We start from the raw sequence: 57398 nt of genomic DNA on the forward strand, positions 1-57398 counted from the left end.
TGGTTCTGGGTGGCGGGCTTGGTGTCGGTGGTGGGGGCGGCGTGGGCGGCGGTGACGGGGCCGGCGATGGCGCCGCCGGTGAAGGCGAGGCCGGCGGCGGTCAGGGCGGCCTTACGGATCAGATCGGTACGCATGATGGTGTGCACCTTTCGATCGGGGGTGTGCGGCGCGCACGGGGGGACGGCGTGCCGCGAGAGGGGGAGGTCAGAACGGATCGCTCCGGCGGCGGGGCCTGCTCGGGGCGTCCGGGGTGTCTCAACGACCCGGGCCGGCGACGCATTCCGCCGGTCGTTCGGGCCGCCGCGGCGCGGGGGAGTGCCGCGGGTATGCCATGTTCAACGACCCGGGCCCGCCGACGATTCCGCCGCCGGGGTGGCGCCGGCCACGGGACGGGCCGCACGTGGTGGCGACATCCGGGGCATATCGGGCGGCGGGAACCGGACATGCGGGACAGGTGGCGCAGGTCGTCGGGGTCGCCGAATGGCCGTCGACAGCCGCCCGACAGGACGTAGGGCGCAGTCGGGGCCGCCGCCCGTCAGGACATCGGGGCGCAGCCGGGGCCGCCGCGCCGGCGGGTCCGCCACCATGCGGTTGGCGGGCCCGCCGGGCGTGCGACGTCAGGCGGACGGGGCGGGCGCCCCTTCGGGGCCGCGCTGGGTGGGGATCGCCGCCGGGGACGCGGCCGGAGCCGGCTGCTCCGCCGGCCAGGGCACCTCCGGGGCGGCGTGGAAGGCGATGCCGGCGGCGGACCAGCGCGGGCCGTGCCCGGCCAGCCGGTCGCGGAACCCGGCCCAGTCGTGCGCCGTCCGCGGGGACCAGCCCAGCTCGGCGATCGCGGGCAGCCGGGGGAAGAACATGAACTCGACCTCGGCCCGCGAGGTGACCGACTCGGTCCACAGCGGCGCCTCCACCCCGAGCACCGCGTCGGCGGGGACGCCGGCCACGTGGGCGGCGGGGTCCCAGTCGTACGCCCGGCGGACGTCGATGAGGCCCGCCCAGTCGTGCCCGATGGGGGTGTCGGGGGCGTACTTCATGTCGAGGTAGGCGTGGTTGCCGGGGGAGAGGATCAGCCGGGCGCCCCGGCGGACGGCGTCCGCGGTGACCGGGTCCTCGCCCGTCGTCCCCCACCACTGGAGCACCCGCCCGTCGGCGTGCCCGGCGGGCGCGATCTGGTGCCAGCCGACCACCGTCTTGCCGGTGTCGGCGACGATCCGCTGGACGCGCTCGACGAAGGCGGCGTACGCGTCGGGGAGCACCTTGAACGCCTCGTCGCCGCCGATGTGCAGCCACGGCCCGGGGGTGAGTGCGGCGATCTCGCCGAGCACGTCGGTGACGAACTCGTACGTCCGCTCGCTGGCCGGGTCGACGTAGCTGAAGCCGACCTCGGTGCCGGTGTACGGCGGCGGCGCGACCCGGTCCGGCGCCAGCTCCCCGTACGCGGTCAGTGCCGCGTGGGTGTGCCCCGGCAGGTCGATCTCCGGCACCACGGTGATGTGCCGCTGCGCCGCGTAGGCCACGATCCGGCGGTAGTCGTCGCGCGTGTAGTGCCCGCCGGGGCCGTCGCCCACCTCGAACGCCCCGCCGACCGTCGCCAGCCGGGGCCACGAGTCGACCGCGATCCGCCAGCCCTGGTCGTCGGTGAGGTGCAGGTGCAGGTGGTTGAGCTTGTAGCGGGCCAGGTGGTCGATCACCCGGAGCACGTCCGGGACGCCGAAGAAGTGCCGGGCCACGTCGAGCATCGCCCCCCGGTAGGCGAACCGGGGGCGGTCGGTGATCGAGCCGCCCGGCAGCGCCCAGCGCTCGGCGACCGGCGTGGGGCTCTCGATCGCCGCCGGCAGGAGCTGCCGCAGCGTCTGCGTGCCGAAGAAGAGCCCGGCCGGGGTGGCGGCCTCGATGCGTACCCCGTCGGGTGTCACGTCGAGCCGGTAGCCCTCCGCGCCGAGGTCGTCGGCGTCGACCAGCGCCAGCGCGATGCCGCCGGCCGGCTCCGGCCGGGTGGCGTCGGCGACCGGCAGCGGGTAGCCGGTGGCCGGCCGGAGCAGGGCGGCGAGCTGCTCGCCGACGGCCCGGACGGCGTCGTCGGCGTTCACCCGGACGGCCGATTCGGCGGTGAGGACGAAGTCGGCGGCCGGGTCGGGCGCGACCAGCTCGGGGGCGGGCACCACGTCGCCCAGCCGGACCGGGGTGGGCGGGGCGAGCAGGTCGCCGGCGGTCCGGGCCGCCGCCCGGGCCAGGTCGGCGGCGGCGGGCGCGTGGGCCGGCAGGTCGAGGTGCCCGGGCGCCGGGTCGTCCGGCCCGGTGGCGGACGGGTCGAGCGGCTCCGAGGCGGTGGGAACGGATGGCACGGCGATGGCTCCCCGGGGGTGTATTCGCGGCTGTTATGGCAAAGGTGAGGTTCACCGAAATGCGTGCCGTCAAGAGTACGAGGGAGGGGCCGGAGTTGCGTGATCGTGCTCGTGGAAGCGTTCCCAAAAACCGGTACGAACGCGGATAGTCGTGATGGCTGTGCCTATTGTCACCGAACGGCCCCGGGTCACGCGATGTTCGCTTAGCCTTCGCCCACCAGCCGGGATGGCATCGGGATTACCGGTGGTCCGCCCCGGGGTATGGAGCAACTGAACCTTCGTTAAGTGTCGGACCGGCGCGCGTGGGAGGCTCTGGTGGCAGCGCAAGAGACGGTGGAACACAAGTACGTCTACGACTTCGCCGAGGGCAACAAGGACCTGAAGGACCTGCTCGGCGGCAAGGGGGCCAACCTGGCCGAGATGACCAACCTCGGCCTGCCGGTCCCGCCGGGCTTCACCATCACCACCGAGGCCTGCAAGGCGTACCTCGCCACCGGTGAGGAGCCCGACGGGCTGGCCGACCAGATCGCCGCGCACCTGGCGTCGCTGGAGCAGGCGATGGGCAAGCGCCTCGGCGACCCGCAGGACCCGCTGCTCGTCTCCGTCCGCTCCGGGGCCAAGTTCTCCATGCCGGGCATGATGGAGACCGTCCTCAACGTCGGCCTCAACGACCGCAGCGTGGTCGGGCTGAGCGCCCAGGCGGACGGGAACGACCGGTTCGCCTGGGACTCGTACCGCCGACTGATCCAGATGTTCGGCAAGACCGTCTGCGAGGTGCCGGGCGAGGAGTTCGAGCACGCGCTGGACGACGCCAAGCGTGCCAAGGGCACCCGGAACGACCTCGACCTCGACGCGGACGACCTGCGCGGGCTGGTCGACGCGTACAAGAGGATCTTCCTCAAGCACACCGGCCGGGAGTTCCCGCAGGAGCCGCGCGAGCAGCTCGACCTGGCCATCCGCGCGGTCTTCGAGTCGTGGAACGCCGAGCGCGCGGTGGTCTACCGGCGGCAGGAGCGGATCCCGGCCGACCTCGGCACCGCGGTCAACGTGGTGGCGATGGTCTTCGGCAACCTCGGTTCGGACTCCGGCACCGGCGTCGCGTTCACCCGCGACCCTGCCAGCGGCGCGCAGGGCATCTACGGCGACTACCTGGCCAACGCCCAGGGCGAGGACGTGGTCGCCGGCATCCGCAACACCGTGCCGTTGCAGGAGCTGGAGAAGCTCGACAAGAAGTCCTACGACGAGCTGCTCAGTTACATGGCCCGGCTGGAGGGCCACTACAAGGACCTCTGCGACATCGAGTTCACCATCGAGCGCGGCAAGCTCTGGATGCTCCAGACCCGGGTCGGCAAGCGCACCGCCGCGGCTGCCTTCGTCATCGCCGGACAACTGGTCGACGAGGGCCTGATCGACCTCGACGAGGCGCTGCACCGGGTCAACGGCGCGCAGCTCGCCCAGCTGATGTTCCCGCGCTTCCAGCTCGACCACGAGTTCCAGCCGGTCGCCAAGGGCATCGGCGCCTCCCCGGGCGCGGCGGTGGGCAAGGTCGTCTTCACCTCCGCCCGCGCGGTCGAGCTGGCCGCCGAGGGAGAGGACGTGATCCTGGTCCGCCGGGAGACCAACCCGGACGACCTGAACGGCATGATCGCCGCCAAGGGCATCCTCACCTCGCGGGGTGGCAAGACCAGCCACGCCGCCGTGGTGGCCCGGGGCATGGGCAAGACCTGCGTCTCCGGCGCGGACGAGCTGGAAATCAACATCCCGCAGCGGAAGTTCACGGTCGCCGGGCAGACCGTCACCGAGGGCGACGTCGTCAGCATCGACGGCACCACCGGCAAGGTCTACCTCGGCGAGGTGCCGGTCATGCCGTCGGAGGTGGTCCAGTACTTCGAGGGCAGCCTCGACCCGGAGCACATCGACAACGCCCTGGTCCGGGCCGTACACCGGATCATGTCGCACGCCGACGCCGCGCGCCGGCTGACCGTCCGGACGAACGCCGACACCGCCGCGGACGCCGCCCGGGCCCGGCGCTTCGGCGCGCAGGGCATCGGGCTCTGCCGCACGGAGCACATGTTCCTCGGCGACCGGCGCGAGCTGGTCGAGCGACTGATCCTGGCCCGCGACGAGACCGAGCGGGAGGCCGCGCTGGGCGCGCTGCTGCCGTTGCAGCGGGCCGACTTCGTGGAGATCTTCCGGGAGATGGACGGGCTGCCGGTCACCGTCCGGCTGATCGACCCGCCGCTGCACGAGTTCCTGCCCCCGCTGGAGCAGCTCGCGGTCAACGTGGCGGTCGCCCAGGAGCGTGGCGAGGACGTGGCCCAGGAGGAGGCGCTGCTCGCCGCCGTCCGCCGCATGCACGAGCAGAACCCGATGCTGGGCCTGCGCGGCGTACGCCTCGGTCTGGTCATCCCCGGCCTGTTCGCGATGCAGGTCCGGGCGATCGTGGAGGCCGCGGTCGAGTGCGCGAAGAGCGGCGTGACGCCGCGCCCGGAGATCATGGTGCCGCTGGTCGGGGCGGTGCAGGAGCTGGAGACGGTCCGCGCCGAGGCCGAGCGGATCATCGCCGAGGTGACCCGGGAGCAGCCGGTCGAGGTGCTGATCGGCACGATGATCGAGGTGCCCCGGGCGGCGCTGACCGCCGGCCAGATCGCCGAGGCGGCGCAGTTCTTCTCCTTCGGCACCAACGACCTGACCCAGATGGGCTGGGGCTTCTCCCGGGACGACGTGGAGGGCGCGTTCTTCTGGCGCTACCTGGAGTTGGGCATCTTCGGCATCTCGCCGTTCGAGTCGATCGACCGGGACGGCGTGGGTCGGCTGGTCCGGATTGCCGCGGAGGAGGGCCGGGCGGCCCGGCCGGAGCTGAAGCTCGGCGTCTGCGGCGAGCACGGCGGCGACCCGGACTCGGTGCACTTCTTCCACGAGGTGGGCCTGGACTACGTGTCCTGCTCGCCCTTCCGGGTGCCCGTCGCCCGGCTGGAGGCCGGCCGCGCCGCGGTGGAGACGGACGGCTCCGACAGCCGCTGACGCGGGGACGTACGGCAGACCGGCGGCGGACCCGGGGGAGCGGATCCGCCGCCGCGACCGCATCGTCGGTCGGCTCCCGCGTGGCTCAGATCGGCGGGCGGCGCCAGGTGTGGGGGGTGACGCGCCGGGGCAGGGTGCCCCTGGAGGTGCGGGCCGCGAGCAGGGAGTGCGCCTCCGGTACCGGCGTCACCCCGATCGGCCGGCGGGTGTCCAGCACCGAGCCGGCGCGCCGGGCCACCGCCCGGGCGTCGGCGTGCAGCGCCTCCAGGTCGGCGGCGCCGTCGGCGACCAGCGTCAGCAGGGCGTTGCGCCCGGCCGGGTAGGTGACCACCGCGCCGGCCGCGGTGCGGAGCACCGATTCCCGGAACTCCCCGTGCCGCACGGTGTCGGCCACCCGGTGGCCGAGGCCGAAACTCGCCGCCGCGAGCGCCGCCAGGTGCGTGGCGTCCGTCGCCGGCAGGTCGCTGGAGATCAGCAGGCCGTCGGTGCCGGCCAGCACCGTGCCCGCCACCTCGGGGCGGCGTAGGCGTAGCCCCTGCAACTCCGTTCCCATCATCGTGTCCGCGTTCACGGGTGTCACTCCCACCGTCGGGCCCTCAGTCTGGTCACGTTCCGCTCCGGGAACGCTACCGCCGGCCATGCCGGACCGAGGTCCCGTAACGGTCGGCGATCGGCCGACAACTCTCGTCTGAACGGAGGTTGCGGGCCCGTCCGGCGCGCGCCAGCGGCGAGCCGTTCGGGCCGTCCGGGCGTAACCTGATCGGCATGAGCAGCGCCTGGGAGAGCCTGACCGTCGACGCCCGGGACCCGGCCCGGCTCGCCCGCTGGTGGGCCGAGGCACTGGGCTACCAGGTGGTGGCCGAGCAGCCGGACGGGGTGGAGATCCGCCGGTCCGCCGACCGGCTGCCGGGCATCACCTTCGTGCCCGTCGCCGACGACAAGGAGACCAAGAACCGGCTGCACATCGACCTGCGCCCAGACGACCAGGAGGCCGAGGTCGAGCGGCTGGTCGACATGGGCGCCCGGCACGTCGACATCGGCCAGGGCGACGTCGAATGGACCGTGCTCGCCGACCCGGAGGGCAACGAGTTCTGCGTGCTGCGGCAGCGTGCGGACTGAGCGTCCCGGGCCGGACGACCCGGACACGGCCCGCTGGGTCGGCGAGCCGCCGAAGGACACCGGGTACGGGCGGTCGGCGTACGAGCGGGACCGGGCCCGGGTGCTGCACTCGGCGGCGTTCCGGCGGCTCGCCGCGAAGACCCAGGTGCACACGGCCGGCACCGACGACTTCCTGCGGACCCGGTTGACCCACTCGCTGGAGGTCGCGCAGATCGCCCGGGAGATGGGCGCCCGGCTGGGCTGCGACCCGGACGTGGTGGACACCGCCGGGCTCGCCCACGACCTGGGGCACCCGCCGTTCGGGCACAACGGCGAGGACGCGCTGGACGTGCTGGCCGCCGGGTGCGGCGGCTTCGAGGGCAACGCGCAGACGCTGCGGGTGCTGACCCGGCTGGAGGCGAAGGTGGTCGCCCCGGACGGCACGTCCGCCGGCCTCAACCTGACCCGCGCCTCGCTCGACGCGGTCAGCAAGTACCCGTGGCCCCGACGTCCGGACCAGCGCAAGTTCGGTGTGTACGCCGACGACCTGCCAGTATTCGCCTGGCTGCGTGCCGGCGGCCCGGGCGACGACCGGCGTTGCCTGGAGGCGCAGGTGATGGACTGGGCCGACGACGTCGCGTACTCGGTGCACGACGTCGAGGACGGCATCCACGGCGGGTACGTGACGCTGCGCCCACTGCTGGACGACCCCGACGAGCGGGCCGCGCTCTGCGCCGACGTCGCGGCCACCTACTCCGGCGAGTCCCCGGCCGACCTCGACGAGGTGCTGCGGGAGTTGCTCGACGATCCCGTGCTCGCCCCGCTGGCCGGCTACGACGGCAGCCACCGCGCGCTGGCCGCGCTCAAGGCGACCACCAGCGTGCTGACCGGCCGCTTCGTCTCGACCGTCGTGGCGGCCACCGAGGAGCGGTACGGTCCCGGCCCGCACCGCCGGTACGCCGCCGATCTGGTGGTGCCCCGGCGGATCCGGGCGCGGTGCGCGCTGCTCAAGGGCATCGCCCTGCGGTACGTGATGCGCCGCCCCGGCGCCGAGGGCCGCTACCGGCGGCAGCAGGAGGTGCTGGCCGACCTGGTGCACGCCCTGGCCGGCCGGGCGCCGGACGCGCTGGACCCGGTCTTCGCCCCACTCTGGCGGGCCGCGCCGGACGACGCCGCCCGGCTCCGGGTGGTGATCGACCAGGTCGCCTCGCTCACCGATCCGGCGGCCGTGGCCTGGCACGCGCGGCTGGCGCCCGGCTCCGGGCGCGCCCGGGGCGCGCCCGGCGGAGGGGCGGGAATGGGCGACCCGACGTACTTAGGTTAGCCTAACCAGCATGACGGAGCGCCCGAAGAAGGTCACGTCCGCCCGGGTACTGCGCACCGAGCGGCCCACCCCCCACCTGATCCGGCTCGTGCTCGGCGGGGAGGAGTTGACCGGCCTGCCGGTGGGCGAGTTCACCGACCACTACATCAAGATCGTGTTCCCGGTGCCGGGGGTCGACCACCCGAGCCCGATGGACCTCGCCGCGATCCGCCGTGACCTGCCCCGGGAGCAGTGGCCCCGGCTGCGCGCGTACACGGTGCGGGCCTGGGACGCGCTGGTCGGGGAGCTGACCGTCGACGTCGTGCACCACGGCGACGAGGGGCTCGCCGGGCCGTGGGCGGCCGCGCTGCGCCCCGGCGACCCGGTGCACTTCGTCGGCCCCGGCGGCGCGTACGCCCCGAGCCCGGACGCCGACTGGCACCTGCTGGTCGGCGACGAGAGCGCGCTGCCGGCGATCGCCGCCGCCCTGGAGCGGCTGCCGGCCGACGCCCCGGCCGTCGCGTTCGTCGAGGTCGCCGACCCGGCCGAGGAGCAGCGGCTGGCCAGCCCGGGTGCGGTGCGCCTGACCTGGCTGCACCGGGGCGGGCGCCCGGTCGGGGAGGCCCTGGTCGCGGCGGTCCGCGACCTGGAGTTCCCGCCCGGCGAGGTGCACGCCTTCGTCCACGGCGAGGCGGCCTTCGTGAAGGAACTGCGCCGCCTGCTCCGCGTCGAGCGTGGCGTCCCCCGCGACCGGCTCTCCATCTCCGGCTACTGGCGCCGTGGCATGGACGACGAGGGCTGGCGTGCCAGCAAGCCCGAGTGGAACCGCCAGGTCGAGGCCGAGGAGTCCGCCGCCGTCCCCGCCTGAGTGGCCCTCCCGGGCACCCCGGGAGCGGGCGTTCGCCCGATATCGCCGTGTGTCGCCCCCGTGCCCAGCAGGATGGGCGGGGGGTGAGCATGAGCGAGCAGGTGCGGGACCGGCCGCAGGCCGTGGGCCGGGTCGACCCGGTGGTGCTGGTGCTCAGCGTCGGCGGCGTGCTGGCCGTGGTGGCCTGGGGCGTGCTGGGCCGGGGGTCCCTGGCCGGCTTCGGTGAGTCCGGCCTGGGCTGGGTGATCAGCACCTTCGGCTGGTTCTTCGTGGTGGCCGCCGACGCCTTCCTGGTGCTCTCGGTGGTCATCGCCGCGACGAAGTTCGGCCGGATCCGGCTCGGCGCCGACGAGGACGAACCGGAGTTCAGCACCCTCGCCTGGGTCTCGATGATGTTCAGCACCGGCATGGGGATCGGCCTGGTCTTCTACGCCGTCGCCGAGCCGATCGAGCACTACGCCGCGCCGCCCCCGGCCAGCGGCGTCGCGCCGAACACCGGGGCGGCCGGGGCGGTGGCGATGCAGTACACGCTCTTCCACTGGACGCTGCACCCGTGGGCGATCTACGCGGTGGTGGCGCTCGCGCTGGCGTACTCGACGTTCCGCAAGGGGCGGGAGAACCGCATCTCGGCGGCGTTCCAGCCGCTGCTCGGCGCGCGGGTGGACGGCCCGGTGGGCCGGGTGATCGACCTGCTGGCCGTCTTCGCCACCGTCTTCGGCTCGGCCACCAGCCTCGGCCTCGGCGCTCTCCAGGTCGCCGCCGGGCTGGACCTGGTCACCCCCGTGCCGGACAGCACGGTGGTCGAGCTGGTGGTGATCGCCGCCCTCACCCTGGCCTTCGTCGTCTCCGCCTTCTCCGGCCTGCACAAGGGCATCAAGTGGCTGTCCACCACCAACGTGGTGCTCGCCGTCGCGCTGATGGTCTTCGTGTTCGTGGCCGGCCCGACCATCTACGCGCTGGAGGTGCTGCCCGCGTCGGTCGGCGACTACCTCAGCCACCTGATCACCATGTCCACCCGTACCGGCGCGTTCTCCGACCCGGCCTGGCTGGGCAACTGGACGATCTTCTACTGGGCGTGGTGGATCTCCTGGGCCCCGTTCGTCGGCATCTTCATCGCCCGGATCTCCCGGGGCCGCACCGTCCGGCAGTTCGTCGTCGGCGTGCTGCTGGTGCCCAGCGGGGCCAGCGTGGTCTGGTTCGCGGTGATGGGCGGCAGCGCCCTGCGGGTGCAGGCCACCGGCGCCCGGGACCTGGTCGCCGACGTCGGCGCGGGCACCGAGCGGGCGCTCTTCGGCCTGCTCGAGGCCCTGCCCCTGGCGGGCCTGACCACCCTGCTGGCGATGGTGCTGGTCGCGCTCTTCTTCGTCACCGGCGCCGACTCCGCCGCGCTGGTGCTCGGCTCGCTGACCTCCCGGGGCGCGCTGCGCCCGCACCGGGCGCTGGTCGTGGTCTGGGGCGTGCTGATCGGCGCGGTGGCCGCGGTGCTGCTGCTGGTCGGCGGGCTGGACGCGCTGCAACAGGCGACCATCCTGGTCGCGCTGCCGTTCGTGGTGGTCATGCTCGGCCTGGCCGTCGCGCTGGTCCGGGACATGGCCCTGGACCCGGCGGTCAACCCGCCGCCCCGGGTCCGCCGCTACGGCCTGGCCGCGGCGATCCGCGCCGCCCGGTCGTACGAGGAGGAGGACCCGCCGCCGGTGCGGCGCTACCTGCGGCGCCGGCCGCGGTGACCGGCGCGGCCCGCCCGGGGTGAGGCGGTCGCGCCGGCGGAACCGCCGAGGTGGCGGCGGTGGTCGCCACACCCGGCGTCCCCCGGCCGCGCGCCGCCGGTCGGGCAGGGCAGGATGTACGGCGAGGGGGTGGCGGACATGGCTGGGCGGATCCGGGACGAGGACATCGCGCTGGTCCGGGAGCGCAGCTCGATCGCCGACGTCATCTCGGAGACGGTGACGCTGAAGTCGGCCGGCGGCGGCAACCTCAAGGGGCTGTGCCCGTTCCACGACGAGAAGAGCCCCTCGTTCAACGTCTCGCCCGCCCGCAACGTCTGGTACTGCTTCGGCTGCGGCGCCGGCGGCGACGCGATCAAGTTCCTGATGGACGCCGAGCACCTCAGCTTCGTCGAGTCGGTGGAGCGGCTCGCCGCCCGGGCCGGGATCCAGCTGCGCTACGTCGAGGGCGACTCCGCCGCGCCGCGGCCCCGCCCGCAGCAGGGGCAGCGGCAGCGCCTCGTCGCCGCGCACGCCGCCGCCGTGGAGTTCTACCGCGCCCAGCTCACCACGGCCGGCGCGCGCCCGGCCCGGGAGTTCCTGGCCCGCCGCGGCTTCGACCGGGCCGCCGCCGAGCGCTACGGCTGCGGGTTCGCCCCGGACGCCTGGGACCTGCTCACCAAGCACCTGCGCCAGCAGGGCTTCACCCACGACGAGCTGGTCACCGGCGGGCTGTCCCGGCCGTCGCGCTCCGGCACGCTGATCGACCGGTTCCGGCGGCGGCTGATGTGGCCGATCCGCGACATCACCGGCGACGTCATCGGCTTCGGCGCCCGCAAGCTCTTCGAGGACGACGACGGCCCGAAGTACCTGAACACCCCCGAGACGCCGATCTACAAGAAGTCGCACGTCCTCTACGGCATCGACCAGGCCAAGCGGGAGATCGCCAAGCAGGGCAAGGTGGTCGTGGTCGAGGGCTACACCGACGTGATGGCCTGTCACCTGGCGGACGTCCCGACGGCGGTGGCGACCTGCGGCACGGCGTTCGGCGCGGACCATATCGGCGTGCTGCGCCGGGTGCTCTTCGACAGCGACGAGCGAGCCGGCGAGATCATCTTCACCTTCGACGGGGACGCCGCCGGCCAGAAGGCCGCGCTGCGGGCCTTCGAGGACGACCAGCGTTTCGTCGGGCGCACCTTCATCGCGGTCAGCCCCGACAACATGGACCCGTGCGACCTGCGCCTGGCCAAGGGCGACATGGCGGTCCGCGACCTGGTCGCCCGCCGCGAGCCGCTGGTCGACTTCGCGCTGCGGCACGTCATCAGCCGGTACGACCTCGACACCGTCGACGGCCGGGTGGAGGCGATGCGCCGGGCCGCGCCGCTGGTGGCCAAGATCAAGGACCGGGAGAAGCGCCCGGAGTACGTCCGCAAGCTCGCCGGCGACCTCGGCATGGAGATCGAGCCGGTGCAGCGGGCCGTGCTCGCCGCCGCGTCCGCCCCGCCCGGTCGGGACACCCCGCCGCCGGCCCGCCCCGCCCCGGCCGAGCCGGTCGTCGACAACCCGCAGTCGATGGTCGAGCGGGAGGCGCTGAAGCTCGCCCTCCAGGAGCCGGTGCTGGCCGGGCCGATGTTCGACGCGGTCGAGGCGTCGGAGTACCGCCATCCCGTGCACGTGGCGGTGCGGGCGGCCGTCGCGGCCGTCGGCGGGGCCGCCACGGCGACCGGCGGCGCGGTCTGGATCGAGTCCGTCCGCGACGCCTGCGAGGACCTCGCGGCCCGGGCGCTCGTCGGCGAGCTGGCCGTGGAGCCGCTGCGCATCGACGGCGACCCCGACCCGCGCTACGTCTCGGTCACGATCGCCCGGTTGCAGTGGGGCTCGGTGACCGGCCGGATCAGGGACCTGAAGTCCCGGATCCAGCGGATCAACCCGGTCAACAACAAGGACGAGTACTTCGCCGCCTTCGGCGAGCTGCTCTCGCTGGAGCAGCACGCCCGGGCATTGCGCGAGCAGGCCGCGGGAGGGCTGTAGATGGGACTGTTCCGCCGCAGGCCGAAGCTGCCGACGGCCGCCCGGCCGCCGCTGGCCCCCGACGAGCGGGTGCTCGCCTGGGCCGCGGCCGGCAACGGCGAGGGCGACGGCGTGGTGGTGGCCAGCAACCTCGGGCTCTGGCTGCCCGGCCGGGCGCACCGGCTGGGCTGGCACGACATCCTCAAGGCGGTCTGGTCCGGCCGGGAACTCACCGTCACGCCGGCCGAGCCGGTCGCCGAGCGCGACGGCTACCTGGTGGTGGCCGACTGCCCGGCCGAGACCTACCTGCTGCTCGACCCGGGCGAGCTGCCGCACCAGGTGCGGGAGCGGGTCACCCGCTCGGTGGCGTACACCCGGCACCACCCGGTCCCCGGCGGCGCCGGCCGGGTCGCCGCGCGGCGGGCGCCGGGCGTGGATGGCCTCACCTGGACGGTCCGCCTCGACCCCGGCACCCCGGCGGACGACCCCGACGTGCTCGCCGAGACCGACCGTCTCGTCGCCGCCGCCCGCGCCGCCACCACCCCGGCGGACGCCTGACCGGCGCGGTCACCCGCTCCGGTAGAAGCGGGCCGCCCCGGGGTGCAGCGGAATCGGGTCGGTGCCGGCGGCGCTCTGCCGGGTGAAGTTGCCGCCCTCCGGGTGTACGCCGACCAGGTCGGCCTGGTAGGTGAAGAGCAGCCGGGTCAGGTCGTACGCCAACTGGTCGGGCATGTCGGCGCCGACCAGGATCACGTTCGCCACCGTGACGGTCGGTGTGGCGCTCGTCGTGCGGTAGACCTCCTTCGGCAGCTCGGCGGTGGTGTAGACCGAGCCGTGCCGGGCGCCGAGCGGCTCGATGAGGTCGGCGATCGGCAGCAGCGCGAACGTCCCCGGGGCGCTGGAGAGCAGATCGGCGATGCCCGGCGTGGGCAGGCCGCCGGAGAAGAACATCGCGTCGAGCGTGCCGGCCCGCATCCGCTTGACCGTCTCCGGCAGCGACAGCGTGGCCCGGCGGACGTCCCGGTCCGGGTCGAGGCCGGCCGCCGTCAGCAGGCGCCCGGCGATGATGTCGGTGCCGGACTTCGGGGAGCCGGTGGACACCCGCTTGCCGCGCAGCCCCGACAGGGCGGTGATCTTCGCGTCGGCCCGGACGATCACATGGGTGTAGTTGCTGTAGACCCGGGCCAGCGCCCGGACGGGCTGGGGCTGGCCCTCGAAGGCCCCGCGCCCCCGCACCGCGTCCGCGGCCGTGTCGGCGAGGCTGAACGCGATCTCCATGTCGCCGCTGGCCAGCCGGTTGATGTTCTCCACCGACGCCCCGGTCGGCTCGGCCCGGGCCTCGTAGCCGGGCAGGTGGCGGCTGATCACGTCCGCGTAACCGCCGCCGAGCTGGTAGTAGACGCCGGTGGTGTTGCCGGTGGCGAGGAAGATGCGACCGTCGTGCCAGGGCTGCGGCCCGGCCTCGGACGTGCCGCAGCCGGCGGCGAGCAGGGCCGCCAGCAGGGCCGTCAGCAGCCGTCGGGGCCGTCCGGTCACGCCCGGACCGCCGGCTCCAGCGCCTCCGCCACCCGCTGGACCAGCATGGCGGTCTCGTAGCCGATCTGGCCCAGGTCGCAGCCGGGCGCGGCCAGCACCCCGACGAGCGCGCGCTCGCCCACCGCCATCACCAGCATCACCCCGCCGTCCATGTCGACGATCTGCTGGCGTACCCGGCCGGCGGACATCAGCCGCGCGGCGCCGACCGTCAGGCTGGCCAGGCCGCTGATCACGGCGGCGAGCTGGTCCACCTGGTCCGCCGCGAGGTCGGGGGAGGCCGCCAGCCGCAGCCCGTCGCCGGAGACGGCGAGGGCATGCGACACGTCCGGCACCTGCTCGGCGAAGTTGGCCAGCAGCCAGTCGAGGCCGGCGCTCGCGGATGGGGTCATGGGGTTCTCCTGGGGGGTGTCGTCTGCTGGGTACGTCGCGTCGCGGCGGCGACGCCCTCGGCGAGCGCGGACAGCCGGGAGCGCACCAACTCGGGGTCGAGCAGGTCGTCCTTCGGCGGCGGCGCGGGGGCGTCGTGCAGCGCGGCCGGGAGTTGGCCGCCCCGGGTGCGGCGGGGCAGCCCGACCCCGGTGGTGGAGGCCGGCGCCGGGCCCGGCGGGGGCGGCGCGGGAACGGAGACCGGCGGTGGCGGCGCGGTGGCGGGGCCGGCCGGCCGCGCCTTGAGCACCGGGAGCGCGACCGTCGGCGCGCGGTGGATGCCGGCCATGTCGGGCAGGGCGGCCGGGTCACCCGACTCGCCGGGCCGGGCGCCGGTCGACACGGGCGGGACGGCCCGGGTGGACGGTGGCCGGAACCAGGGGGCCGCGGCGGCGGGCTCCGGCGTACGCCGTTCCGGGGCGGGCCGCGGGGCGACCGACTCGACCCGGGTCAGCGCCGACTCCGGGATGTCCACCTGCGCGACGGTGCCCGCGCCGGTGGCGTACAGGTGCACCCGCACGCCGTGCCGGGCCGCCAGGTGGGACACCACGTGCAGGCCCATGCTGCCGGCGGCGGCGCTGGAGAGCATCGCGGGGACGCGCAGCCGCTCGTTGATCGCGGCGAGCCGGCCGTCGCTGATCCCGATGCCCCGGTCGTGCACGCGCAGCGTGAGCCCGTCGACGGTGCGCCGGCCGTCGACGTGCACCGGCGCGTCCGGCGGCGAGTAGACGGTGGCGTTCTCCAGCAGCTCGGCGAGGAGGTGGACCAGGTTGCCGACGGCGTCGCCGTGCACCGCGGCGGTGGGCACGTCGACCTCCACCCGGGGATACTCCTCGATCTCCGAGGCGGCCGCCCGGATCACGTCGGTCAGCAGGTGGGCGCCCTCGTGCGTGCGGCCGGGCTCGCCGCCGGCGAGGACCAGCAGGTTCTCCCCGTTGCGCCGCATCCGGGCGGCGAGGTGGTCCAGCGCGAAGAGCCGGGCCAGGGCGTCCGGGTCGGTCTCCTCGCGTTCGAACTCGTCGAGCAGGCGTAGCTGCCGGGTGATCAGGGTGCGGATCCGCCGGGCCAGCGCCTCGACCATCCGGGTCACGTCCATCCGCAGCTCGGCCTGCTCGCCGGCCAGCCGCAGCGCGGCCCGGTTCACCGTGTCGAACGCCTGGGCGACCTGGGCGACCTCGTCCCGGCCCTGCCGGATGCCGGCCGTGAGCCGGGTGGCCGCGCCCTCGGTCTGCGTACCGTCGCCGGCCGCGATCGCGGTGATCCGCTCCGGCAGTTCGCGGTGGGCCATGGTGAGCGCCGCGACCCGCAGCCGGCGCAGCCGGCGGCTGGTGCGCACGGCGAGCAGCACGGCGGCGGTCAGCGACGCCAGCGCGACGGCGGTGGTCGCGCCACCGGTGACCAGGGCCCGCCGCCGCGCGTCCCGGGCCAGGCCGGCGGCCTGACGGTCGAGTTCCTCGGACAGCTCCCGGCCGAGCAGGTTGTAGCGGCGGATGGCGCCGCTCTGGGCCACGTACCAGGCGTCGCCGTCGGTGCGCAGCCCGCCCGGTTCGGTCTCCGCGTTGAGCGCGCTGTCCCGCATCCGCCGCGCCGTGGAGACGTCGGTGCCGGTCACCAGCCGGGCGTACGCGTCCGCCGACCGCCCGCCGGCGATCCGGGAGAACTCGGCCTGGCGCTGCTCCTGCGCGCCGCGCAACTGGCCGAGGCGGACCAGTTCCCCGTCCGCCAGCGCGCCCCGCACGAAGACGGTGCGGAGCAGGTCGCGTTCCAGGGCGGCGAGGTGTTCCTGGGCGGCCACCGCCGCCACCTCCCGGGCCCCGTTGGCCAGGTCCCGGTCGCGGACCTGGGCCGGCAGCGCGTCGGCGACAGCGAGCAGCGACTCGACCAGCGCCAGGTAGGTCGGGTCGGCGGTGGTGGCGTTGAGCGCGGCCTGGCGGGCCGGGGCGAGCTGGCCGAGCTGCGCGTCGGCGCCGTCGAGCACCTGGCCGAGGTCCGGGGCGGCCCGGCGGGCGTCCCGGCTGGCGCCGCGGTAACGCTCCACGGAGGTGTCGACCCGCCGCCGCTGCGCCTCGACGAGGGGACGGCCGGTCGAGCCGCCCCGCTGGCGCAGGGCCGCCGTCTCGCCGAGTTCGCGCTCCAGCTCGTGCACCAGGCGCACGGTGGCCGTCGCGGTGCCGGCGAGCACCCGGGCGCGGTCCGCGTCGGCGGAGGCGTCCAGCGCGGTGGCGGTCTGGGTGGCCCCCAGCACCACCAGACCGACCGTGGCCACCAGGATCGGCGCGAGCAGCTGGGTGCGTACCGACCACAGCCGGTCGGTGTGGTCGGTGGGCCGGTGGTGCCGGCGCACACCGGCGGGGTCGGGAAGCGACACGCGGGCCTTCCGGGGTGGGTCGGGAGGGTGCCGGGCCCGGGCGGGACGCCCCGGACCCGGCACCGACGGATCAGCTCGCGCCGAGGTCCTGCAACGCCTTGGCCGCGCCGCGGTGCAGCGGCACGGGGTCGGTCTTGCGGGCGGTGTCGAGGCTGATGCCCTTGGCCGCCGGGTTGGCCTGGGCCAGCGCGTCCTTCCTGTCGAACACCGTCCGGGTGATCGCGCAGGCCACGTTCGCGTTGAGGTCCTTGCGGACCAGCAGCACGTTCGGCACCACGATGGTCGGGGTGTCCGCCGCCGTCTGGTAGACGTCCGCCTTGATGGTCCCCGCCTGGTACGCCGGGTTGAGTTCGGCCATCTTGGGCAGCAGCGGGGTGATGTCGAGGAACTTCACCTTGTCGCCGGCCGTGGTGAACAGGTCGGTCACGCCGCCCGTGGGCACCCCGCCCGACCAGAAGAAGCCGTCGATGCTGCCGTCCTTGACGCCCTCGACGGTCTTGGTCAGGTCGAGCCGCTGCGCCTGGATGTCCTTGGCCGGGTCGAGGCCGGCGGCCTCCAGCAGGCGGTTGGCGATGACCTCGGTGCCGGACTTGGGGGAGCCCGTCGAGATCTTCTTGCCCTTCATGTCGGCGACCGAGTTGATCCCCGCGTCGGCCCGGACGACGACCTGCGTGTAGTTGTCGTAGATCCGGGCGAGCGCCTCGACCGGCTGCGGGGCGGTGAAGCTGCCCTTGCCCTGCACCGCGTTGACCGCCGTGTCGAACAGCGAGAAGGCGACGTCGTACTGGCCGCCGACGAGCTGCTCGACGTTCTGCACCGACGCGCCGGTCTCGGCGGCGGTGCCGCTCAGCTTGCCGTCGGTCGCCCCGGAGAGTTGGCCGGCGAGGGCGTTGCCGACCACGTAGTAGACGCCGGTGGCGTTGCCGGTGGCGATGCCGACCCGGGTGCTCTCGGTGACCTTGCAGGTGATCTCGCTGGCGGCGTCGTCCTTGGTGGCGCCGTCCTGACGGCCCCCGCAACCGGCGGCGCCCGCCGCGACGAGCGCCAGCGTGCCCACCCCCGCGGCGATCCGCACGTTGATCCGTCTCACTGTTTCTCCTCCCCATGGGTGACCGTTGCACCTGCTGACGGCACGCCGGTCGGGCCGGCGGTGCCGCGTCTGACGAGCACACCCGCCACCATGACGGCAGCCAGGGCGGCGCCGACGGCGATGGGTACGGGTTCGAGCCAGAGCAGCGTCAGCCCGGCGAGCGCGCCGAGGATCCGCTCCGGCGTGCCGGCCGGGCCGACGCCGGGCAGCCAACCGCCCGCCGCCACCGCCAGCACGGCGACGCTGAGGGCGGCCACCGCCCCCGCCACGGCGATCCGCTGCGCGCCCCCGATGCCGAGCAGCCCGAGGCCCGTCGGCGTGACCACGAAGGCGAGCGGGATGAGGTAGGCCGGCAGGGCGTACCGCAGGGTCTGCCACATGGTCGGCACCAGCCGGCCGCCGGTCACGGCGGCGGCGGCCACGGCGGCGAGCGCGGTCGGCGGGGAGGCCTCGGACAGGACCGCGAAGTAGAAGACGAACATCGCCGCGGCCGGGGCCGTGACGCCCAGGTCCAGCAGGGCCGGACCGATGATCACCCAGCCGATCACGAAGGACGCGGTGACCGGCACGGCCAGCCCGAGCAGGGTGAGGGCGACGGCGGCGAGGAGCGCGGTGAGCGCCAGCACCACGGCCGGCTCCGAGCTGACGGCCTTTGCCCCGCTGACCAGCAGCGCCGCGGCCTGCGGACCGAGGCCGGTCTTGGTGGTGGTGGCGGTGATGATGCCCGCCGCGGCGCAGACCGCGCTCACCGCGAGCACCCCGCGCACGCCGGCGCTCAGGGCGGTCAGCAGCCGGGCCGGGGTGAGCCGGTGCCGCCGGTCCAGGAAGGACAGCACCGCGGCCAGGACGGTGGCCACCACGACGGCCCGGGTCGCGGAGAAGCCCACGGCCAGCAGCACGACGATCGCGAGCAGCGACAGGAAGTGGTAGCCGAACCGGCCCAGCAGCCGCCACGGGGAGGCGGTGTCGAGCACCACCGGGCGCACCCCCGAGCGCCGGGCGTCGATCTCGACCGCGAGCAGGATGCCGAGGTAGTACAGCACCGTCGGGACGGTGGCCCAGCCGAGCACCTGGAGGTACGACACGCCCAGGTACTCGGCGATGATGAAGGCCGCCGCGCCGAGGGTGGGCGGGGACAGGATCGCCCCGACGCCGGCCGCGGCGAGCATGCCGCCCGCGCGCTCCGGCGGGTAGCCGGCCCGGCGCAGGACGGGCCAGGTGACGGCGCCGATGCTGACGGTCGTCGCCGCGCCCGAGCCGGAGACGGTGCCGAGCAGGAAGCCCGAGGCGACGGCCGTGCGGCCGGCCGCCGTCCGGGAGCGCCGGAAGGCGGCGGCGGAGAGTTCGACGAAGAACCGCCCGGCTCCGGAGAGGTCCAGCACCGCGCCGTAGATGGTGAACAGCACGATGTACGTCGCCGCGACGTCGAGCGGGGTGCCGTAGAAGCCGCTGTCGGAGTTGTAGAAGGCGTCGACGAGTTGCCCGAAGTCGAGGCCGGCGTGGGCCACCGGCCAGGACTGGGGCAGCAGCCCGCCGTAGTAGCCGTAGCCGAGGAAGACCAGGCAGACGGCCGGCAGGATCCACCCGGTGGTGCGCCGGCACGCCTCCAGCAGCAGGAGCAGCAACACGGTGCCCATGGCCACGTCGACCCCGACCAGCAGGCCCTGCCGGTCGAGGAAGGCGTCGTACCCGCCGCCGCCGTCGCCGAGGGGGACCGGCAGCACCGGGTAGAGGCAGCTCACCAGCGCCGCGGCGGCCAGCACCCAGTCGACCACGGTCGGGCCCCCGCCCCCGCCCTCGTCACGGTCGCCGGTGTCGGGCCGGCTCTCCCCGTCCGCTCGTCGGGCCCCGCGCCGCAGCCGCTCGGGCAGCCGCAGGTTCGCCGGGTACGCCAGGAAGACGACCGGCAGGACGCCGGCCAGGAAGATGACGAGGTAGAACTTGCTGCCCTGCGGAAGCGGGCTGAACACCTGCCAGAGAGCGAGCAGCGCGACCGCGAGCGTGGTGCCGGTGATCAGGACGCCGACCGGCCCGGAGAGGACCCGTCCCGGCTTCTCGTCCTCGAACTGGGCGGCGAGGTCGCGCGGATCGGCGCCGGCGGGACCCGTCTTGCCGGGCGGTTCCGGCGGCAGCGGCATCCGGTCCTCGTCCACGGTGGATCCCGGGCCCACGGAAGGTGGCTGTGGGGCGGGATCTCCGGAAGAACGTACTGGTGACACGAGGGGGCACGATACGCGAATTGCATACCTTAGGGAATATTGCCGGCCATGATTGCAGCCGGTAATGGTGGCGAGTGGACAATTACGCAGAGAAGCTGCGGTTGTGGTCGCCTTTTGATCGGAATGTGGACCGGAACGGGCGACAATGCGGAATGTCCGGCGGCGATTGAATCCATCTTGTCCACTATGATCCCGACAACGCCCTCCGGATCCTCCGCCCCGTCCACCGGCCGACGCGGGTACGCCCGCACCGGCGGCGCCGCGACGGAGAGTAGCGTCGTCGCTCTCCGTGCGCCCGCGTCCCGCCCGACAAACCGGTGGGACGTGTCGGACCGGGCGGTTAGGGTCGGGCGGTGACCACGCCTCAGCCACTCATCCGGGCGCGGGGGCTGGTGAAGCGGTTCGGCGACTTCACCGCCGTCGACGGCATCGACGTCGAGGTGCGCGCCGGTGAGGCCTTCGGCTTCCTCGGGCCCAACGGCGCCGGCAAGTCCTCCACCATGCGGATGATCGGGTGCATCTCTCCGCCCAGCGGCGGCGAGCTGCGCATCCTCGACATGGATCCTGTCCGCGACGGGCCGGCCATCCGGGCCCGCCTCGGCGTCTGCCCCCAGCTCGACAACCTCGACCCGGAGCTGACCGTCCGGGAAAACCTCACGACCTACGCGCGCTATTTCGGCATCCCCCGCCGGGTGGCCCGGGCCCGCTCCGCCGAACTGCTCGACTTCGTCCAGCTCACCGAGCGGGCCGACAGCAAGGTCGAGCCGCTCTCCGGGGGCATGAAGCGGCGGTTGACCATCGCCCGCGCGCTGGTCAACGAGCCCGAGATCGTGCTGCTGGACGAGCCGACGACCGGCCTCGACCCGCAGGCCCGGCACCTGGTGTGGGAGCGGCTGTTCCGGCTCAAGCAGCAGGGCGTCACGCTGGTGCTCACCACGCACTACATGGACGAGGCGGAGCAGCTCTGCGACCGCCTGGTCGTGATGGACGGCGGCCGGATCGTCGCCGAGGGCTCGCCCCGCGCGCTGATCGAGCGGCACTCCACCCGGGAGGTGGTGGAGCTGCGGTTCGCCGCCGAGTCGCAGGAGGCGTTCGCCGGCAAGCTCGACGGCCTGGGGGAGCGGGTCGAGGTGCTGCCCGACCGGATCCTGCTCTACGTCCACGACGGCGACGCGGCCGTGGCCGAGGTCGGCGCGCTGGGCCTGCACCCCGCCAACGTGCTGGTCCGGCGCAGCAGTCTGGAGGACGTCTTCCTCCACCTCACCGGCCGCACCCTGGTCGACTGAGTCGCTCCCCGGCGGCGTGGAGCCGTCGGCGTCCTGCGACTCGTTCCGTAGCATCGGCGGGCCGGCGGCATGCCGCCCGCCCGGCGACGAGCACGGGGGTCACATGTCGAGGTTGGAGTTCCAGTCCCGCCGGCAGGCCGGGCTGGGCGCGCTCTACCTGGGGGTCTTCGCCACCATCTGGTTCAGCGTGCCGGCCGCCGACCAACCGTTGCGGGCCCTGCTCGTCGTCGCCAGCGGCGCGGCGCTGCTCACCGCGGTGGCCGGAGCGGTCGTGGTGGCCCGGAGCCGGAGGGCGGTCGCCGTCGCCCGGGACCGCACCGCCGACCGCCGTTACCTGCTGATCGTCGTCGCCGAGTTCGCCGCCGCCGGGCTGGGTGCCGCCGTGCTCGGTCTCGCCGGCTGGTCGGAGTTCATCCCGGTGCTGGTCTGCGCCGTGGTGGGGCTGCACTTCTTCCCCCTCGTGCCGGTGCTGCGTGACCCGCTGCTGCGGCCCCTCGGCGTCGCCATGTGCGTCGTCGCGCTGGCCGGGCTGGTCACCGCACTCACCTCCGGGGTGGCGGCGGGCCTGGTCGTCGGCACCGGTGCCGGGCTGCTGCTGCTCGGCGCCGCCGTGCTGTCGCTGCTGCGGGCGGTCCGCGGCTGAGCGGCCCGCGCCCCGGCCTTGCGTGCCACCAGAGCTGATCCGATCGGCCGTGCTGGTCATCGCGCCCTCGCCCAGCTCAGGAAGCGGTCGGCCAGCCCGTCCGGCACGACCTGCCCGTTCACGTCGGCCAGGTCGCCCGTGGCCTCGTACATCAGCGCGCCGAGATAGATCAGCAGGCCCGTCCGGTTCTCGCGGTACTCGCCGAGCAGCGCCAGCCGGGCCGGGGAGCAGGGCCACGCGGCACCGCACACCCGGCAGCGCCAGGACGGGCGCGCCGCGACGTGCGGGCGGTAGCGCGGCATCAGCGCGGGCCCTCCTCGACCCGGCGCGGCGACGGTAGCCAGTGGCCGCCGTTCGCCCGCCACTCCTGCGCCCGGGTCAGCCGCCCCGGGCGTCCCGGGCCATCGGTCGGGAAGACCCCCGTCGGCGCGGTCGCCCACGCCGGTCGCGTGTTGGGCGTACGCCGGGGGAGCGCGGCGGGTGGCGTCGAGCGCCGGCAGCGCCAGAACCTGAGTCGCATGCGGTGAGCCTCCGTCGAGGTGGGAAGGGGGCGCCCCGGACCTCGTTGTCTCCGGGCGCCCCCGGCCTGGTTCCGCCCGCCGTCCGATCCCGTGAGCGGTTCCGCTGCGTGACAGTCTGGTGAGGATCCGACTACGGTGGGAGTTCCCGCGCGCCGACGACCAGGGCGTACGGCGGCCGTTCCCTGGCGGTACGAGGATGTACGGAGGCTGTCCGTGGAACGCTCGTCCATGCTGGACCACTTCGCGGAGGAGTTGCGGCTCGCCCGGGCCACCAGTGGCATGTCCCAGACCGCGCTGGCCGAGGCGCTGAGCTATTCGGGCGCCCTGGTCGCCAAGGTGGAGACGTGCGAGCGCCGGCCGAGCCTCGACTTCGCCCGCCGCTGCGACACCGTGTTCGGTGCGGACGGGCGCTTCGAGCGCATCCAGCGACGGATCAGCCGGGAGACCGTGGTGCCGTGGGTCCGCGACTGGACCGGGATCGAGGCGGAGGCGACGGCGCTGCGCTGGTTTGAACCGCTGTGCGTGCCGGGCCTGTTGCAGACCGAGGGGTATGCTCGTGCGCTGCTGACCGGTGCCGGCCTGTTCGCGCCCGACGAGATCGAGCAGCAGGTGTCGGCGCGCCTGGACCGCCAGGCCGTGCTCACCCTCGACCGGCCGCCACTGCTCACCGCCGTCGTCGACGAGCACGTGCTGCGCCGCCGGATTGGCGGGCCAGAGGTGATGAACGAGCAGCTTCGCCATCTCGTGAAGCTCGGCTCCACCCTGCCGCGGGTCCGAATCCAGGTCGTGCCGCTCTCCGCCGGTGCCTATGGTGGGGTCAACGGACCCTTCGTGATCGCCACCTCGCCGCACGGGGAGGATGTCGTCTACCTGGAGGGGCAACTCCACGGACAGGTGATCGACCGCGCTGAGTGCGTGCGGCAGATGGTCGACGTTTGGGAGTCGATCCGTGGTGAGGCACCATCGCAGCAGCAGTCCCTCGATCTGATGGCGGAAGTGGCGGAGACATGGACCTGACCGGCACCCGGTGGCGCAAGAGCACCCGCAGCAACGGCCAAGGTGGTGCGTGCGTGGAGGTAGCCGACAACCTGCCCGGCGTGGTGGCCGTACGCGATTCCAAGGACCCGGCCGGTCCGGTGTTGGCCTTCGACCCCGCCGCCTGGCGGGCGTTCGTCTCAGGCGTCGCCCGGCGGTAGCTCGCCCACCTGCCGGTCCCCGTGCCGCCGGCCTGGACGACGTGTTCACACACGTCGCCGCGCTACCCCGCACTACGGGCGCTGGTCCGGGCGGGTCCCTGGTGGAGCGTCGCCGGTCAGCCGACGATGAGCAGCCCGACGCCGGCCAGCAGGGTCGCGGTGAACACGGCGGCGAGGGTGGCGGCGCGACGGCGGGCGTGCGTGCCGCCGATCAGCTTCAGGGCAAGGGCGAGCGGGCCGATGGGTTGCATGGCGTGATGTCCTTTCGGGCTGGTGGCGGTGATCCGGACGGCGGCGCCGAGGATGCCCGCGGCGAGCCGGAGGGGTGACATGCCGAGTTCGGCGGCGCCGTGGACGTCCGCCTGCCACTGTTCGAGATGACGGACGCGGGAGGAACCGGGGAGCAGCGCGGCGGCGCAGCGCACGAGGGCGAGCGCGGCCCGGACGGGCGTCATCGTGCCTCCCGCAGCCGGGCCGGGCGGTGGTGAGTCGCCCGGGTGTCGGCCCGGGCGCAGACCCGCCGGGCGGCCACCGCTCCGTCGGCGGTGAGCTGGTACATCCGCCGCCGTGGGCCGCGGCGGTCGGTCTCGTCCTCCCAGTGCGAGGTCACCCAGCCGTTGCGCTCCAACCGTTCCAACAGCGGGTAGACGCTGCCGGACGGGCGCCCGGTGACCTTGATGATCTCCAGCCCCCAGCGTGGCCGGTCGCTGTCGACCAGCACCCGCAGGACGTCGACCGTCGCCGCACCGATGCGTCCGAGTGGCTCCACGAGGTCAAGGCTACCTATGTAGATTAAGCCTGTCCAGTGAATGGAGAGACCCCGCTCGGAGCGGAAACTGCCACGACAGGTGCGTACGCCGGTCGTAGGGTGGCTGCGGCCTGTCGTACCCCTTGGGTAGGAAGGCCGTGGTGAACGGGGGTGGTCGCGTGAGCGTGGCGCAACAGGCGCGGGAGCGGGCGCGGCCGTCGCTGCCACGCGTGCCGGCGCTGGCGGTGCTGGCGCACTACCTGGTCGGCTACCGGCGCACCTGGCGGGCCGGCGTCTTCTCGTCGTTCCTGCTGCCGGTGCTGACCGTGCTGGGGTTCGGGGTCGGTGTCGGGGCCTACATCGACCAGGGCGTCGGCGGGGTGCGTTATCTCGAGTGGATCGTGCCCGGCCTGATCGCGTCGACCGCCCTCCAGACGGCGATCGGCGAGTCGACGTGGCCGGTGTTCAGCAACTTCCAGTGGATCAAGACCTACTTCGCGCAGAGCGCCGCGCCGCTGCGGGTGGGCGACATCCTCAGCGGGCACCTGGCGTTCGTGCTGTTCCGGGTGGTCACCACCAGCGCGGCGTTCCTGCTGGTGATGACGCTGTTCGGAGCGCTGCGCTCGCCGTGGGCGGTGGCCACGCTGCCGGTGGTGGCGCTGCTCGGCCTCGCCGTCGCCGCGCCGACCTTCGCGTACGCGTCGGTGGTGTCCACCGACAGTTGGCTGGCGATGCTGCTCCGCTTCGCGGTGATCCCGATGACGCTGTTCGCCGGGGTGTTCTTCCCCGTCGAGTCGCTGCCCACGGCGCTGCGCTGGCTGGCGCACGCGACGCCGCTGTGGCACGGCGTCGACCTGTGCCGGGCGGCGACGCTCGGCGTCGCTCCGCAGTGGTCGGTCGCCGGCCACCTGCTCTACCTCGCGGCCTGGGCGGTCGGCGGCTGGTTGCTGGCCCGCCGCGCGTTCCGTCGCCGGCTCGTCGTCTAGGAGGGGTGTCGTGGTCAGTCTCGTCCTGCCCCGGCTGGTCGACGTCGCCGCCGCGACCCGCCGGTCGACGTCGGTGGCCGAGCGCAACGTCGCGGCCCTGAAGTCCGTCTACTGGCTGCTGCTCGTCTCCGGCTTCGTGGAGCCGCTGCTCTACCTGCTCTCCATCGGCGTCGGGGTGGGCGCGCTGGTCGGTGACCTCACGCTGCCCGGCGGCCAGGTCGTCACGTACGCGGCGTTCGTCGCGCCGGCCATGCTCGCCTCGTCGGCGATGACCGGCGCGCTGTCGGAGACGACGTTCAACTTCTTCGGCAAGATGAAGTACATGAAGCTGTACGACGGGGTGATCGCCACCCCGGTGCAGCCGTTCGAGATCGCCCTCGGGGAGTTGGGCTGGGCGATGCTGCGGGGCGGGTCCTACTCGGCCGCGTTCCTCGTGGTGATGGTGGGGATGGACCTGACCACCGTGGCCCGGGCCCTGGTCGCCTTCCCCGCGGCGGTGCTGGTCGGCTTCGCCTTCGGCGCGCTCGGCATGACGATCTCCACCTTCATGCGCAGTTGGCAGGACTTCGACCTGATGGGCTCGGCCCAGTTCACCCTCTTCCTCTTCTCCGGCACGTTCGTCCCCGCCGAGGCGTACCCGTCCCTGCTGCGCTGGGTGGTCGAGGTGACCCCGCTCTACCGCGCGGTGCACCTGATCCGCGGCGTCTCCGTGGGCACGGCCGGCTGGGCGTGGGTGCTCGACGTGCTCTACCTGCTCGCGGTGCTGGTTGTCGGCCTGCTGGTCGCTTCGCGCCGGATGGGCAGGTTGCTCTACCGGTAGGTGGTTAATCGTCGCCGCTGCCGGGGCATGTCGGGGGGACATGAGCCGAGCAGAGGGAGGGGCGATGGCCTCCGACGAGTCTTCCGCCCGCGGCGGGCGCGACCGCGACGATTCCGGGGCCGTGGCCGGCGGCAGGGCGGGCGGTGACCGCCGGACGGACCGCGCCGACCCCAGCCCGGATCCGGCGCGGCGGCACCGCCCCGGGGGCGGCCCGGTCGGGCCCGACGAGGGCCCCGAAAGCCCGACGGAGCTGCCGGGCACCGGGTGGAAGGCGGCGCTGCGGCGCACGCTCCGGGAGTTCCAGGACGACAGCCTCACCGACTGGGCGGCGGCCCTGACCTACTACGGGGTGCTCTCGATCTTCCCCGGCCTGCTGGTGCTGGTCTCGATCCTCGGTCTGCTCGGCCCGCGCGCGACGCAGGGCGTCAAGGACACGGTCAACCAGGCCGTCCCGCAGGAGAACATCCGCCAGATCGTCGAGGGAGCGATCAACCAGGCGCAGCAGAGCGGGGGCTTCGCCGGGCTCGCCGCGATCCTCGGTCTGCTGGCCGCCTTCTGGTCGGCCTCCGGCTACATCGCCGCGTTCATGCGCGCCTCCAACACGATCTACGACGTCCCCGAGGGGCGGCCGATCTGGAAGACGCTGCCGATCCGCATCGGGGTGACCGCGGTGATCGGCGTGATGCTGCTGGCCAGCGCGGTGATCGTGGTCTTCACGGGCGGCCTCGCCGCGCAGGTCGGCGAGGCGATCGGGCTGGGCTCCACCGCGGTGACCGTGTGGAACATCGTGAAGTGGCCCGTGCTGTTGCTCCTGGTCAGCCTGATGTTCGCGATCCTCTACTGGGCCTCCCCGAACGCGAGGCACGGTGGGTTCCGCTGGGTGAGCCCGGGCGGCGTGCTGGCCGTGGTGATCTGGCTGGTGATCTCCGGGCTGTTCGCCCTCTACGTCAGCAACTTCGGCTCGTACAACAAGACGTACGGGGCGCTCGCCGGGGTGATCATCTTCCTGATCTGGCTCTGGTTGAGCAACATCGCCATCCTGCTCGGCGCGGAGTTCGACGCCGAGCTGGAGCGCAGCCGCGCCATCGAGGCGGGCCACTCGCCCGACGAGGAGCCCTACGTCGAGCTGCGCGACGACCGCAAGCTCCGCAAGAAGCGCAACCAACGCAGCTCGGCCGGTTGAGACGAGCAATGATTGCTGCCACGTCCCATTGTCGGGGCGTGGCAGCAATTATCGAATGCAGTTCGGGGTGACTGTCAGCTGCAGGCTGTGGTGAGGCACCAGCCGTTGAGGGTGATTTCCTGGTAATCGTAGACCTTGTGCCAGCCGGGGTAGTACTTGCTCCCGATGGTGTCGTAGTAGATGTAGCCGCTCGGCACGTGGAAACCGTCCGTGTCGCGGAAGTCGTAGTAGTAGTGCGAATCGGACGCGGATCCCTGGCCTGCTGGCAGCCACATCGTCTTCGTGTTGTAGGGCCAGTTCCCGGAGATCAACACTGACCGTCCGAGCCGGTTCTTCACCTCACCGCAGAAGATCCCGGCGGTGCAGTTGCCGAAGACGGTCACCGACCGGCTCCCAGCGGTTTCGCGCAGTTCGGCGGGCTGCGTCGTGGTCAGGCTGCTGTCGGCGACCGACGCCGCACCGGAGGCGGCCGACGGGGACGCCTCGGCCCGGGCGGCTGGTGCGAACAACACTGTCGTCAATAGGGCGACAGCAATCATGCGGCGGCCAATTCTCATGGTCACGCACCCTCCTGAGAAAGACGCCAGGGAGGGCGCGATTCACCGTGAATGCGCCGTGTGTATTTCCCCCGTGTCTCGACCGGCACGCTACTCCCGGCGCGTCTTAAATGTCAATGCAGTGATGTGGGTCGAGGTGTAAAGCCTGATTCGGTTACATCGAACCTCTCGTCCCATTGCTGAAGATCAATTAGATCGCGGTGCGTGGCGCGGCACATGTCGCCGCGCGTGCCGTCCTTGCCGCGCGGGACCGGCCGACTCCGGCCCGCCGCGGGACGGGCTGCGGCGCGGGGTTGGGCGCCGTCGGGCTGTCGAAGCTTTTGTCCGATCGTACAAAAGTTGGGCGCAGCTCGAGCAAAGATCTAGACACGCGGCGCGGAAGTCTCCTACTGTGTCGGACACGACACATCGGCGTTGCGTCGATGTGAACGACGTGACGAAGAGGTGAGTCCCGGTGCGGACCATCGATCCCCTGCACGTACGCCTGTTGCGGCTGCTCCGCGACGAGGGGGCCGTCTCCCGGGCCGAGTTGGCGGACCGCCTCCAGATGCCGCGTCCGCGGCTGCTGGCCGAGCTGGAACGGCTCGTCGGGCTCGGTTACGTCGCCGAGGCGGGTCTCGCGGCCTCCCGGGGCGGCCGGCGCTCCACCCTCGTCGAGCTGAGCCCCCACCTGCGGTTCGCCGCCGTCGACCTGGGTGCCAGCTCGATCGACGTCGAGGTGGTCAACGGCCGCCTGGAGCCGGTCGCCGCGTACGCGGAGCCGGCCGACATCCGCACCGGACCGAAGGTGACCCTCCAGCGGGTCAACGAGCTGCTGCACAAGGCCCGGGTGGACGGCGCCTACGAGCGGCTCGACGCCGTCGGCATCGGCGTGCCCGGCCCGGTCAGCTTCCGCGACGGCGTGCCGGTCTCGCCGCCGATCATGCCGGGGTGGGACCGGTTCCCGGTGCGTGAGCTGCTCACCCGCGAGCACGGCTGCCCGGCGGTGGTCGACAACGACGTCAACATCATGGCGATCGGGGAGCGGCACGGCGGGGTCGCCCACTCCGTGGACGACTTCCTCTTCGTGAAGATCGGCACCGGAATAGGGTGCGGGATCTACCTCAGCGGCGAGGTCTACCGGGGCACCGACGGCTGCGCCGGCGACATCGGCCACATCCAGGTCGACGCGCACGGCCCGATGTGCTCCTGCGGCAACGTCGGCTGTCTGGAGGCCCTGTTCAGCGGCGCCGCGCTGGCCAAGGACGCGACCGCCGCGGCGCGCGCCGGCACCTCGCCCGCGCTGGCCGAGCGGCTCGCCGCGCGGGGCGCGGTCACCGCCCGGGACGTGGCGGAGGGCGCCGGCGAGGGCGACGTCACCTGCATCCAGCTCATCCGCGACGGGGGTCGGCGGGTCGGTGGAGTCCTGGCCGGGCTGGTCAGCTTCACCAACCCGTCGATGATCGTGATCGGCGGCGGGCTCGCCCAGCTCGGGCACATCCTGCTGGCCGAGATCCGCAGCGTGGTCTACCGCCGGTCGCTGCCACTGGCCACCGGCAATCTCCCGGTCGTCCTGTCCGAGCTGGGGCCCCGCGCCGGCGTGGCCGGCGCCGCCGTCCTGGCCAGCGACGTGGCCTTCGCGGAGGCGTCATGAACGAGCGCGAGGAGGAGAGCGTGGCCCAGCCCGAGAAGACGGCCGCCGCCACGCCGGCGGATGTCGCCCCCGCCGACGCTCCGCTGGTCGAGGCGCCCGCCGACGCCGTCGCGGGCGAGGTGGTCCTGCGCCTCACCGACGTGGTCAAGACCTTCCCCGGCGTACGCGCGCTGGACGGGGTGCAGTTGGAGGTGCGCGCCGGCGAGGTGCACTGCCTGCTCGGGCAGAACGGTGCCGGCAAGTCCACCCTGATCAAGGTGCTGGCCGGGGTGCACCGCCCCGACTCGGGGCAGGTCGAGTGGCGCGGCCAGCCGGTCGGCTTCGCCAACCCGCAGGCCGCCATGCGCGCCGGCATCGCCACGATCTACCAGGAACTCGACCTGGTCGAGGACCTGTCCGTCGCGGAGAACGCCTTCCTCGGCCACGAGCCGCGCCGGTTGGGTTTCGTCCAGCGCGGCCACATGGCCCGCCGGACACGGCAGATCCTCGGTCGGCTGGGTCACGCCGAGATCCCGCCGAACCGGATGGTCCGCTCGCTGCCGGCGGCCGCCAAGCAGGTGGTCAGCATGGCCCGGGCGCTGTCGCACGAGGCCCGGCTGATCATCATGGACGAGCCGAGCGCGGTGCTGGCGCACGACGAGGTCGGCAACCTGTTCCGAATCATCCGGGAGCTGACTGCCCAGGGCATCGCGGTCATCTACATCTCGCACCGGCTCGAGGAGATCCGCGAGATCGGCGACCGGGTCACCGTCCTCAAGGACGGGCGGACCACGGCGGCGAACCTGTCGGCCCGCGAGACCCCGACCCGCGACCTGGTCTCCCGGATGACCGGCCGCACCATCGAGTACGTCTTCCCGGACCGCCCCGCCGAGGCGGCGGCCGGCGAAGGGCTGCTCCGCGTCGACGGGCTGACCCGGGCCGGCGAGTTCGCCGACGTGTCGCTGTCCGTGCGGGCGGGCGAGATCGTCGGCATCGCCGGGCTGGTCGGCTCCGGCCGATCGGAGCTGCTGGAGACCATCTACGGCGCCCGCCGGGCCGACGCCGGCACCGTCACGATGGCCGGAAAGGCACTGCGTCCGGGCAGCGTGGGCGCAGCGGTCCGCGCCGGCCTCGGCATGGCCCCGGAGGAGCGCAAGAGCCAGGCGCTGCTGCTGGGCGAACCGATCTACCGCAACGTCACGCTGGCCACCTTCGGCCGGTACGCCCGGGGCGGCTTCACCGACACCGGCAAGGAGCGGGCTGAGGCGGACCGCATCGCCGAGAGCCTCGACCTGCGCCCCCGCGACGTCCGCCGGCCGGTGCGCACGCTCTCCGGAGGCAACCAGCAGAAGGTCGTGGTCGGGCGGTGGCTGCTCGGCGACACGAAGCTGCTGTTGCTGGACGAGCCGACCCGGGGCGTGGACGTCGGCGCCCGGGCGGAGCTGTACCAGGTCGTCCGCGCCCTCGCCGCCCGCGGCGTCGGGGTGCTGCTGGTCTCCAGCGAGGTGCCGGAGGTGCTCGGCCTGGCCGACCGTGTGCTGGTCATGCGCGAGGGCCGGGTGGTCCGCGAGGCCCCGGCCGCCGAACTCGACGAGAACACCGTGCTCGACCTCGTCATGGCGGGGTCCCTGATGGAAGGCGCACCGGCATGAGCGACACAGTGCCCACCTCCACCGCCACGCCGGGGCGCGGTACGGATCTTCCGGCGCAGTCACCGCCGGTCGACCCGGGGGAGACCGCCCTGGCCAGCGAGAAGGCCACCGGCCGACTCTCCTGGTGGCACGGCGACGCCGGCGAGGGCGGCCGCCGCAACCTCGCCCTGATCGGAGTGCTGGTCGCGCTGATCGTGATCGGCGCCCTCACCCGTTCCGACCTCTACTCCAACCCGGACTGGGTCTGGGACAACGTGCTCAGCATCCTCAAGCTCGCCTCGGTGGTCGGCGTGGTCACCGTCGGTATGACGTTCGTGATCATCGGTGGCGGCATCGACCTGTCGGTGGGGGCGATCGTCGCCCTGGCCGGGGTCTGGTGCACGACGGTGGCGACGCAGAGCTACGGCGCCGGCGGCATGATCTTCAGCGCCCTGACCGTCGGGCTCGCGGTCGGCCTGATCAACGGCCTGCTGATCTCGTACGGGCGGCTGGTGCCGTTCATCGCGACCCTGGCGATGCTGGTGGCGGCCCGGGGGCTGGCCGCCGAGATCTCCGACAAGCAGACGCAGGTCTCGGACAACGGCTTCATCAACGGCCTCGCCAGCAACAACCTGCTCGGCATCCCGCTGCTGGTCTACATCCTCGCCGCCGTCGTGGCGGCCGGATGGGTGCTGCTCAACCGCACCACGTTCGGCCGCCGCACCGTCGCGGTCGGCGGCAATCCGGAAGCGGCCCGGCTGGCCGGTATCGACGTCAAGCGGCACACCCTGCTGCTCTACGCGCTCTCCGGCCTCTGCTGCGGCATCGCGGCCATCATGCTCACCGCCCAGGCGAACTCGGCTCAGGCGGCGATGGCCAACCTGTACGAGCTGGACGCGATCGCCGCCGCGATCATCGGCGGCACGCTGCTCAGCGGCGGGCGGGGGACCATCATCGGCTCCCTGCTCGGGGTGATCATCTTCGCCACGATCACGAACCTCTTCGCGATCAACGGCCTCACCACCGAGGCCCAGAACATGGTCAAGGGCGGCATCATCGTCGCGGCCGTCCTGGTCCAGCAGGTGAAGTTCCGCAGCCTCACGCAGTTCCTCGGCCGAAACCGGCTCACCACCACCTGACCCCCTTCGAGTAACAACCTGCCGCACCTGGGCCACCCGAACAGACGACGGTGGCCGGACCTCGCACACCCGAAATCCCCCTTCACCCCCGTGAAAAACAGGAGGTCGTCATGACCCAGCACAGCCGCGACCTGTCGCGCCGCCGGCTGCTCTTCGGCGGGGCCGCCGTCGGCGCCGGCGTGCTGCTCGCCGGCTGCACCAGCAACGAGGCCCAGCCGACCGAGGCGCAGACCAAGGCGGCGGGCGCGCCCGGCGGCAACAGCGAGCCCGGCAAGCGGGTGACGATCGGCTTCTCCGCGCCGGCCGCGGACCACGGTTGGATCGCCGCCATCACCAACAACGCCAAGGCGCAGGCCGGCACGTACTCCGACGTGGAGTTCAAGACGGTCGAGGCCGGCGCCGACGCCGCGGCCCAGCGGGCGGCGCTGTCGACGCTGGTCTCGCAGAAGCCCGACGTGATCGTGCTGCTGCCGCACGACGGCAAGGAGCTCAACGCCTTCGGCCTGGAGGCGATGAAGGCCGGCATCCCGGTGGTCAACCTGGACCGGGCATTCCCCGACGCCAAGGCCTACCGGCTGCAGATCAAGGGCGACAACTACGGCATGGGCGTGGCCGCCGCCACGTACATCATCGCCCAGCTGAAGGCCAAGAACCTCACCAACCCGGTGATCGGCGAGATCGCCGGCATGGAGGAACTCGAGCTGACCCAGGAGCGGTCGAAGGGCTTCGCCGACACGCTGGCCCAGGCGGGGCTGAAGGTCGCCAACCGTCGCTCGGCCCGGTTCACCGCCGACTCGGGCCAGCAGGAGGCCGCCCAGCTGCTCCAGGCCCTGCCGAAGATGGACGCCCTTTGGAACCACGACGACGACCAGGGCATCGGCGTGCTGGCCGCGATCAACCAGGCCAACCGCAAGGAGTTCTTCATGGTCGGCGGCGCCGGCTCGAAGAAGGCGATGGAGGACATCCAGGCCGACAACACGGTGCTCAAGGCGACGGTGACCTACAGCCCGTCGATGGCCTCCTCGGCGATCTCCCTGGCCCGGCTGATCGCCCAGGGCCGGGGCATGTCCGACCTGGTGGAACTCCAGGTGCCCAAGGAGATCGTCCTCGCCTCCGAGACGATCACCAAGGAGAACGCGGGCAACTACCTGAAGCTCGGGTTCTGACACACGGGGGGAGACCCACCTTGTCCACGACAGACAGGCAACTGCGGGTCGGCATGGTCGGCTACGCGTTCATGGGCGCCGCGCACTCGCAGGCGTGGCGCACCGTGAACCGGGTGTACGACCTGCCGGCACGGGCCCGGATGGCGCTGATCTGCGGCCGGGACGCCGGGAAGGTGGCCGACGCCGCCGACCGGCTCGGCTGGGAGGCGTACACGACCGACTGGCGCGACCTGATCTCCCGGGACGACATCGACGTGGTCGACGTCTGCACACCCGGGGACAGCCACGCCGAGATCGCCCTCGCCGCGCTGGCCGCCGGCAAGCACGTGCTGTGCGAGAAGCCGCTGGCGAACACGGTCGCCGAGGCCCGGGCGATGGCCGCCGCCGCGGCCACGGCGCAGGCCGCCGGGGTGCGTTCGATGTGCGGGTTCAACTACCGCCGGGTGCCCGCGGTCACGATGATGCGCCAGCTCGTCGCCGACGGGCGGCTCGGGGTGATCCGGCACGTCCGGGCGACGTACCTGCAGGACTGGATCGTGGACCCGCAGTTCCCCCTGGTCTGGCGGTTGCAGCGGGACCGGGCTGGCTCCGGCGCGCTCGGCGACATCGGCGCGCACATTATCGACCTGACCCAGTACGTCACCGGGCAGCGGATCAGCGGGGTCAGCGCCGTGACGGAGACCTTCGTCAAGGAACGCCCGCTGCCGGGCGGGTCGAGCGGGCTCGCGGCCACGGTGGACGGGGGCGCCGTCGACGGCAACGGCTCCGACGGGCACCGCCCGGCCACCGGCACGGTCACCGTCGACGACGCGGCGGTCTTCGTGGCCCGGCTCGACGGCGGCGCGCTGGCCACGTACGAGGCGAGCCGGTTCGCCACCGGCCGCAAGAACGCGCTCCGGGTGGAGATCAACGGCTCCCTCGGGACCGTGGCCTTCGACCTGGAACGCCTCAACGAGCTGGAGTTCTTCGACGCGACGCGACCGGCCGCCGAGCAGGGCTTCAGCCGCATCCTGGTGACCGAGGGGGAGCACCCGTACATGTCGGCGTGGTGGCCGCCCGGCCACATCATCGGCTACGAGCACTCCTTCACGCACCAGATGCGGGACTTCGTCGAGGCGGTCGCCACCGGCGCCGACCCGGCCCCCTCCTTCGCCGACGGGCTCCAGGTCCAGCTCGTGCTGGACGCGGTCGCCCGGTCGGCGGAGCTGGGCTCCTCGTGGACGGAGGTGGAGCCCGCGCTGGCCTCGGTGGCCGTCTGAGCCACCTCCGGCGCCGACCGGCGAGGGACCGGCCGCGGTTGCGCCCCGCGGCCGGGACGAGGTCGGCACCGGAGGACGTGCAGCCGGGCCGCCACGGCCCGGTGGCGCACGAGCAGGACGGTCGTCCGGTGCGGCCGGACCGGGATTCCCCAGTCGCACCGGAGGACCGCCACCACCCCGGCGATCCCGCCGGGCCGCGTCACCCCACGACGTCCGGTCGGGGCGCGCCGTCGTTCCGGCCGGCGGATGCGGGGGAGGCAGGGGCGAGACGCCGACCGCCCCTGCCTGCCAGCCCCGTCCGTCCGCGCCCGCACCGGGAGCCGGTCCGGCGTCGTCGCCGCCGACGTCGACACCGGGCCGGTCGGCTCCCCCGGTGCGGGCCGGCGGACGGGGCCCATCCGCACAGATCCATATCTTTCCGAACAAACTTCTGATATCCATGTAAGCCAATGCACGGCTGGTTCCTCCTGACGGGAAGGAGCACCATGCGTACGGGTGTCTGGCTGGTGGGGGCGCGCGGCTCGGTCGCGACCACCAGCATCGTCGGGGCGCTCGCCCTGCGAGCCGGGCTCACCGGCCCGACCGGCTGCGTCACCGAGCTGCCCGACGTGCGCGGGCCCGCCCTGCCGGCCTTCACCGACCTGGTCTTCGGCGGGCACGACGTCGCCACCGTCCCACTGGCCAAACGCGCCGAGGCCCTCGCCGCCGCCGGCGTGCTGCCCGGCCGGCTGGTCGCCGCCCTCCCCGACGAACTGGCCGCCGTCGAGCGCGAGCTGTGCGCGGCCCCCACCGCCGGCACCCAGGCGGACCGGGCCGCCGCGACCGTACGCGACCTCACCGACTTCCGGGGGCGGCACGAGCTGGACCGGGTGGTCGTGGTCAACGTCTCGGCCACCGAACCGGTCGCCCGACCGCACCCGGCGCACGCCGACCCGGACGCGCTGCGGGCCGCGCTCGCCGGTCCCGAGGAGGTGCTGCCGCCCAGTTCGCTCTACGCGTACGCGGCGGTGCGGGCGGGCTGTTCGTACGTCGACTTCACGCCGTCCACCGGGCTGCGGCTGCCGGCCCTGGCCACGTTGGCGGCGCACCGCGGGATCCCGTACGCCGGGCACGACGGCAAGACGGGGGAGACCCTGGTCAAGTCGGTGCTCGCGCCGATGTTCGCGATGCGGCACCTGGCGGTGCGCTCCTGGTCCGGGGTGAACCTGCTCGGCGGCGGCGACGGCGCCACCCTCGCCGACCCGGCCGCCAACGCGGCCAAGGTGGAGAGCAAGCAGCGGGTGCTCGGCGAGACGCTCGGTTACCTCCCGCAGGGCGGCACCAGGATCGAGTACGTCGAGGAACTGGGCGACTTCAAGACCGCGTGGGACCTGGTCACCTTCGCCGGCTTCCTCGGCACCGGGATGCGGATGGAGTTCACCTGGCACGGCTGCGACTCCGCGCTGGCCGCGCCCCTGGTGCTCGACCTGGCCCGGCTCGTCGCCGCCGCGCACGCCGCCGGCCACACCGGCCCCCTGCACGACCTGGCCTTCTTCTTCAAGGACCCGCTCGGCGCGTCCACCCACTCGCTGGCCGACCAGTGGACCCGGCTGTGCGGCTTCGCCCGCCGGCTGCACGCGGGAGGTGCCGATGCCCCGCGCGGCTGACCTCGTCGAGCTGGTCCGGGCCCCGGCCGCGCTCTCGGTGCCCGGCGACGTCATCGCCGGCGCGGCCGCGGCCGGTGCGCTCGACCGGCGTACGCCCGCCCTGGCCGCCGCGTCCGTGCTGCTCTACTGGGCGGGAATGGCCGCCAACGACTGGGCCGACCGGCGGCTGGACGCCGTCGAACGCCCCGAGCGGCCGATCCCCAGCGGCCGGGTCGCCCCCGGGACGGCGCTCGGCCTCGCCGCCGGGCTCACCGCCGCCGGGGTCGCGCTGGCCGTCACCGCCGGGGGCCGGCGCGCCGCGAGCGTCGCCGTCCCGCTCGCCGCCGCCGTCTGGGGGTACGACCTGGCGGCGAAGGACACCCCCGCCGGACCGGCCGTGATGGCCGCGTGCCGGGGGCTGGACGTGCTGCTCGGCGCCACGGGTGGACGGGTGCTGCGGGCGGTGCCGGCGGCGGTCACCGTGGCCGCCCACACGTGGACGGTCACGGCACTCTCCCGCCGGGAGGTCACCGGCGCCGACGCGGCGCTGCCGCTGCGTACCCTCGCCGGCACCGCCCTGGTCGCCGCCGGCGCCGCCACCGTCCCGACGGGTCGTGCCCGGTCCGCCGGTCGCGCGATGCCCCGCCGGTGGCGTGGCCCGGCCGGCGCGGGGGTGCTGCCCGCCCTGCTGGCCGGCTCGTACGCGGCCCGCTACGGCGCGGCCCAGGCCCGGGTGGTGGCCGAGCCCTCCGCCGCCCGGGTGCGCGCGGCGGTGGGGGCCGGCATCACCGGGCTGCCCGCGTTGCAGGGCGCCCTGGCCGCGCGCGCCGGGGCCGGGCTGCTCGGGCTGGCGGTGGCGGCGGCCGCGCCCCTGGGCCGCCGGCTGGCCCGGAAGGTCTCCCCGACATGACCGCCCCGCGCCCCCGGCACGCGGCCCCGGAGCCCCGGAGCGCCGGGGTGGCCAGCCGCGACGACGGCGGGCTGCGCTTCGGCTACGGGACCAACGGGTTCGCCAACCACCGGCTGGCCGACGCGCTGGCGGTCATCGCCGACCTGGGCTACCAGGGCGTCGCGCTCACCCTGGACCACGACCACCTCGACCCGTTCGCGCCCGCGCTGGCACGGCGGGTGGCCGCCGTCGCCCGCCGGCTGGTGGCGCTCGGCCTCGCCGTGGTCGTCGAGACCGGCGCGCGGTACCTGCTCGACCCGTGGCACAAGCACGCCCCGACGCTGCTGCACGACGACCCGACGCGGCGCGTCGAGTTCCTGCGCCGGGCCGTGCGGATCGGCGCCGACCTGGGCGCGGAGGCCGTCTCCTTCTGGGCCGGCGTACGCCCCGACGCCGTCCCGCCGCCGACGGCCTGGGACCGGCTGGTCGCCGGCTGCGCGACGGTGGTCGACGCCGCCGACGCGGCCGGGGTGATCCTCGGCTTCGAACCGGAGCCGGGAATGCTGGTCGAGGACATCGCCGGCTGGCGCCGGCTGCGCGGCGCGCTCGGCGACCCGGCCCACTTCGGCATCACCCTCGACATCGGGCACTGCCGGTGCCTGGAGCCGCAGCCGATCTCCGCGTGTGTGCACGAGGTGGCCGAGCACCTGGTCAACGTGCAGATCGACGACATGCGCCGGGGCGTGCACGAGCACCTGGAGTTCGGTGCCGGCGAGATCGACTTCCCGCCGGTGCTGCGGGCCCTGGCCGACGCCGGCTACCGGGGGCTGGTCGCCGTGGAGCTGCCCCGGCACTCGCACGCCGCCCCCGCCGTCGCCGCCCGCTCGCTCGACTTCCTGCGTACCGCCGTGAAGGAAGCCGGGCAACGGGATCGGTGACGGGGCCAGCTCGGGCAGCACGAGAGAGGAGACGGGATGACACCGGATTCACTGCGGGCCGCGCTGCGGGGGGTACCCGAGCCCGACTGGCTCGACGCGGCGGTGCGGCGGGTGGCGGCGGAACCGGCGGCGATCGGCGGGCTCTTCGCGGCTGCCGGCCGGCGCTGCGGCCGGGCCCCGCTGCCGGAGCCGGCCGGCTGGAGCGCCGACGAGGCGGCCCGGGCGCTGCTGCTGACCGCGCTGCCCGCCGACCACGCCCCGCACGCCGAGTCGCTCTACCGCCACGGCGACGCCGCCGAGAAGCGGGCCGTGCTCAAGGCCCTGCCGCTGCTGCCGATCGGCGCGGCCGGGGTGCCGCTGCTGCACGACGCGATCCGTACCAACGACACCCGGCTGGTCGCCGCCGCCCTCGGCCCGTACGCCCGGCACCTCGACCCGGCCGCCTGGCGGCAGGCGGTGCTCAAGTGCGTCTTCACGGGCGTGCCGCTGGCCGTGGTGCACGACCTCGACGCCCGCGCCGACGCGGAACTCGCCGCGATGCTCGCCGGGCTGGCCGCCGAGCGGCAGGCCGCCGGCCGCACGATGCCCGCCGACGCCACCGCGCTGCTCGGCCGGCTCACCACCGGCCCCGTCCCGATCACCGCCAGGGAGGCGTGATGCGCATCTTCGACCCGCACATCCACATGACCTCGCGGACCACCGACGACTACGAGCGGATGGCCGCGGCCGGCGTCCGGGCGGTGGTGGAGCCGGCGTTCTGGCTCGGCCAGCCCCGCACCAGCGCCGCCTCCTTCGCCGACTACTTCGACTCGCTGATCGGCTGGGAGCCGTTCCGGGCCGGGCAGTTCGGGGTCCGCCACCACGCCACGGTCGCGCTGAACCCGAAGGAGGCCAACGACCCACGCTGCCGCCCGGTGCTCGACCTGCTGCCGCGCTACCTCGACAAGGACGGCGTGGTGGCGGTGGGCGAGATCGGCTACGACTCGATGACGCCGGAGGAGGACGACGCGTTCGCCGCCCAACTGGCCCTGGCCGTGGCGCACGACCTGCCGGCGCTGGTGCACACCCCGCACCGGGACAAGGCCCGGGGCGTGGAGCGCAGCCTCGCCGTCGTGGCCGAGTCCGGCATCGAGCCGGGCCGGGTGGTGCTCGACCACCTCAACGAGGTGACGGTGAAGCTGGTCCGGGACACCGGCTGCTGGCTGGGCTTCTCCATCTACCCCGACACCAAGATGTCGCCGCCGCGCATGGTGGAGCTGCTGCGGGCGTACGGGACCGAGCGGGTGCTGGTCAACTCGGCGGCCGACTGGGGGCGCTCGGACCCGCTGCTCACCCGGGCCACGGGGGAGGCGATGCTGCTGGCCGGCTTCACCGACGACGACGTCGACCGGGTGCTGTGGCGCAACCCGGTCGAGTTCTACGGCCAGTCCGGGCGGCTGGACCTGGCCGACCTGGACCGCGCCGACGTCGACCCGCCGACCGGCACGTGGGCCGGCAACTCGATCCTGCGCGGCGGCAGCTGATGCGGCTGCGGCACGCCGGTGGCGACACCGTCCACCTCGGCTACTGCACCAACGTGCACCCCGCCGAGGACCTCGCCGGCATCCTCCGCCAGTTGGACACCTACGCCGTGCCCGTCCGCGAGGCGGTCGGCGCGGACCTGCTCGGCCTCGGGCTGTGGCTGGCCGCCCCGGTCGCCGCCGAGCTGGCCGTCGACCCGGCGGCCCGTCGCCGGCTGCGTACCGAGCTGACCGTTCGGGGGCTGGAGGTGGTCACGCTCAACGGCTTCCCGTACGCGGCCTTCCAGGCGCCGGTGGTCAAGGGCGACGTCTACCACCCGGACTGGACCACGGGCGGGCGGCTCGCGTACACCCTGGACCTGGCCCGGGTGCTTGCCGACCTGCTGCCGGACGACGCGGCCCGGGGCTCGGTCTCCACCCTGCCGCTGGCCTGGCGACGGCCCTGGGACGCCGCCCGCACGGACGCCGCGCGCCGCCGGCTCGACCAGCTCGCGGCCGGTCTCGCGGTCGTCGAGCGGGACACCGGCCGACCGGTCCGGGTCGGCCTCGAGCCGGAGCCGGGCTGCGTGGTGGAGAGCACCGGACAGGCCGTCGCGGCACTGTCCGGCGTGGACACCGACCGCCTCGGCGTCTGCCTGGATCTCGCCCACCTCGCCTGCGCCTGGGAGGAGCCGGCCGACGCGCTGCGCCGGCTGCGGGCCGCCGGCCTGCCGGTGGTGAAGGTGCAGGTCTCGGCCGCCATCGAGGCGCCGGCCGAGGCGACGGCGGCGCTGCGCCGCTGGGTGGAGCCGCGCTTCCTGCACCAGACCCGCGCGGCGGGCTGCGCGGGGGCGGCGGACCCGGCGGACCCCGCCCACGCCGCCGACGACCTGGACGCCGCCCTGGCCGCGCGGCTGCCCGGGCCGTGGCGGGTGCACTACCACGTGCCGCTGCACGCCCCGCCCGAACCGCCGCTCGACTCCACCCTGCCGGTGCTGCGCGCCGCGCTGGCCGCGCTCTACGCCGGGCCCGAGGCGGGCTGCGACCACCTCGACGTCGAGACGTACACCTGGGGGGTGCTGCCGGCCGCGCGGCGGCCGGGCACCGACGCGGAGCTGGCCGCCGGGATCGCCGCGGAACTGGCCTTCGCCCACGCCGAGCTGGTCGCCCTCGGCCTGGCTCCCGCGGGCCGTCCGGCGGAGGTGCCGACATGAGCGAGCGTCAGCGAGTGAGTCATCGACACTGTGCCGGGGTGTCTCATGGCGGCGCCGAGCGGAGCGAGGTGCCGGCATGAGCCGGCGGCTGGTGGTGCTGGACGTGGTGGGGCTGACCCCGCGCCTGCTGGCGCACATGCCCCGGCTGCGCGCGGTCGCCGACGCCGGCTTCCGTGCCGAGCTGGGCACGGTGCTGCCCGCGGTGACCTGCTCGGTGCAGTCGACCTTCCTCACCGGGGCGCTCCCGGCCGAGCACGGCATCGTCGGCAACGGCTGGTACTTCCGGGACCTCGGCGAGGTGCTGCTCTGGCGTCAGCACAACGCGTTGGTCGGCGGCGAGAAGCTCTGGCAGGCGGCCCGCCGGGCCGAGCCCGGCTACACCGTCGCCAACGTCTGCTGGTGGTACGCGATGGGCGCGGACGTGGACTGGACGGTCACCCCGCGCCCCGTCTATCACGCCGACGGGCGCAAGGAGCCGGACTGCTACACCGACCCGCCGGAGCTGCACGACGCGCTCACCGACCGGCTCGGCACCTTCCCGCTGTTCAACTACTGGGGGCCGGGCGCGGGGCTGGCGTCGTCGGCGTGGATCTGCCGGGCCGCCGAGCGGATCCTCGCCGAGCAGTCCCCGGACCTGACCCTGGTGTACGTCCCGCACCTCGACTACGACCTGCAACGCTTCGGCCCGTCCTCCCCGCAGGCCGCCGCGGCGGCGGCCGAGCTGGACGGGGTGCTCGGGCCGCTGCTGGACGCCGCCCGGGCCCGGGACGCCACCGTGGTGGTGCTCTCCGAGTACGGCATCACCGACGCCTCCCGCCCGGTCGACGTCAACCGGCTGCTGCGCGCCGAGGGGCTGCTGCGGGTGCACACCCAGGCCGGCATGGAGTACCTCGACCCGTGGACCTCGCGGGCCTTCGCGGTCGCCGACCACCAGGTCGCGCACGTCTACGTCCGTGACCCGGCCGACGTGCCGGCGGTGGCGAAGCTCTGCGCCGCGCTGCCCGGGGTGGCCGAGGTGCTCGACGCCGACGGCAAGGCCGCGCACGGGCTGGACCATCCGCGCGCCGGAGAACTCGTTCTCGTCGCCGAGCCGGACGCCTGGTTCACGTACTACTACTGGCTCGACGACACCCGCGCGCCGGACTTCGCCCGCCTCGTGGAGATCCACCGCAAACCCGGCTACGACCCCGCGGAGCTGTTCTTCGACCCCGCCGCCCCCGGTGCCGCCAAGCGCCGCGCCGCCGTGGCGCTGGCCCGCAAGAAGCTCGGGCTGCGCTACCTGATGAGCGTGGTCGGGCTGGACGCCGGTGCCCAGGCGGTGCGCGGGTCGCACGGGCGGCTCCCCGCCGACCCGGCCGACGGGCCGGTGCTGCTCTGCTCCGACCCGTCCGCCGCCCGGGACCGGGTCGCCGCGACCGAGGTGAAAGCCCTGCTGCTGGAGCTGGCGGGGCTGGTCCCGCCAGCCGCGCCGCCGCCCCCTGCGGCGGCCGGACGACCGGGGGAGGCGTCGTGACCGTCACCGTCGCGCCCCCCGACACCAGCGAACTGCGGGCCCGTGTCGACGCCGAGCTGGCCGCGTTCCTCGACCGGCAGGGCCGGGACTGGCCGGACGGCGCGCCCCGGGGCGTCTTCACCGCGCTGCACCGGTTCGTGCTGGCCGGCGGGAAGCGGCTGCGCCCGCTCTTCTGCTACTGGGGCTGGCGGGGCGCCGGCGCCCCCGACGGCACCCCGATCGTGGTGGCCGCCGCCGCGCTGGAGCTGTTCCACGCGTTCGCGCTGATCCACGACGACATCCTCGATGGCAGCGACCGCCGCCGGGGCGAGCCGTCGGTGCATCGGCTCTTCGCCGACCTGCACGCCCGTTCGTCCTGGCGCGGCGACCCGGAGGCGTACGGGCGCAACACGGCCCTGCTCTGCGGCGACCTGTGCGCCGCCTGGTCGGACCAGATGTTCCACGAGTGCGGGCTGGACGCCGCGCGGGTGCACCGGGGGTGCGCCGTCTTCGCGCTGATGCGCACCGAGGTGATCGCGGGCGAGTACCTGGACCTGGTCTCCGGGGTCGGCGACGGCTCGGTGGCCAGCGCGCTGACCGTGATCCGGATGAAGGCTGCCCGCTACACGGTCACCCGGCCGCTGCAGATCGGGGCGACGCTGGCCGGGGCGGGCCCGGGGCCGGTCGCCGCGCTGACCGCTTTCGGCGATCCGCTGGGCGACGCGTTCCAGCTGCGCGACGACGTGCTGGGGGTCTTCGGCGATCCGGCCGTCACGGGCAAGTCGGTCCTGGACGACCTGCGGGAGGGCAAGCCGACGGTGATGATGGCGCTGGCCCGTGGCGCCGCCGACCGGGCGCAGGCCGCCAGGCTGCGGGAGCTGTTCGGCAACCCGGCGCTGGACGCCGACGGGGCCGCCGAGCTGCGGGGCATCATCGAGCGTACCGGCGCGCGCGAGCGGATCGAGCGGATGATCCGGGTGCGCGCCGATGCCGCCCTGGCGGCCCTGGCGGAGGCTCCCGTGACCCCCGAGGCCCGTGCCGCCCTCGCCGCCCTGGCCGCCCAGGCCGTCGACCGTTCACTCTGAGCTGCCGCCACCGGGTGCCTCCGGGACTTTTCGCGGGATCGACGAAAGTTCGCGCCCACCGGTCGGAACGTGTGGACACATAGACGTGCGTCGTTTAATGTCGGGCCATCGCGAAGATGTTTCGTCGAGGTGAACCGGCGGCGCGGGAACCCATCGACTGGTGACCTCCGAGCGGTGGCACCCCACCCCTCGCAGGTCACGGCCGGCCGGGAAACCACCCGGCGGCCGACCCCATCCCCCGCTACGGCATCCGGCGCGACGGCGCGCGCCCGCCCTGGCAGTCACCGGTCAGGAAGGGACGGCACATTCATGTCCACGAAGGACGCCCCCACCCACGGGACCGGGCGACGGTCCGCCGCCGCCGGCACGGCGCTGCTACTGGCCGCCACCGCCACGGTCGCCCTCGGCGCCGGCCCCGCCGCGCTGGGCGGCCCCACCCCGGCCCGGGCCCACCCCGTCGTCGGCACCGACTTCCAGCAGGTCACCCTCGCCAAGGGAGTCGCCGAGGTCGGCGAGCCCATGACGATCGCGGTCCTGCCGGACCGGTCGGTCCTGCACACCGCCCGCAACGGCACCGTCCGGCGTACGGACTCCGCCGGCACCACCTCGGTGATCGGCACGCTGCCGGTCTACAGCCACGACGAGGAGGGGTTGCAGGGCATCGGGGCGGACCCGAACTTCGCCGGCAACCGGCACATCTACCTCTACTACGCCCCGCCGCTGTCCACCCCCGCCGGCGACGCGCCGGCGACCGGCACCGACTTCTCCGCCTGGCAGGGCGTCAACCGACTCTCCCGGTTCACCCTCAACGCCGACTTCACCATCAACACCGGCAGCAGGGTCGACATCCTCGACGTGCCCGCCGACCGGGGCATGTGCTGCCACGTCGGCGGCGACATCGACTTCGACGCCGCCGGCAACCTCTACCTCTCCACCGGCGACGACACCAACCCGTTCGACTCGGCCGGGTACGCGCCGATCGACGAGCGCACCAACCGCAACCCCGCGTACGACGCGCAGCGCAGCGCGGCCAACACCAACGACCTGCGCGGCAAGATCCTGCGGATCAGGGTGAACGCCGACGGCACGTACGCGATCCCGGCCGGGAACATGTTCGTCGACTCGGACCCGAGGACGCGCCCCGAGATCTACGCGATGGGCTTCCGCAACCCGTTCCGGATGAGCGTCGACCGGGCCACCGGCATCGTTTACGTCGGCGACTACGGGCCGGACGCCGGCACCACCAGCGCCCGGGGCCCCAGCGGACAGGTCGAGTTCGACCGGGTCACCGGCCCCGGCAACTACGGCTGGCCGTACTGCACGGGCACCAACACCGCCGCCGAGACGTACGCCGAGTGGGACTTCGCCACCGGGACCGCCGGGGCCAAGTACAACTGTGCCGGCGGGCCGACCAACAACTCCTTCCGCAACACCGGCCTGCCCACCCTGCCCGGGGCGAAGCCCGCCTGGATCCGGTACGCCGGCGACACCGGCAGCCCGCCGGAGTTCGGCGGCGGCTCCGAGTCGCCGATGGCCGGCCCGGTCTACCGGTACGACGCCGCGCTGGACTCCGCCACCAAGTTCCCGCAGTCCTTCGACGGGCAGTTCTTCGCCGGGGAACTCGGCCGGGGCTGGGTCAAGCCGATCCACCTCGACGCCGGCGGCGCGCCCGGCACCATCGACACGTTCCCGTGGAACGGCAAGCAGGTCATGGACATGGCGTTCGGGCCGGAGGGCGCGCTCTACGTGCTGGACTACGGCACCGGCTACTTCAACGGCGACGCCAACTCGGCGCTGTACCGCTACGACCACATCGCTGGCGGCAACCGCGCGCCGACCGCGGTCGCCGCGGCCGACAGGACCTCCGGCACGGCGCCGCTGACCGTGAACTTCTCCTCGGCCGGGTCGTCGGACCCGGAGGGCGGCGCGCTGACGTACTCCTGGAACTTCGGCGACGGCACCACGTCGACGACGGCCAACCCCAGCAAGACCTACACCGCCAACGGCACCTACCGGGTCACGCTGACCGTCCGCGACCCGCAGGGCGCCACCGGCACGGCGAACGTGCAGATCGGGGTCGGCAACACCGCGCCCACGGTCACCATCAACAGCCCGGCCAACGGCCAACTGTTCAGCTACGGCGACACCGTGCCGTTCAGCATCACCGTGACCGACCCGGAGGACGGCGCGATCGACTGCACCAGGGTCAGGATGACCTACGTGCTCGGCCACGACAGCCACGGCCACCAGATCACCTCCAGGACCGGCTGCTCGGGCTCGATCACCATCCCCGTCGACGGCGAGCACGACGACGCGGCGAACATCTTCGCCATCTTCGACGCGGAGTACACCGACGCGGGCGGGCTGACCACGCACAAGCAGCACACCCTCCAGCCGCGCAAGCGCCAGGCGGAGCACTTCAGGACGTCCTCCGGCGTCAACACCTTCGACAAGGCCACGGCCGAGGGCGGCAAGACCGTCGGCGACATCCACAACGGCGACTGGGTCGCCTTCGAGCCGTACAAGCTCGACGACGCGACCTCGTTCAGCGCCCGGGTCTCCTCGGCCGGCTCCGGCGGCACCCTCCAGGTGCGGGCCGGCTCGGCCACCGGCACCGTGCTCGGCACCGCGACGGTCCCCGTCACCGGCGCCTGGGACACGTTCACCACGGTCAGCGGCAGCCTGTCGGGGGCGCCGGCCGGCACCACCACGCTCTACCTGACCTTCGCCGGCGCCGGCACCGGCGCGCTCTACGACGTCGACTCGTTCACCTTCACCACCGGCGCGACGGTCCGCACCGGCCCGCTCGTCGGGCTCGGCGGCAAGTGCCTGGACGTGCGCAACGCCGCCACGGCCGACGGCACCCAGATCCAGGTCTACGGCTGCAACGGCACGGCGGCGCAGAGCTGGACGGTGACGCCGAACTCGACGGTGCGGGCGTTGGGCAAGTGTCTGGACGTCTCGGGTGGCGGTTCGGCGGACGGCACGAAGATCCAGCTCTGGACGTGCAACGGCACGGGCGCGCAGAACTGGTCGGCGCAGCCGGACGGGACGCTGCGCAACCCGCAGTCCGGCAAGTGTCTGGACGTCTCGGGCAACAACCCCGCCGACGGCACGGCGGTGCACCTGTGGACCTGCCACACCGGCGCCAACCAGAAGTGGACCCTGCCCTGACCCGACGGGGAGGGGCGGCACGCCCCTCCCCACCTCGGCATTGGAGAGCGACATGCGCAGACTCCTGCGAACCGTCCTCGGCGCGGCCACCGCCGTCCTCGCCGTCCTCGCCTGCACCACCCCGGCCGCCCCGGCCAGCGCCGCCGACGCCCCGTACGACGTGCTGGTCTTCTCGAAGACCGCCGGCTTCCGGCACGACTCCATCGCGGTCGGCACCCAGGCCATCCGCGACCTCGGCGCGGCCAACAACTTCACCGTCACCGCCACCGAGGACGCCGCCCAGTTCACCACCGCCAACCTGGCCCGGTACGAGGCGGTCGTCTTCCTCAACACCACCGGCGACGTGCTCGACGCCACCCAGCAGGGCGCCTTCGAGGCGTACATCGGCTCCGGCGGCGGCTTCGTCGGCGTGCACGCCGCAGCCGACACCGAGTACGACTGGTCGTTCTACGGCAACCTGGTCGGCGCGTACTTCGCCTCGCACCCGCACATCCAGCAGGCCACCGTGAAGGCGGAGAACCGGGCGCACGCCGGCACCGCGCACCTGCCGCAGACCTGGACCCGCACCGACGAGTGGTACAACTACCGGACCAACGCCCGGTCCACGGCCCGCGTGCTGGCCACCCTCGACGAGTCGTCGTACTCGGGCGGCTCGATGGGCGCCGACCACCCGCACTCCTGGTGCAAGACCCACAGCGGCGGCCGAGCCTTTTACACCGGCGGCGGGCACACCCAGGCGTCGTACGCCGAGCCGGCCTTCCGGGCGCACCTGCTCGGCGGCATCCGGTACGCGGCCGGCCGCACCAGGGCCGACTGCCGCCCCGAGACCGGCTACACCGCGCTCTACGACGGCTCGACCACCGGCTGGTCCCAGGCCGGGCCGGGCGGCTTCGGCAACGCCGACGCCACCCTCACCTCGGTCGGCGGGATGGGGCTCTACTGGTACAGCGCGAAGCAGTTCACCAACTACTCGCTCAAGCTGGACTGGCGGCTCGCCGGCGACGACAACTCCGGCGTCTTCATCGGCTTCCCGCCGTCGGGCGACCCCTGGTCGGCGGTGAACAACGGCTACGAGGTGCAGATCGACGCCACCGACGCGGCCGACCGCACCACCGGCGCGGTCTACACCTTCAAGTCCGCCGACCTCGCCGCCCGGGACGCGGCGCTCAACCCGCCGGGGGAGTGGAACACGTACGAGCTGCTCGTCGAGGGCGAGCGCCTCCAGGTCTTCCTCAACGGCGTGAAGATCAACGACTTCACCAACACCGACCCCGCCCGGTCGCTCGCCGGCCACATCGGGCTCCAGAACCACGGCACCGGCGACGACGCCTCGTTCCGCAACATCCGCATCAAGGAGTTGGGCACCACCCCGCCGACCGGCGACACCACCATCCAGGCGGAGGCGTTCAGCTCGGCCGGCGGCGTCACCCCGTTCACCAAGGCCGGGGCGAACGGTGGCCAGACGCTCGGCCACATCGACCCGGGCGACTGGGCGGCGTACGACGGGGTGGACCTGACCGGCGTCACGTCGTTCCGGGCGCGGGTCGTCTCGGGCGGGCCCGGCGGCACCCTCCAGGTGCGTACCGGATCCACGACCGGCACCGTGCTCGGCGCGGTCGCGGTGCCGAACACCGGTGGCTGGACCACCTTCGCCGACGTCACCACCACCCTCGGCGGGGTCCCGTCCGGCACCCGCACCCTCTACCTGACCTTCACCGGGTCCGGTTCGGGGCTTTTCGACGTGGACGACTTTACCCTGGTCAGGCCTGGCGGCAGCGGCGGCGTGGGCCCGATCCGGGGCCTGGCCGGCAAGTGCCTGGACGTGCGCAGCGCCGCCACGGCCGACGGCACCCAGATCCAGATCTGGACCTGCAACGGCAGCGCCGCGCAGACCTGGACGGTGACGCCGAACTCGACGGTGCGGGCGTTGGGCAAGTGTCTGGACGTCTCGGGTGGCGGTTCGGCGGACGGCACGAAGATCCAGCTCTGGACGTGCAACGGCACGGGCGCGCAGAACTGGTCGGCGCAGCCGGACGGGACGCTGCGCAACCCGCAGTCCGGCAAGTGTCTGGACGTCTCGGGCAACAACCCCGCCGACGGCACCCCCGTGCACCTCTGGACCTGCCACACCGGCACCAACCAGAAGTGGACCCTGCCCTGACCCGAGTCCCCGCGATCTTGCAGTTGGTGCCCCGGCATCTCGGGCGAACGCCGCGAAACACGGGCCGAAACTGCAAGATCGCGGGGCGGGACGGTGGAGGGAGGGCAGGGTGCGGGGGGTTTCCTCGGGCCGCCGGGGTGCCTAGAGTGGGGGCGGCGACCGTTGTGGTGGTCGGTGAGCCGGCGGGAGGCGCAACCCGGCGGGCCTCGGTGCGCTGCGCACCCACCGGCACGCCCCCGCGGCCCCGCCGTTCACCGGTACCGGCCGGTCACCCTCGCCCCGGCCCGCCCGGACGGAATCCCCCATCACGACAGGGGAGAAGGACAATGGCGCGACCCATCACGCTCTTCACCGGCCAGTGGGCCGACCTTCCGTTCGACGAGGTCTGCCGGCTCGCCTCCGAGTGGGGCTACGACGGGCTGGAGATCGCCTGCTGGGGCGACCACTTCGAGGTCGACAGGGCCCTCGCCGACGACTCGTACGTCGACCGGAAGCGGGAGACCCTCGCGAAGCACAACCTGAAGGTGTACGCGATCTCCAACCACCTCGTCGGCCAGGCCGTCTGCGACCACCCCATCGACGAGCGGCACCAGGGCATCCTGCCGGCCCGGATCTGGGGCGACGGCGAGCCCGAGGGCGTACGCCGCCGGGCCGCCGAGGAGATCAAGGACACCGCCCGGGCGGCGGCGAGGCTCGGGGTGGACACCGTCGTGGGCTTCACCGGGTCGTCGATCTGGCACACCCTGGCGATGTTCCCGCCGGTGCCGCCGGAGATGATCGAGCGGGGCTACCAGGACTTCGCCGACCGCTGGAACCCGATCCTCGACGTCTTCGACTCCGTCGGGGTCCGCTTCGCCCACGAGGTGCACCCGAGCGAGATCGCGTACGACTACTGGACGACCAAGCGGGCGCTGGAGGCCGTCGGGCACCGGCCCGCGTTCGGGCTGAACTGGGACCCGTCGCACTTCGTCTGGCAGGAGCTGGATCCGGTCAACTTCATCTTCGACTTCGCCGACCGGATCTACCACGTCGACTGCAAGGACGCGAAGGTGCGTACGGGGGACGGGCGGCGGGGCCGGCTCGCCTCGCACCTGCCGTGGGCGGACATGCGGCGCGGCTGGGACTTCGTCTCGACCGGTCACGGCGACGTGCCCTGGGAGGACTGCTTCCGGGCGCTGAACGCGATCGGCTACGCCGGCCCGATCTCGATCGAGTGGGAGGATGCCGGCATGGACCGCCTCGTCGGCGCCCCCGAAGCCCTGCAGTTCGTCCGGCGGCTCGCCTTCGACGCCCCGGCCGCGGCCTTCGACGCCGCGTTCAGCAGCAAGGACTGAGCACCCGTCAGCAGCAAGGACCGAGCACCCGTCGGCGGCACGGACCGAGTCCCGGCTGCCGGTCGACGCCGCGTTCGGCGGCACGGACCGAGGGCCCGTCAGCGGTCACGGCCGCGTGCGGCAGCGGGGACTCGGTCCGCGGCGGGGGCTCGGTCCGCGGCGGGGACACGGCCCGCACCGGGGGCCGGCCGCCGGTCGGCCCCCGTCAGCCGGCCGAGAAGAGGTGGTCGCTGACCAGCCGCGCCGCGCCCACCACTCCGGCGCGGTCGTCGAGGTCGGAGAGCACGATCGGCATGGTGCCGGTGGCCAGCGGCGCGGACCGGCGGTAGACCACCCCACGGATCTCGGCCAGCAGCGTGTGGCCCAGCCCGGCCGGCGCGCCCCCGATGATGACGATGCCCGGGTTGAAGAAGCTCACGAGGCCGACCAGCACCTGGCCCAGGCGGCGGGCCGCGTCCCGGGCCAGGGCCTGTACGGCCGCGTCGCCCGCGCCCGCCGCCGCGGCGACGTCGGCCACGGAGAGGGTGCCCGCCTCGGCCAGCCGGGCCGCCAGCGCCGTGGACCGGCCCGCGCGGGCCGCGGCGAGCGCCGCGCCGACCAGCCCGCGGTCGCCGCAGTACGCCTCCAGGCAGCCGGTCTCGCCGCAGGCGCAGCTCGGCCCGTCCTCGGTGAGCGGCAGGTGGGCGATGTCCCCGGCGCTGCTCGTCGCGCCCCGGTAGGGCGTGCCGCCGAGCACCAGCCCGCAGCCGATCGCGGTGCCGAGCTTGACGTAGAGGAAGTCGTCGAAGGTGCGCCCGACCCCGGCGTGCTTCTCGCCGAGCGCCATCACGTTCGCGTCGTTGTCGACCAGGGCCGGGCAGCCCAGCTCGGCGGCGAACGCCTCGCGCACCGGGAACCGGTGCCAGCCCGGCATGGCCGCCGGTGAGGCCGGCGTGCCCTCGGGGAAGTCGACCGGCCCCGGCAGGCCGACGCCGACCCCGGTGAGCTGGGCCAGACCCAGCTCGGCCCGCAGCTTTCCGACCAGTTCGACGGCCCGGCCGAGCACCGGCTCCGGCCCCACCCGGACGTCGATCGGCTCGGCGACCTCGGCGAGCACGGTCAACTCACCGTCGGTCACCGTGACGGTGATCCGGTCCGCGCCGACGACGACGCCGGCGAAGCGCACGCCGCCGGCGACGCGCAGCATCGAGGACCGGCGACCGCCGCGCGACGCCGCCGGCCCCGCGGTCTCGACCAGGCCCCGCTCGACCAGCCGGTCCACCTCCGCGGCCAGCTTGGACCGGGACAGGCCCACCGCGTCGCCCAGCTCCACCCGAGAGCGGGGACCGTCGTCGCGCAGCAGCCGGACCAGCCGTGCCTGGTACGCGTTCTCAGGCCGGACGAGGACCATCGCCATCACCTCCCGGCCTGAAGTCTTCCACGGCGCTGTTACCGGCGTGTGGCGCGCGGGGCCGCGCCCGGTCGTCCCGGACGCGGCCCCCCAGGTGCGTGTCGGGTCCGTCAGCCCCGCAGACCCGACATGTGCTGGAAACTGAGCTCCGCGTAGCGCAGCGACCGGCCCGGGTCGGTGGTGCCGCCCGGTGCGTTGTCCTGCTCCCACATCGGGTTGTGGTAGCCCTTGGCGCCCATGTTGGCGAAGAACCCGCCGTAGTCGATGTCGCCCTGGCCGAGCGGCACCATGTCGTACCCGGCGCTGCTGGCCGGGTTGAACGCGCCGTCCTTGGCGTGGAACAGCGGGAACCGGATCGGCTGGGCCGCCACGGTCGCCAGCGGGTCGAAGACGTCGGTCCGCGTCACGCCGTCCGGGTCGGTGTAGCTGCGGAACCGGTGCTGGGCCACGTGCGCCCAGTAGATGTCCATCTCGAACCACACGTACGCCGGGTCGGTGAGCCCGATGAAGTACTCCAGCTTCCGCACGCCGGAGGAGCGGGTCGGCCGGCCCAGGGCGTCCAGCGGGCCGCTGTCGAGCAGGAAGTTGTACGCCGCGTCGTGGTTGTGCGTGTACAGCTTCAGCCCGCGGGCGGCGGCCAGCTCGCCGAGGGTGTTCCACCGCTCCGCGGCGGCGTCCCAGTCGGTCTTGTAGTTGCTGCCGGTCGGGTCGCTGCCGGTGCCGATGTGCGTCATGCCCAGCGTCTCGGCGATGTCGAGCTGCTGCTCGAAGGCCGCGAGGGTGGTCGGGTTGATGACGCTCGGGATGGACGCGTGTGATCCGTTGGCGCGCAGCCCGTTGTCGTCCAGGATCTTGCGGATCTCCGCGGCGGTGATCTGCCGGCCGAGGATGGAGGTGTGCTGGTTGTAGCCGGCGAACTCCACCTCCTTGTAGCCGATCTCGGCGAGCCGCGCGAGCACCCGCTCGAAGCCGTACGGCACTCCGCTGCTGTCCGGGGCGGCGCCGATCCGGTCCCGGACGCTGTAGAGGATGATGCCCCGCTTGCCGGCCGGGACGAGCAGGCCGTTGCCGTTGGCGCCGGCGGCGGGGGCGAGTCCGGTCGCGCCGACGGCCGCCGCGCCGGCCACGCCGGCGAGGGCGCCGAGCATGCGGCGACGGCTCATCCCGTGCTGACTGTCGTTCATGTGTTGCTGCCTTTCTCGATGCTGGAGAGGGCGGATCCGGGCCGGGGGCCACCGGCGGTGGCCCGGGCACGTCGGTGGGCGCCGTGGCCGGCTGCCGCGCGGCAGCCGGCCACGGCGGCGGCTACGGTGCGACGCCGATGCCCTGGCCGGTGAACCCGATCCAGTTGAGGTTGCCGAAACCGCTGGTCGGGCCGCCGGGGACGGTGGTGAACACGAGGTAGAGCCGGTGCGTGCCGCCCGGGTCGGTGATCGGCACGGTGGTGCTGGTGAAGGCGTTGTTGCCGCTGGTCGCGTTGACCGTGGCGGTGGCGACCACCGGCCCGGTGGGCGAGTCGAGCCGGAACTCCACGCCGAAGCGCGGCTGCCCGACGGTGGCGGCGCTGCCACCGGAGGTACGCAGCGTCACCGACTGGATGTTCGTCAGGTTCACGGTGTTGTTGACCGCGATCCAGTCGCCCGGGTCGAGGCTGCCGCGCTGCTGCCCGCCACCGGTGTCGGCGCTGGTGCCCACGGTGGTCCCGGACTGGTCCCGGGCGAACTCCACCTGCTGCCGCTTGTCCTGGATGATCTGCTGGTCCACCGTGGTCAGTGCCGGCTGCCCGTTGGCCCCCCGGTCCGTGTAGGACGCGCTGACGACGCCGTAGATGTAGCCGCCGTGGGAGGCGTCGTCGGCCTCCGTGGGCAGCACGCCGGAGCAGCCGAACTGGTTGGCCTCGCCGTGGCCGTGCTCGTCGTGGCCGAGCACGAAGGTCACCTCGACCTTGGCGCAGTCGACCGGCCCGTCCTCGGGGTCGGTGACCGTCACCGACCACGGGATCCCGTCACCCCACTGGAAGAAGCCGCCCTCGAGCGGGGTGTTGACGGTGACGGTCGGCGCGGTGTTCCCCACCGTGATCGTGGTGTTCGCCGACGCGCTCTTGCCGCTGGAGTCGGTCACCGTGAGCCGCGCGGTGTAGACCCCGTTGACCGTGTACGTGTGCGTCGGGTTCGGGTCGACGGAGTCGGTCGTGCCGTTGCCGTCGAAGTCCCAGGCGAACGAGATGGAGTCCGCCGGGTCCGGGTCCTTCGACCCCTCGCTGGAGAAGGCGACGGTCAGCGGGGCGTGACCGTTGGTCGGGGTCGCGTTCAGCACGGCGTTCGGTGCCCGCAGGCCCTTGACGTAGCTGAACTTCAGCATCGCCGCGTCCGGGTTGACGTTGAAGAACCCGTCGCCGTACGTCAGCAGGTAGAAGTTGCCGTCGGCGCCCCACCTCATGTCCATCGGGTTGTCGCAGAGGAACGGCTTGGCCGGCGTGGTGGGTGCCTGCCCGCAGTTCAGCACGTTGTTGATCTTCAGGATGTCGCCCTGGGCGTCGAGCCGGACCTCCTTGAGGGTGTCCCGGGTGAACTCGCCGAAGAAGATCGCGCCGTCGAAGTACGCGGGGAACTTCGTCTCCGACCTCAGCTCCGGGTCGAAGTCGTACTTCGCCGCGCCGTGCGGGCCCACGCCGCCGGTGCCGAGTTCGGGGAAGAGCACGGGGCAGGTTTGCGTCGGCGTGGACAGGTACGACTCGGGGCACGGCGTCGGGGCCTGGAACGAGTACCACAGCTCCGACTTCTCCACCGCGGGCAGGTCGGTCAGGCCCGTGTTGTGCCGCGAGGTGTTCCGCGGCGCCGCGCAGTCGAAGGGCGCGACCGGGGAGATCGGGCTGGTGGTCCAGTTCATCTCGATGTACGGCAGGTTCGGCTGTACGCACATCGGCCAGCCGTAGTTCGCCGGCTTGTCGACCACCATCATCCGGCCGGTGCCCGCCGGTCCCCGGCCGACCGCCGCGGTCGAGGAGTCGGGGGAGTAGTCGGTGACGTAGGCGACGTCGTTCTTGTCGAGGGTGATGCGGAACGGGTTCCGGAAGCCCATCGCGTAGATCTCCGGGCGGGTCTTGTCACCCGGGTCCGCCGCCTCGGGGAACATGTTCCCCGCCGGCACGGTGTAGCTGCCGTCCGTCTGCACCGAGATGCGCAGGATCTTGCCGCGCAGGTCGTTGGTATTGGCGGAGCTGCGCCGGGCGTCCACGAAGGGCGCCTGGTAGACGCCGGTGGCGCTCACCGAGTCGTTGTGCGGGGAGAAGCCGCCGGAGCCACCGCCGCCGGCCGGGGTGTCGTCGCCGGTGACCAGCCAGAGGTTGTTCTCCGAGTCGAAGGCGATGTCGCCGGCCACGTGGCAGCAGGCTCCCCGGTCGACCGGCACCTGGAGGATCTTCTGCTCGGAGGCCAGGTCCAGGGAGGGCGTCTCGCCGTCGACGAACCTGTACCGGGAGAGCTGGAAGTACCCCTTCCAGCGGCCCCAGGTCGCCGGGTCGGTGCTGGTGGTCGGCGCGCCGCCGGCGGGGGTGTCCAGCGGGGGCGCGTAGAAGAGGTAGACCCAGCGGTTGGTGGCGAACTCCCGGTCGATCGCCGGCCCGTACATGCCGTCCTCGCTGTGCGTGTAGACCGGGATCTGCGCCAGCACGGTGGTCTCGTTGCTCTCCGGGTCGTGCAGGCGTACGCCGCCACGGCGGTCGGTCTGGATCACCCGGCCGTCGGGGAGCACGTCGAAGCCGATCGGCTCGTTGACGTTGGGCTGCGCCCCGATCACCGTCATCTGGTAGTTGGCCAGGACGGTGGCGCCGCAGTCGCCGTCGGTCACGCCGGCCGCCCACTGGATGGCGCCGCCGAGGTGGGCCCGCAGGTCGGTGCTGCCGAAGCTCTCCGGCGTCGCGCCGAGCCCGGTGTAGAAGGACCGGCCGCCCTGGTGGTCCTTGCACCAGGTGACCGGGTGGTCGAAGCCCATCGACCCGCCGGCGTACGTCTTCTCGTCCACGGTGGCCAGGACGTGCGAGACGCCCCGGACGTTGGCCGCGAAGTTGTACCACCGGTCGGTGTGCGCCCAGCGCTCCGGCAGGGTCGCGGAGGCCGGGTGCACCCGGTCGGCCACGGTGACCGTGGCCGGGGCCGCCGCCGTGGCGGCGCCCACCGCCCGGGTGCCGAGCACGTCGTCCAGGAAGGACCAGCCCGGCTCGGCCTCGATCGCGGAGTGGACGCCGACGAAGCCGCCGCCGTCGCGGTAGTACCGCTCGAACGCGGCCTGCTGGTCGTCGGCGAGGACGTCGCCGGAGGTGTTCAGGAACACCACGGCGCGGAACTGCTTGAGGTGCGCCTCGTCGAACTTGCGGGCGTCGTCGGTCACCTCGACGGTGAAGCGCCGGTCGTTGCCGAGCTGGCGGATCGCGTCGACGCCGGCGGCGGTGGCGGGGTGGCTGCCGTCCGCCGACCGGGTGAAGACGAGGACCTTGTACTGGATGCCGTTGCTGGTCGGTGCCGGGGCGGCGAGTGCCGGTGCCGGCTGCTGCTGAGCGGTCGCGACGAGCGTCGCGCCGACGAGGGTGAGAAGGCTGAGGTAGGTGGCGGCCCTTCGGCCGATCGGTCTGCGCATCGAACCTCGCTCTGGTCGGGCGGGTCCGCCTCAGCGCCGGGACGTCGCTGAGGAGGTCGCGGGGGGTACCAAGAGCCTGGCCAGGTTCTACGCAGGACGATATTTGCGCCTCGGACCAAAGTGAAGAGGTTGGCGGCGGAAGTTTTCGATGGATGGGCAGAACTTTCGCTTCAATCGGCGAAAGTGGCCACAGGGGTGGGGGCCGGGCGGCCGTGACGTGCCCGTACGCACGCGAGCGGGCCGGTCACCAACTGGCGACCGGCCCGCGCGAAGGTGCGATCAGAGGGTGCTGTTGTTGGTGCCCGAGCCGGACGGCTTGCTGCGGGGGGTGGTGGTGGCCGACGTCGACCCGGAGGTCGAGCCGGTGCCCGACGAGCCGGAGCCCGCCTTCGCCCCCACCGTGGCCGGCGTCCCGGCGAACGCGTCGTCGGCGGCGGTCAACTCCTGCTTGTTGCCGTTGCTGCTCAGCTTCTCGCCCAGCTTCGACTGGCCGAGCTTGTCCTTGCCCTCGCTGTAGAGGCGGGTCGCCTGGGCCTGCGCGACGCCGGCCGCCTCCTGGACGGTCGGGTGGTCGAGCACCTTGCGGCCCCGGATCACCAGCTCCTCGTACTTCTCCCGACCGGCACGGGCGCCCAGGACGAATCCCGCAGCCAGCCCGCCAAGAAACATGATCTTTCCGCGCATGGCGGCTCCTTCCGTACCTGACGCGCCGTCGTCCGGCGGCTTACCCCGCCGGAGGCGACCAAATCGCGCCTGTCTCCTCTGTCCGCAGCTAACTACCCATCCTGCTCTCCGCTCATGCCTCCTTGTGCCGTGATGACGATTTGTCTGGTTTATTGTCGTGTCCGTAGGGCAAGGGTCGCAGGGGTAACCCCCTGGACCAACACCCCCCGGAGTCCTGTACTCTTGTCCCCGTCGCACGGCGCGGGGAGATCCGCACCGGACGACGCAGCGGTCCCCCGTAGCTCAATTGGCAGAGCAGCCGGCTGTTAACCGGCAGGTTTTTGGTTCGAGTCCAAACGGGGGAGCTTCCACACCTGCGCCCGTCGGCCCCGCCGGCGGGCGTTCGTCGTTCCGTGCTCCCGCCGACCGCCGCCGGCTCGGTGTCTTCGCCCCGCACCGGACGCCCGGTTTCCGCCACCGCGGGCGCTCCCGCCCGGCAGGATGGTCGGTGTCGACTTGGACTCCCTCTGCGTCGATCGGTGCGTCGATTCTTGGGGTGGGT

The 57398-nt window shown here is 73.5% G+C and carries 46 protein-coding genes, 1 tRNA gene and 1 pseudogene; 31 read left to right on the forward strand and 17 right to left on the reverse strand.

The features are described 5' to 3' along the window. Nucleotides 1-134: pseudogene (locus ACZ6Q9_RS28555) on the reverse strand (C39 family peptidase); the annotation flags it as partial. 483 nt (nucleotides 135-617) lie between these two features. Beyond that, nucleotides 618-2345, reverse strand: coding sequence for a beta-N-acetylhexosaminidase (locus ACZ6Q9_RS28560; protein ID WP_393459601.1), 1728 nt, complete (start codon nucleotides 2343-2345; stop codon nucleotides 618-620). A 315-nt stretch (nucleotides 2346-2660) separates the two neighbouring features. Here ACZ6Q9_RS28560 and ppdK point away from each other — a divergent pair, with 315 nt between their 5' ends. Beyond that, nucleotides 2661-5369 (forward strand): pyruvate, phosphate dikinase, encoded by a 2709-nt coding sequence (gene ppdK / locus ACZ6Q9_RS28565; protein ID WP_396829143.1) that lies wholly within the window; start codon nucleotides 2661-2663, stop codon nucleotides 5367-5369. Between the two features lie 85 nt (nucleotides 5370-5454). On the opposite strand, the gene ACZ6Q9_RS28570 is transcribed toward ppdK, so the two are convergent. Next, entirely contained in the window at nucleotides 5455-5940 is a 486-nt protein-coding gene (locus ACZ6Q9_RS28570; RefSeq protein WP_393459596.1) for a roadblock/LC7 domain-containing protein, read from the reverse strand. 194 nt (nucleotides 5941-6134) lie between these two features. Between ACZ6Q9_RS28570 and ACZ6Q9_RS28575 the strand changes: the two genes are divergently transcribed. The 6 genes from ACZ6Q9_RS28575 to ACZ6Q9_RS28600 all read left to right on the forward strand — a co-directional run bounded on the left by ACZ6Q9_RS28575 (nucleotide 6135) and on the right by ACZ6Q9_RS28600 (nucleotide 12909). Further along, nucleotides 6135-6488 (forward strand): VOC family protein, encoded by a 354-nt coding sequence (locus ACZ6Q9_RS28575; RefSeq protein ID WP_393263292.1) that lies wholly within the window; start codon nucleotides 6135-6137, stop codon nucleotides 6486-6488. Beyond that, nucleotides 6478-7791: a deoxyguanosinetriphosphate triphosphohydrolase gene (locus tag ACZ6Q9_RS28580; RefSeq protein ID WP_396829144.1), complete on the forward strand. Its 1314-nt coding sequence runs from the start codon at nucleotides 6478-6480 to the stop codon at nucleotides 7789-7791. The genes ACZ6Q9_RS28575 and ACZ6Q9_RS28580 overlap by 11 nt, the downstream gene beginning before the upstream one ends. A gap of 10 nt (nucleotides 7792-7801) precedes the next feature. After that, nucleotides 7802-8638 (forward strand): siderophore-interacting protein, encoded by an 837-nt coding sequence (locus tag ACZ6Q9_RS28585; protein ID WP_393459590.1) that lies wholly within the window; start codon nucleotides 7802-7804, stop codon nucleotides 8636-8638. 89 nt (nucleotides 8639-8727) lie between these two features. Then, nucleotides 8728-10365, forward strand: a complete 1638-nt coding sequence (locus ACZ6Q9_RS28590) for a BCCT family transporter (RefSeq protein ID WP_393459587.1) — start codon at nucleotides 8728-8730, stop codon at nucleotides 10363-10365. A gap of 114 nt (nucleotides 10366-10479) precedes the next feature. Further along, nucleotides 10480-12372 carry a DNA primase gene (dnaG, locus tag ACZ6Q9_RS28595; RefSeq protein WP_363704864.1) on the forward strand — a complete coding sequence of 631 codons (1893 nt, stop codon included), beginning with the start codon at nucleotides 10480-10482 and terminating at the stop codon, nucleotides 12370-12372. Next, on the forward strand, nucleotides 12373-12909 hold the full coding sequence (locus tag ACZ6Q9_RS28600; RefSeq protein ID WP_393263283.1) for a hypothetical protein: 537 nt from the start codon (nucleotides 12373-12375) through the stop codon (nucleotides 12907-12909). It abuts the gene before it with no gap. A 9-nt stretch (nucleotides 12910-12918) separates the two neighbouring features. Here the strand turns inward: ACZ6Q9_RS28600 and ACZ6Q9_RS28605 are convergent, their stop codons facing one another. The 5 genes from ACZ6Q9_RS28605 to ACZ6Q9_RS28625 form a co-directional block, all read right to left on the reverse strand. Next, entirely contained in the window at nucleotides 12919-13887 is a 969-nt protein-coding gene (locus tag ACZ6Q9_RS28605; RefSeq protein ID WP_396829145.1) for a TAXI family TRAP transporter solute-binding subunit, read from the reverse strand. After that, nucleotides 13884-14276, reverse strand: coding sequence for a roadblock/LC7 domain-containing protein (locus ACZ6Q9_RS28610; protein ID WP_393263279.1), 393 nt, complete (start codon nucleotides 14274-14276; stop codon nucleotides 13884-13886). Before ACZ6Q9_RS28610 ends, ACZ6Q9_RS28605 begins: the two co-directional genes overlap by 4 nt. After that, nucleotides 14273-16681: a sensor histidine kinase gene (locus ACZ6Q9_RS28615; RefSeq protein WP_396829146.1), complete on the reverse strand. Its 2409-nt coding sequence runs from the start codon at nucleotides 16679-16681 to the stop codon at nucleotides 14273-14275. Before ACZ6Q9_RS28615 ends, ACZ6Q9_RS28610 begins: the two co-directional genes overlap by 4 nt. 70 nt (nucleotides 16682-16751) lie before the next feature. Next, nucleotides 16752-17771 (reverse strand): TAXI family TRAP transporter solute-binding subunit, encoded by a 1020-nt coding sequence (locus ACZ6Q9_RS28620; protein WP_393459578.1) that lies wholly within the window; start codon nucleotides 17769-17771, stop codon nucleotides 16752-16754. Then, the gene (locus ACZ6Q9_RS28625; protein WP_396829183.1) at nucleotides 17768-19909 is read right to left on the reverse strand and encodes a TRAP transporter permease; all 2142 of its coding nucleotides are present in this window, start codon (nucleotides 19907-19909) and stop codon (nucleotides 17768-17770) included. Before ACZ6Q9_RS28625 ends, ACZ6Q9_RS28620 begins: the two co-directional genes overlap by 4 nt. A 434-nt stretch (nucleotides 19910-20343) precedes the next feature. Between ACZ6Q9_RS28625 and ACZ6Q9_RS28630 the strand changes: the two genes are divergently transcribed. Further along, the gene (locus ACZ6Q9_RS28630) at nucleotides 20344-21276 is read left to right on the forward strand and encodes an ABC transporter ATP-binding protein (protein ID WP_393263273.1); all 933 of its coding nucleotides are present in this window, start codon (nucleotides 20344-20346) and stop codon (nucleotides 21274-21276) included. A 103-nt stretch (nucleotides 21277-21379) separates the two neighbouring features. Then, nucleotides 21380-21919, forward strand: coding sequence for a hypothetical protein (locus ACZ6Q9_RS28635; RefSeq protein ID WP_396829147.1), 540 nt, complete (start codon nucleotides 21380-21382; stop codon nucleotides 21917-21919). Nucleotides 21920-21975: 56 nt separating this feature from the next. Here ACZ6Q9_RS28635 and ACZ6Q9_RS28640 read toward each other — a convergent pair whose 3' ends face one another. Together ACZ6Q9_RS28640 and ACZ6Q9_RS28645 are read right to left on the reverse strand one after the other, a co-directional pair. Beyond that, nucleotides 21976-22221 (reverse strand): flavin reductase, encoded by a 246-nt coding sequence (locus ACZ6Q9_RS28640; protein WP_393459575.1) that lies wholly within the window; start codon nucleotides 22219-22221, stop codon nucleotides 21976-21978. After that, complete coding sequence (locus ACZ6Q9_RS28645; protein ID WP_393459572.1) at nucleotides 22221-22439, reverse strand: hypothetical protein; 219 nt, start codon at nucleotides 22437-22439, stop codon at nucleotides 22221-22223. Before ACZ6Q9_RS28645 ends, ACZ6Q9_RS28640 begins: the two co-directional genes overlap by 1 nt. 229 nt (nucleotides 22440-22668) lie before the next feature. On the opposite strand from ACZ6Q9_RS28645, the gene ACZ6Q9_RS28650 reads away from it, so the two are divergent. Continuing rightward, nucleotides 22669-23457 carry a helix-turn-helix domain-containing protein gene (locus ACZ6Q9_RS28650; protein WP_466021446.1) on the forward strand — a complete coding sequence of 263 codons (789 nt, stop codon included), beginning with the start codon at nucleotides 22669-22671 and terminating at the stop codon, nucleotides 23455-23457. Beyond that, nucleotides 23448-23636, forward strand: a complete 189-nt coding sequence (locus tag ACZ6Q9_RS28655) for a DUF397 domain-containing protein (protein ID WP_393459566.1) — start codon at nucleotides 23448-23450, stop codon at nucleotides 23634-23636. Before ACZ6Q9_RS28650 ends, ACZ6Q9_RS28655 begins: the two co-directional genes overlap by 10 nt. Nucleotides 23637-23752: 116 nt before the next feature. On the opposite strand, the gene ACZ6Q9_RS28660 is transcribed toward ACZ6Q9_RS28655, so the two are convergent. Then, nucleotides 23753-24091, reverse strand: coding sequence for a hypothetical protein (locus tag ACZ6Q9_RS28660; protein WP_396829149.1), 339 nt, complete (start codon nucleotides 24089-24091; stop codon nucleotides 23753-23755). Further along, nucleotides 24088-24405, reverse strand: coding sequence for a PadR family transcriptional regulator (locus tag ACZ6Q9_RS28665; protein ID WP_350712258.1), 318 nt, complete (start codon nucleotides 24403-24405; stop codon nucleotides 24088-24090). Before ACZ6Q9_RS28665 ends, ACZ6Q9_RS28660 begins: the two co-directional genes overlap by 4 nt. A gap of 164 nt (nucleotides 24406-24569) precedes the next feature. On the opposite strand from ACZ6Q9_RS28665, the gene ACZ6Q9_RS28670 reads away from it, so the two are divergent. From ACZ6Q9_RS28670 to ACZ6Q9_RS28680, 3 genes are all read left to right on the forward strand, one after another. Continuing rightward, the gene (locus ACZ6Q9_RS28670; protein WP_396829184.1) at nucleotides 24570-25370 is read left to right on the forward strand and encodes an ABC transporter permease; all 801 of its coding nucleotides are present in this window, start codon (nucleotides 24570-24572) and stop codon (nucleotides 25368-25370) included. 10 nt (nucleotides 25371-25380) lie between these two features. Beyond that, complete coding sequence (locus ACZ6Q9_RS28675; RefSeq protein WP_357701823.1) at nucleotides 25381-26190, forward strand: ABC transporter permease; 810 nt, start codon at nucleotides 25381-25383, stop codon at nucleotides 26188-26190. A gap of 64 nt (nucleotides 26191-26254) precedes the next feature. Continuing rightward, nucleotides 26255-27373: a YihY/virulence factor BrkB family protein gene (locus ACZ6Q9_RS28680; RefSeq protein WP_393459560.1), complete on the forward strand. Its 1119-nt coding sequence runs from the start codon at nucleotides 26255-26257 to the stop codon at nucleotides 27371-27373. Nucleotides 27374-27447: 74 nt separating this feature from the next. Here the strand turns inward: ACZ6Q9_RS28680 and ACZ6Q9_RS28685 are convergent, their stop codons facing one another. After that, a complete protein-coding gene (locus tag ACZ6Q9_RS28685) occupies nucleotides 27448-27936 on the reverse strand; it encodes a hypothetical protein (RefSeq protein WP_393459557.1) in 489 nt (162 codons plus the stop codon). Between the two features lie 448 nt (nucleotides 27937-28384). Between ACZ6Q9_RS28685 and ACZ6Q9_RS28690 the strand changes: the two genes are divergently transcribed. The 16 genes from ACZ6Q9_RS28690 (at nucleotide 28385) to ACZ6Q9_RS28765 (ending at nucleotide 50148) form a co-directional block, all read left to right on the forward strand. Next, the gene (locus tag ACZ6Q9_RS28690) at nucleotides 28385-29563 is read left to right on the forward strand and encodes an ROK family protein (RefSeq protein ID WP_393459554.1); all 1179 of its coding nucleotides are present in this window, start codon (nucleotides 28385-28387) and stop codon (nucleotides 29561-29563) included. Next, nucleotides 29560-31194 carry a sugar ABC transporter ATP-binding protein gene (locus tag ACZ6Q9_RS28695; protein WP_393459551.1) on the forward strand — a complete coding sequence of 545 codons (1635 nt, stop codon included), beginning with the start codon at nucleotides 29560-29562 and terminating at the stop codon, nucleotides 31192-31194. Before ACZ6Q9_RS28690 ends, ACZ6Q9_RS28695 begins: the two co-directional genes overlap by 4 nt. Beyond that, nucleotides 31191-32312 (forward strand): ABC transporter permease, encoded by a 1122-nt coding sequence (locus ACZ6Q9_RS28700; protein WP_396829150.1) that lies wholly within the window; start codon nucleotides 31191-31193, stop codon nucleotides 32310-32312. The genes ACZ6Q9_RS28695 and ACZ6Q9_RS28700 overlap by 4 nt, the downstream gene beginning before the upstream one ends. Before the next feature lie 110 nt (nucleotides 32313-32422). Continuing rightward, the gene (locus tag ACZ6Q9_RS28705; protein ID WP_396829151.1) at nucleotides 32423-33478 is read left to right on the forward strand and encodes a substrate-binding domain-containing protein; all 1056 of its coding nucleotides are present in this window, start codon (nucleotides 32423-32425) and stop codon (nucleotides 33476-33478) included. 53 nt (nucleotides 33479-33531) lie between these two features. Beyond that, nucleotides 33532-34737 carry a Gfo/Idh/MocA family protein gene (locus ACZ6Q9_RS28710; protein WP_393459619.1) on the forward strand — a complete coding sequence of 402 codons (1206 nt, stop codon included), beginning with the start codon at nucleotides 33532-33534 and terminating at the stop codon, nucleotides 34735-34737. A gap of 485 nt (nucleotides 34738-35222) precedes the next feature. Beyond that, entirely contained in the window at nucleotides 35223-36383 is a 1161-nt protein-coding gene (locus tag ACZ6Q9_RS28715; protein WP_393263244.1) for an inositol-3-phosphate synthase, read from the forward strand. After that, nucleotides 36367-37272: an SCO3242 family prenyltransferase gene (locus ACZ6Q9_RS28720; protein WP_396829152.1), complete on the forward strand. Its 906-nt coding sequence runs from the start codon at nucleotides 36367-36369 to the stop codon at nucleotides 37270-37272. Before ACZ6Q9_RS28715 ends, ACZ6Q9_RS28720 begins: the two co-directional genes overlap by 17 nt. After that, nucleotides 37269-38189, forward strand: a complete 921-nt coding sequence (locus ACZ6Q9_RS28725; protein ID WP_396829153.1) for a sugar phosphate isomerase/epimerase family protein — start codon at nucleotides 37269-37271, stop codon at nucleotides 38187-38189. Before ACZ6Q9_RS28720 ends, ACZ6Q9_RS28725 begins: the two co-directional genes overlap by 4 nt. A 36-nt stretch (nucleotides 38190-38225) precedes the next feature. After that, entirely contained in the window at nucleotides 38226-38846 is a 621-nt protein-coding gene (locus ACZ6Q9_RS28730; protein ID WP_396829154.1) for an EboA domain-containing protein, read from the forward strand. Further along, nucleotides 38846-39712: a TatD family hydrolase gene (locus ACZ6Q9_RS28735; RefSeq protein WP_357450749.1), complete on the forward strand. Its 867-nt coding sequence runs from the start codon at nucleotides 38846-38848 to the stop codon at nucleotides 39710-39712. Before ACZ6Q9_RS28730 ends, ACZ6Q9_RS28735 begins: the two co-directional genes overlap by 1 nt. Beyond that, nucleotides 39712-40902, forward strand: coding sequence for a metabolite traffic protein EboE (gene eboE, locus ACZ6Q9_RS28740; RefSeq protein WP_396829155.1), 1191 nt, complete (start codon nucleotides 39712-39714; stop codon nucleotides 40900-40902). The genes ACZ6Q9_RS28735 and eboE overlap by 1 nt, the downstream gene beginning before the upstream one ends. Nucleotides 40903-40978: 76 nt before the next feature. Then, nucleotides 40979-42415 carry an alkaline phosphatase family protein gene (locus ACZ6Q9_RS28745; protein ID WP_396829156.1) on the forward strand — a complete coding sequence of 479 codons (1437 nt, stop codon included), beginning with the start codon at nucleotides 40979-40981 and terminating at the stop codon, nucleotides 42413-42415. After that, nucleotides 42412-43479, forward strand: a complete 1068-nt coding sequence (locus ACZ6Q9_RS28750; RefSeq protein ID WP_396829157.1) for a polyprenyl synthetase family protein — start codon at nucleotides 42412-42414, stop codon at nucleotides 43477-43479. Before ACZ6Q9_RS28745 ends, ACZ6Q9_RS28750 begins: the two co-directional genes overlap by 4 nt. Before the next feature lie 309 nt (nucleotides 43480-43788). Next, nucleotides 43789-46653 (forward strand): RICIN domain-containing protein, encoded by a 2865-nt coding sequence (locus tag ACZ6Q9_RS28755; protein ID WP_396829158.1) that lies wholly within the window; start codon nucleotides 43789-43791, stop codon nucleotides 46651-46653. Nucleotides 46654-46705: 52 nt separating this feature from the next. Further along, nucleotides 46706-48814 carry a ThuA domain-containing protein gene (locus ACZ6Q9_RS28760; RefSeq protein ID WP_396829159.1) on the forward strand — a complete coding sequence of 703 codons (2109 nt, stop codon included), beginning with the start codon at nucleotides 46706-46708 and terminating at the stop codon, nucleotides 48812-48814. 326 nt (nucleotides 48815-49140) lie between these two features. After that, entirely contained in the window at nucleotides 49141-50148 is a 1008-nt protein-coding gene (locus ACZ6Q9_RS28765) for a sugar phosphate isomerase/epimerase family protein (RefSeq protein WP_350712241.1), read from the forward strand. A gap of 205 nt (nucleotides 50149-50353) precedes the next feature. On the opposite strand, the gene ACZ6Q9_RS28770 is transcribed toward ACZ6Q9_RS28765, so the two are convergent. The 4 genes from ACZ6Q9_RS28770 to ACZ6Q9_RS28785 form a co-directional block, all read right to left on the reverse strand. Beyond that, nucleotides 50354-51538 (reverse strand): ROK family transcriptional regulator, encoded by a 1185-nt coding sequence (locus tag ACZ6Q9_RS28770; RefSeq protein ID WP_396829160.1) that lies wholly within the window; start codon nucleotides 51536-51538, stop codon nucleotides 50354-50356. A 110-nt stretch (nucleotides 51539-51648) separates the two neighbouring features. Next, nucleotides 51649-52722 carry a sugar phosphate isomerase/epimerase family protein gene (locus ACZ6Q9_RS28775; protein WP_396829161.1) on the reverse strand — a complete coding sequence of 358 codons (1074 nt, stop codon included), beginning with the start codon at nucleotides 52720-52722 and terminating at the stop codon, nucleotides 51649-51651. A 121-nt stretch (nucleotides 52723-52843) separates the two neighbouring features. After that, nucleotides 52844-56173 carry a ThuA domain-containing protein gene (locus ACZ6Q9_RS28780; RefSeq protein WP_396829162.1) on the reverse strand — a complete coding sequence of 1110 codons (3330 nt, stop codon included), beginning with the start codon at nucleotides 56171-56173 and terminating at the stop codon, nucleotides 52844-52846. A 279-nt stretch (nucleotides 56174-56452) separates the two neighbouring features. After that, nucleotides 56453-56857: a hypothetical protein gene (locus ACZ6Q9_RS28785; RefSeq protein WP_357450779.1), complete on the reverse strand. Its 405-nt coding sequence runs from the start codon at nucleotides 56855-56857 to the stop codon at nucleotides 56453-56455. A 271-nt stretch (nucleotides 56858-57128) separates the two neighbouring features. Here ACZ6Q9_RS28785 and ACZ6Q9_RS28790 point away from each other — a divergent pair. Beyond that, nucleotides 57129-57201: transfer RNA gene (locus ACZ6Q9_RS28790), tRNA-Asn, on the forward strand. Nucleotides 57202-57398 lie beyond the last annotated feature (197 nt).

It is taken from the genome of Micromonospora sp. NPDC049139 (assembly GCF_055586845.1).

Bases quoted from the DNA above. Each gene is read 5' to 3' on its own strand.
- ACZ6Q9_RS28600 (WP_393263283.1), top strand. From the start codon at position 12,373: ATGGGACTGTTCCGCCGCAGGCCGAAGCTGCCGACGGCCGCCCGGCCG.
- ACZ6Q9_RS28720 (WP_396829152.1), top strand. From the start codon at position 36,367: ATGCCCCGCGCGGCTGACCTCGTCGAGCTGGTCCGGGCCCCGGCCGCG.
- ACZ6Q9_RS28710 (WP_393459619.1), top strand. From the start codon at position 33,532: ATGGTCGGCTACGCGTTCATGGGCGCCGCGCACTCGCAGGCGTGGCGC.
- ACZ6Q9_RS28635 (WP_396829147.1), top strand. From the start codon at position 21,380: ATGTCGAGGTTGGAGTTCCAGTCCCGCCGGCAGGCCGGGCTGGGCGCG.
- eboE (WP_396829155.1), top strand. From the start codon at position 39,712: ATGCGGCTGCGGCACGCCGGTGGCGACACCGTCCACCTCGGCTACTGC.
- ACZ6Q9_RS28785 (WP_357450779.1), bottom strand. From the start codon at position 56,857: ATGCGCGGAAAGATCATGTTTCTTGGCGGGCTGGCTGCGGGATTCGTC.
- ACZ6Q9_RS28715 (WP_393263244.1), top strand. From the start codon at position 35,223: ATGCGTACGGGTGTCTGGCTGGTGGGGGCGCGCGGCTCGGTCGCGACC.
- ACZ6Q9_RS28655 (WP_393459566.1), top strand. From the start codon at position 23,448: ATGGACCTGACCGGCACCCGGTGGCGCAAGAGCACCCGCAGCAACGGC.
- ACZ6Q9_RS28725 (WP_396829153.1), top strand. From the start codon at position 37,269: ATGACCGCCCCGCGCCCCCGGCACGCGGCCCCGGAGCCCCGGAGCGCC.
- ACZ6Q9_RS28765 (WP_350712241.1), top strand. From the start codon at position 49,141: ATGGCGCGACCCATCACGCTCTTCACCGGCCAGTGGGCCGACCTTCCG.
- ACZ6Q9_RS28730 (WP_396829154.1), top strand. From the start codon at position 38,226: ATGACACCGGATTCACTGCGGGCCGCGCTGCGGGGGGTACCCGAGCCC.
- ACZ6Q9_RS28770 (WP_396829160.1), bottom strand. From the start codon at position 51,538: ATGGTCCTCGTCCGGCCTGAGAACGCGTACCAGGCACGGCTGGTCCGG.
- ACZ6Q9_RS28610 (WP_393263279.1), bottom strand. From the start codon at position 14,276: ATGACCCCATCCGCGAGCGCCGGCCTCGACTGGCTGCTGGCCAACTTC.
- ACZ6Q9_RS28585 (WP_393459590.1), top strand. From the start codon at position 7,802: ATGACGGAGCGCCCGAAGAAGGTCACGTCCGCCCGGGTACTGCGCACC.
- ACZ6Q9_RS28575 (WP_393263292.1), top strand. From the start codon at position 6,135: ATGAGCAGCGCCTGGGAGAGCCTGACCGTCGACGCCCGGGACCCGGCC.
- ACZ6Q9_RS28775 (WP_396829161.1), bottom strand. From the start codon at position 52,722: ATGAACGACAGTCAGCACGGGATGAGCCGTCGCCGCATGCTCGGCGCC.
- ACZ6Q9_RS28680 (WP_393459560.1), top strand. From the start codon at position 26,255: ATGGCCTCCGACGAGTCTTCCGCCCGCGGCGGGCGCGACCGCGACGAT.
- ACZ6Q9_RS28735 (WP_357450749.1), top strand. From the start codon at position 38,846: ATGCGCATCTTCGACCCGCACATCCACATGACCTCGCGGACCACCGAC.
- ACZ6Q9_RS28695 (WP_393459551.1), top strand. From the start codon at position 29,560: ATGAACGAGCGCGAGGAGGAGAGCGTGGCCCAGCCCGAGAAGACGGCC.
- ACZ6Q9_RS28660 (WP_396829149.1), bottom strand. From the start codon at position 24,091: ATGACGCCCGTCCGGGCCGCGCTCGCCCTCGTGCGCTGCGCCGCCGCG.
- ACZ6Q9_RS28625 (WP_396829183.1), bottom strand. From the start codon at position 19,909: ATGCCGCTGCCGCCGGAACCGCCCGGCAAGACGGGTCCCGCCGGCGCC.
- dnaG (WP_363704864.1), top strand. From the start codon at position 10,480: ATGTACGGCGAGGGGGTGGCGGACATGGCTGGGCGGATCCGGGACGAG.
- ACZ6Q9_RS28590 (WP_393459587.1), top strand. From the start codon at position 8,728: ATGAGCGAGCAGGTGCGGGACCGGCCGCAGGCCGTGGGCCGGGTCGAC.
- ACZ6Q9_RS28650 (WP_466021446.1), top strand. From the start codon at position 22,669: ATGCTGGACCACTTCGCGGAGGAGTTGCGGCTCGCCCGGGCCACCAGT.
- ACZ6Q9_RS28760 (WP_396829159.1), top strand. From the start codon at position 46,706: ATGCGCAGACTCCTGCGAACCGTCCTCGGCGCGGCCACCGCCGTCCTC.
- ACZ6Q9_RS28780 (WP_396829162.1), bottom strand. From the start codon at position 56,173: ATGCGCAGACCGATCGGCCGAAGGGCCGCCACCTACCTCAGCCTTCTC.
- ACZ6Q9_RS28745 (WP_396829156.1), top strand. From the start codon at position 40,979: ATGAGCCGGCGGCTGGTGGTGCTGGACGTGGTGGGGCTGACCCCGCGC.
- ACZ6Q9_RS28700 (WP_396829150.1), top strand. From the start codon at position 31,191: ATGAGCGACACAGTGCCCACCTCCACCGCCACGCCGGGGCGCGGTACG.
- ACZ6Q9_RS28755 (WP_396829158.1), top strand. From the start codon at position 43,789: ATGTCCACGAAGGACGCCCCCACCCACGGGACCGGGCGACGGTCCGCC.
- ACZ6Q9_RS28640 (WP_393459575.1), bottom strand. From the start codon at position 22,221: ATGCCGCGCTACCGCCCGCACGTCGCGGCGCGCCCGTCCTGGCGCTGC.
- ACZ6Q9_RS28705 (WP_396829151.1), top strand. From the start codon at position 32,423: ATGACCCAGCACAGCCGCGACCTGTCGCGCCGCCGGCTGCTCTTCGGC.
- ACZ6Q9_RS28645 (WP_393459572.1), bottom strand. From the start codon at position 22,439: ATGCGACTCAGGTTCTGGCGCTGCCGGCGCTCGACGCCACCCGCCGCG.